The sequence below is a fragment of the Nocardia sp. NPDC049220 genome (assembly GCF_040647855.1).
GTDB lineage: Bacteria > Actinomycetota > Actinomycetes > Mycobacteriales > Mycobacteriaceae > Nocardia.
Genome location: NZ_JBEZDA010000017.1, coordinates 1 through 57671 on the forward strand (window position 1 = coordinate 1; position 57671 = coordinate 57671).

At 66.6% G+C, this 57671-nt stretch carries 39 protein-coding genes, 1 tRNA gene, 1 other RNA gene and 1 pseudogene (1 of these 42 running past the window's edge); 23 read left to right on the plus strand and 19 right to left on the minus strand.

Annotation, left to right across the window (positions count from 1 at the left end):
• The first annotated feature begins 299 nt into the window (after positions 1 to 299).
• On the plus strand, positions 300 to 1958 hold the full coding sequence (locus tag AB0C34_RS26375) for a wax ester/triacylglycerol synthase domain-containing protein (RefSeq protein WP_357078340.1): 1659 nt from the start codon (positions 300 to 302) through the stop codon (positions 1956 to 1958).
• Between the two features lie 73 nt (positions 1959 to 2031).
• Here the strand turns inward: AB0C34_RS26375 and AB0C34_RS26380 are convergent, their stop codons facing one another.
• The gene (locus AB0C34_RS26380; RefSeq protein ID WP_357078342.1) at positions 2032 to 2703 is read right to left on the minus strand and encodes a hypothetical protein; all 672 of its coding nucleotides are present in this window, start codon (positions 2701 to 2703) and stop codon (positions 2032 to 2034) included.
• Positions 2704 to 3047: 344 nt separating this feature from the next.
• On the opposite strand from AB0C34_RS26380, the gene AB0C34_RS26385 reads away from it, so the two are divergent.
• The 3 genes from AB0C34_RS26385 (at position 3048) to AB0C34_RS26395 (ending at position 7589) form a co-directional block, all read left to right on the plus strand.
• The gene (locus AB0C34_RS26385; protein ID WP_357078345.1) at positions 3048 to 4151 is read left to right on the plus strand and encodes a CapA family protein; all 1104 of its coding nucleotides are present in this window, start codon (positions 3048 to 3050) and stop codon (positions 4149 to 4151) included.
• A gap of 272 nt (positions 4152 to 4423) precedes the next feature.
• Entirely contained in the window at positions 4424 to 4630 is a 207-nt protein-coding gene (locus AB0C34_RS26390; protein WP_357078348.1) for a hypothetical protein, read from the plus strand.
• Positions 4631 to 4976: 346 nt separating this feature from the next.
• Positions 4977 to 7589 (plus strand): LuxR C-terminal-related transcriptional regulator, encoded by a 2613-nt coding sequence (locus AB0C34_RS26395; protein WP_357078351.1) that lies wholly within the window; start codon positions 4977 to 4979, stop codon positions 7587 to 7589.
• Positions 7590 to 7957: 368 nt separating this feature from the next.
• Here the strand turns inward: AB0C34_RS26395 and AB0C34_RS26400 are convergent.
• A tRNA-Ser gene (locus AB0C34_RS26400) sits at positions 7958 to 8042 on the minus strand.
• Positions 8043 to 8169: 127 nt separating this feature from the next.
• On the opposite strand from AB0C34_RS26400, the gene ffs reads away from it, so the two are divergent.
• An RNA gene (gene ffs / locus AB0C34_RS26405) (signal recognition particle sRNA small type) lies at positions 8170 to 8264 on the plus strand.
• A gap of 181 nt (positions 8265 to 8445) precedes the next feature.
• Entirely contained in the window at positions 8446 to 9735 is a 1290-nt protein-coding gene (locus AB0C34_RS26410; protein ID WP_357078354.1) for an aminotransferase class I/II-fold pyridoxal phosphate-dependent enzyme, read from the plus strand.
• A gap of 53 nt (positions 9736 to 9788) precedes the next feature.
• On the opposite strand, the gene AB0C34_RS26415 is transcribed toward AB0C34_RS26410, so the two are convergent.
• Positions 9789 to 10229 (minus strand): SRPBCC family protein, encoded by a 441-nt coding sequence (locus AB0C34_RS26415; protein ID WP_357078357.1) that lies wholly within the window; start codon positions 10227 to 10229, stop codon positions 9789 to 9791.
• A gap of 8 nt (positions 10230 to 10237) precedes the next feature.
• Positions 10238 to 11044 (minus strand): methyltransferase domain-containing protein, encoded by an 807-nt coding sequence (locus AB0C34_RS26420; protein WP_357078360.1) that lies wholly within the window; start codon positions 11042 to 11044, stop codon positions 10238 to 10240.
• A 219-nt stretch (positions 11045 to 11263) separates the two neighbouring features.
• On the opposite strand from AB0C34_RS26420, the gene AB0C34_RS26425 reads away from it, so the two are divergent.
• The 3 genes and pseudogenes from AB0C34_RS26425 to AB0C34_RS26435 all read left to right on the plus strand — a co-directional run bounded on the left by AB0C34_RS26425 (position 11264) and on the right by AB0C34_RS26435 (position 14274).
• Positions 11264 to 11839: an HhH-GPD-type base excision DNA repair protein gene (locus AB0C34_RS26425; protein ID WP_357078363.1), complete on the plus strand. Its 576-nt coding sequence runs from the start codon at positions 11264 to 11266 to the stop codon at positions 11837 to 11839.
• A 116-nt stretch (positions 11840 to 11955) separates the two neighbouring features.
• A pseudogene (locus AB0C34_RS26430) lies at positions 11956 to 12660 on the plus strand (hypothetical protein).
• Between the two features lie 342 nt (positions 12661 to 13002).
• Positions 13003 to 14274, plus strand: coding sequence for an ROK family protein (locus AB0C34_RS26435; RefSeq protein WP_357078366.1), 1272 nt, complete (start codon positions 13003 to 13005; stop codon positions 14272 to 14274).
• Positions 14275 to 14337: 63 nt separating this feature from the next.
• Here AB0C34_RS26435 and AB0C34_RS26440 read toward each other — a convergent pair whose 3' ends face one another.
• Positions 14338 to 15969, minus strand: coding sequence for a DUF2207 domain-containing protein (locus tag AB0C34_RS26440; RefSeq protein WP_357078368.1), 1632 nt, complete (start codon positions 15967 to 15969; stop codon positions 14338 to 14340).
• Between the two features lie 322 nt (positions 15970 to 16291).
• On the opposite strand from AB0C34_RS26440, the gene AB0C34_RS26445 reads away from it, so the two are divergent.
• Positions 16292 to 17146 carry a neutral zinc metallopeptidase gene (locus AB0C34_RS26445; protein ID WP_357078371.1) on the plus strand — a complete coding sequence of 285 codons (855 nt, stop codon included), beginning with the start codon at positions 16292 to 16294 and terminating at the stop codon, positions 17144 to 17146.
• Positions 17147 to 17350: 204 nt separating this feature from the next.
• Here the strand turns inward: AB0C34_RS26445 and AB0C34_RS26450 are convergent, their stop codons facing one another.
• The 3 genes from AB0C34_RS26450 to AB0C34_RS26460 all read right to left on the minus strand — a co-directional run bounded on the left by AB0C34_RS26450 (position 17351) and on the right by AB0C34_RS26460 (position 21189).
• A complete protein-coding gene (locus tag AB0C34_RS26450) occupies positions 17351 to 18040 on the minus strand; it encodes a TetR/AcrR family transcriptional regulator (protein WP_357078374.1) in 690 nt (229 codons plus the stop codon).
• A complete protein-coding gene (locus tag AB0C34_RS26455; RefSeq protein ID WP_357078377.1) occupies positions 18037 to 20283 on the minus strand; it encodes an MMPL family transporter in 2247 nt (748 codons plus the stop codon). Before AB0C34_RS26455 ends, AB0C34_RS26450 begins: the two co-directional genes overlap by 4 nt.
• An 87-nt stretch (positions 20284 to 20370) precedes the next feature.
• Complete coding sequence (locus AB0C34_RS26460; protein WP_357078380.1) at positions 20371 to 21189, minus strand: hypothetical protein; 819 nt, start codon at positions 21187 to 21189, stop codon at positions 20371 to 20373.
• 451 nt (positions 21190 to 21640) lie between these two features.
• Between AB0C34_RS26460 and AB0C34_RS26465 the strand changes: the two genes are divergently transcribed.
• The 4 genes from AB0C34_RS26465 (at position 21641) to AB0C34_RS26480 (ending at position 29626) form a co-directional block, all read left to right on the plus strand.
• A complete protein-coding gene (locus AB0C34_RS26465; RefSeq protein ID WP_357078382.1) occupies positions 21641 to 24457 on the plus strand; it encodes a DNA polymerase III subunit gamma and tau in 2817 nt (938 codons plus the stop codon).
• Positions 24458 to 24752: 295 nt separating this feature from the next.
• The gene (locus tag AB0C34_RS26470) at positions 24753 to 25967 is read left to right on the plus strand and encodes an acetyl-CoA C-acetyltransferase (RefSeq protein ID WP_357078385.1); all 1215 of its coding nucleotides are present in this window, start codon (positions 24753 to 24755) and stop codon (positions 25965 to 25967) included.
• A 200-nt stretch (positions 25968 to 26167) separates the two neighbouring features.
• The gene (locus tag AB0C34_RS26475) at positions 26168 to 28318 is read left to right on the plus strand and encodes a 3-hydroxyacyl-CoA dehydrogenase NAD-binding domain-containing protein (protein ID WP_357078388.1); all 2151 of its coding nucleotides are present in this window, start codon (positions 26168 to 26170) and stop codon (positions 28316 to 28318) included.
• 141 nt (positions 28319 to 28459) lie between these two features.
• The gene (locus AB0C34_RS26480) at positions 28460 to 29626 is read left to right on the plus strand and encodes an esterase-like activity of phytase family protein (RefSeq protein ID WP_357078391.1); all 1167 of its coding nucleotides are present in this window, start codon (positions 28460 to 28462) and stop codon (positions 29624 to 29626) included.
• Here the strand turns inward: AB0C34_RS26480 and AB0C34_RS26485 are convergent.
• On the minus strand, positions 29587 to 30072 hold the full coding sequence (locus tag AB0C34_RS26485; RefSeq protein WP_357078394.1) for a MarR family transcriptional regulator: 486 nt from the start codon (positions 30070 to 30072) through the stop codon (positions 29587 to 29589). The genes AB0C34_RS26480 and AB0C34_RS26485 overlap by 40 nt on opposite strands.
• Before the next feature lie 275 nt (positions 30073 to 30347).
• On the opposite strand from AB0C34_RS26485, the gene AB0C34_RS26490 reads away from it, so the two are divergent.
• Positions 30348 to 33935: a protein kinase gene (locus AB0C34_RS26490; RefSeq protein WP_357078397.1), complete on the plus strand. Its 3588-nt coding sequence runs from the start codon at positions 30348 to 30350 to the stop codon at positions 33933 to 33935.
• 1 nt (position 33936) lies between these two features.
• On the opposite strand, the gene AB0C34_RS26495 is transcribed toward AB0C34_RS26490, so the two are convergent.
• Together AB0C34_RS26495 and AB0C34_RS26500 are read right to left on the minus strand one after the other, a co-directional pair.
• Positions 33937 to 35253, minus strand: coding sequence for a class I SAM-dependent methyltransferase (locus tag AB0C34_RS26495; RefSeq protein ID WP_357078399.1), 1317 nt, complete (start codon positions 35251 to 35253; stop codon positions 33937 to 33939).
• On the minus strand, positions 35250 to 36746 hold the full coding sequence (locus AB0C34_RS26500) for an FAD-binding oxidoreductase (RefSeq protein WP_357078561.1): 1497 nt from the start codon (positions 36744 to 36746) through the stop codon (positions 35250 to 35252). Before AB0C34_RS26500 ends, AB0C34_RS26495 begins: the two co-directional genes overlap by 4 nt.
• A gap of 206 nt (positions 36747 to 36952) precedes the next feature.
• Here AB0C34_RS26500 and AB0C34_RS26505 point away from each other — a divergent pair, with 206 nt between their 5' ends.
• Positions 36953 to 37387, plus strand: coding sequence for an SRPBCC family protein (locus AB0C34_RS26505; RefSeq protein ID WP_357078402.1), 435 nt, complete (start codon positions 36953 to 36955; stop codon positions 37385 to 37387).
• Positions 37388 to 37854: 467 nt separating this feature from the next.
• On the opposite strand, the gene AB0C34_RS26510 is transcribed toward AB0C34_RS26505, so the two are convergent.
• Positions 37855 to 38436: a hypothetical protein gene (locus AB0C34_RS26510; protein WP_357078405.1), complete on the minus strand. Its 582-nt coding sequence runs from the start codon at positions 38434 to 38436 to the stop codon at positions 37855 to 37857.
• Positions 38437 to 38731: 295 nt separating this feature from the next.
• On the opposite strand from AB0C34_RS26510, the gene AB0C34_RS26515 reads away from it, so the two are divergent.
• Positions 38732 to 39064 carry a YbaB/EbfC family nucleoid-associated protein gene (locus AB0C34_RS26515; protein WP_357078408.1) on the plus strand — a complete coding sequence of 111 codons (333 nt, stop codon included), beginning with the start codon at positions 38732 to 38734 and terminating at the stop codon, positions 39062 to 39064.
• A gap of 13 nt (positions 39065 to 39077) precedes the next feature.
• On the plus strand, positions 39078 to 39686 hold the full coding sequence (gene recR / locus AB0C34_RS26520) for a recombination mediator RecR (protein WP_357078411.1): 609 nt from the start codon (positions 39078 to 39080) through the stop codon (positions 39684 to 39686).
• A gap of 89 nt (positions 39687 to 39775) precedes the next feature.
• On the opposite strand, the gene AB0C34_RS26525 is transcribed toward recR, so the two are convergent.
• Positions 39776 to 40420 (minus strand): hypothetical protein, encoded by a 645-nt coding sequence (locus AB0C34_RS26525; protein WP_357078414.1) that lies wholly within the window; start codon positions 40418 to 40420, stop codon positions 39776 to 39778.
• A 397-nt stretch (positions 40421 to 40817) separates the two neighbouring features.
• Here AB0C34_RS26525 and AB0C34_RS26530 point away from each other — a divergent pair, with 397 nt between their 5' ends.
• From AB0C34_RS26530 to AB0C34_RS26545, 4 genes are read left to right on the plus strand one after another with little or no spacing between them, the layout of a single operon-like run.
• The gene (locus AB0C34_RS26530) at positions 40818 to 44300 is read left to right on the plus strand and encodes a transglutaminase family protein (RefSeq protein ID WP_357078417.1); all 3483 of its coding nucleotides are present in this window, start codon (positions 40818 to 40820) and stop codon (positions 44298 to 44300) included.
• Between the two features lie 34 nt (positions 44301 to 44334).
• On the plus strand, positions 44335 to 47211 hold the full coding sequence (locus AB0C34_RS26535; protein WP_357078420.1) for a circularly permuted type 2 ATP-grasp protein: 2877 nt from the start codon (positions 44335 to 44337) through the stop codon (positions 47209 to 47211).
• Entirely contained in the window at positions 47208 to 48122 is a 915-nt protein-coding gene (locus AB0C34_RS26540; RefSeq protein ID WP_357078423.1) for a transglutaminase family protein, read from the plus strand. Before AB0C34_RS26535 ends, AB0C34_RS26540 begins: the two co-directional genes overlap by 4 nt.
• Before the next feature lies 1 nt (position 48123).
• The gene (locus AB0C34_RS26545) at positions 48124 to 49218 is read left to right on the plus strand and encodes a putative zinc-binding metallopeptidase (protein WP_357078426.1); all 1095 of its coding nucleotides are present in this window, start codon (positions 48124 to 48126) and stop codon (positions 49216 to 49218) included.
• A 65-nt stretch (positions 49219 to 49283) separates the two neighbouring features.
• Here AB0C34_RS26545 and AB0C34_RS26550 read toward each other — a convergent pair whose 3' ends face one another.
• From AB0C34_RS26550 to AB0C34_RS26565, 4 genes are all read right to left on the minus strand, one after another.
• A complete protein-coding gene (locus tag AB0C34_RS26550; protein ID WP_357078429.1) occupies positions 49284 to 49994 on the minus strand; it encodes a glutamine amidotransferase in 711 nt (236 codons plus the stop codon).
• A gap of 64 nt (positions 49995 to 50058) precedes the next feature.
• Positions 50059 to 51297 (minus strand): Mur ligase family protein, encoded by a 1239-nt coding sequence (locus AB0C34_RS26555; RefSeq protein WP_357078432.1) that lies wholly within the window; start codon positions 51295 to 51297, stop codon positions 50059 to 50061.
• A gap of 292 nt (positions 51298 to 51589) precedes the next feature.
• Entirely contained in the window at positions 51590 to 53365 is a 1776-nt protein-coding gene (locus AB0C34_RS26560; RefSeq protein WP_357078435.1) for an FAD-dependent oxidoreductase, read from the minus strand.
• A gap of 114 nt (positions 53366 to 53479) precedes the next feature.
• Positions 53480 to 54439: an EamA family transporter gene (locus tag AB0C34_RS26565; protein ID WP_357078438.1), complete on the minus strand. Its 960-nt coding sequence runs from the start codon at positions 54437 to 54439 to the stop codon at positions 53480 to 53482.
• Between the two features lie 111 nt (positions 54440 to 54550).
• On the opposite strand from AB0C34_RS26565, the gene AB0C34_RS26570 reads away from it, so the two are divergent.
• Complete coding sequence (locus AB0C34_RS26570) at positions 54551 to 55450, plus strand: LysR family transcriptional regulator (RefSeq protein ID WP_357078563.1); 900 nt, start codon at positions 54551 to 54553, stop codon at positions 55448 to 55450.
• A 28-nt stretch (positions 55451 to 55478) separates the two neighbouring features.
• Here the strand turns inward: AB0C34_RS26570 and AB0C34_RS26575 are convergent, their stop codons facing one another.
• A complete protein-coding gene (locus AB0C34_RS26575; protein ID WP_357078566.1) occupies positions 55479 to 56957 on the minus strand; it encodes a MinD/ParA family protein in 1479 nt (492 codons plus the stop codon).
• Between the two features lie 418 nt (positions 56958 to 57375).
• Positions 57376 to 57671 carry the end of a 2-isopropylmalate synthase gene (gene leuA, locus AB0C34_RS26580; protein ID WP_357078441.1) on the minus strand. Its footprint extends 1498 nt past the window's final position, so 296 of the gene's 1794 nt are visible here — the last part of the coding sequence; its start codon lies off the right edge, out of view; the stop codon is at positions 57376 to 57378.

The window sequence follows — 57671 nt, forward strand, 5'->3', positions numbered from 1 at the left end:
GATCTCACCCAACAAGAACGACCAATGCGTCGGAAAGACCTTGTTGATCGACCGCTTGACGAACGCCGCGGCACGATACCGCTCATCCGCCTCATTGGCCTGTGCACCAATTGTGCGACTTAGTTGGGTAGTCATGGTCGACACCCCGCCCTGGTGAGAGTGCTATCCGTTCTACTACGGACGGTAGCAGAAGAAACGAGTCGAATCGAGGGGTTGCTGTGGTGAATTGTGGAACAAGATCATCCATATTTCTCGGCGTCGACGAATCACGCCGAAATCATGGTCGCTATCGTCCACGTGTGAGCGCCATGGCACCGCAGGACGCGATGATCTACTGGCTGTCGAAGCGCACGCGCAACGACCAGTTTCTGCTGTATTGCTTTACGGACGGTGGGCGACCGACCGAGGAACTGCGGGCCTCGGTCGCCGAACGCAGCGCACGGATCGTCGATCTGCGGGTCCGGCTCCGCGAACTGCCCGCAGATCTCGATTACCCGTCTTGGGTGCCCTGCGCATTCACTGCCGAGCAATTCGTGGAGCATCGACTGGCGAAGCCCGATTGGTCGCATCTGCTCGACGTACTCGGGGACGTGCTCGGCACCGGGATGGACGCGGCCGTGCGTCCGTGGCGGTTGCACGTATTCCGCGGGATCGTCGACGCGCCGGGCGCGGGGAAGGGACCCGCCTTGGTCGCGGTTTTGCAGATGTCGCACGCGCTGGCCGATGGACGACGCGCGTCGGCTATCGCGCGTGCGTTGTTCACTGAGCCGCAGGTGGCGGACGGGTGCGACCGCCGGCCTGTGCCAGGCGGCGACGGTATCGCCGAGGCGGTCGCGCACGATTCGCGCGGTTGCGTGGGTGCTGAGCGCGTAGTGGTTGGAGGTAGCGGCGGCGCGGCGGGTGCGGACGGTGTCGATCCCACAGTGGTGGACGATCGGCCGGAACCAGGCGCCGCCGGACGGTGCGGCGTCGTACCGACGCAAGCGATGTCCCCGTTGTTTGCTCAGGGACGTCAGGTCGGCTCGGTGGCGGTCGCCGGTGCACTGGTGATCGGCTCCGCGGTGTCGGCTCGCCGGCAAGCGATCGGAAGATCGACATGCCGCACTGGGGCATTGATCGATTCGGCGCTGGGTCTGTTGTGTCTACCGGTCCGTCTGGCGTCGACTTCCGTGCGCGGCTATCAAGCTTTCCAGGCGCAGCGTCGCTTGGCGCACTTGACCGATACCGGTCGATTGCCGCCGCCGGGCCCGGAGTTCGCGCCGAGTGCGGTGAATCGAACTACGGCGCACGGAGTCGAGCGACATCAGGCGCGGATGATCGTGCGTTCGGCCGAAAGCATGCGGATCCCCGGGCGCACCGTGACCGTTGTCATGCTGACTGCGGTGTCGCTGGCGCTGGGTCGATATCTGACGCATCGGGGTGAACCGGCGCTGCGTCTGGGTGCTCAGGTACCGATGGCGCTGCCGGAGCTGTCCATCGGGCGGGAGGGCGATCCGCGCAACAATTACCGCAGCCTCGGTGTGGACCTGTTCGTCGATGAGCCGGATTTGCGCCGGCGCGCCGACAAGATCGCCGCGGCGCTCACCGCGCGCCGCCTCCGCGCGCGGCACCCGCTGCTGTCCGCGCAGGATCGGGTCACCGCAACCGTCCCCGCTCCACTGCTGCGCCGCGACATCGACCGCTATCCCCTCGACACCGTCCCCGACTCGATCGCTGGCCACACCGTTGTCTCCAGCGTCCACCGTGGCCCCGCCGATCTCACCTTCGGTGATGGCCGCGTCCGGTTCAGCGCGGGATTCCCTGCCCTCGGCTCGGTCATGCACCTCACACATGGTGTCCACGGCCTCGGCGATACGGTCACCATCTCCGTGCATTCCGACCCGGCAGTTCTCGCCGACGTCGACTTCTACACAGCTCTACTCGCCTCGGCGCTGGACGAGGTCGCCGCCGCCCACTGAACGCGCGACACGGCAGCAGGGGTGCCGTGCATACTCCGGGAGCAGCGACCTTCGGGGTGCGAACAGCGGCGAATCAAGCTCGCGCGAGGGTCGGTTCGGAGGTCGGCGAATGGAGATCGGCGGAGATCTTGATTTCCAGGTCTACCCGGGTTGCGTTGATGACGGAACGTTCTTCCTCGACGGTGTTCTCGATTGCTCTCGACCACAGTGCTTGAATCTCCGCGATCTCCTCCCCGGTGGCCTCGCTGTCCAGCTCGATCCGACGCCGCTGCACGGTGATATTCAGAGCGGCGGTGAGGGTTCGCATCAGGTCCTCGCAACGATTCGGGACCCTACGATGCGCGAGCACGCGGAGGCTGCTGATGAATTCCCGTGCCGCAGAGATCGTCTGGAGCACGTCCTGGCTGATCGGATCCAGCTCGTCGACATCCCAGCGGTCGCAGGCCAACAGCTGTCGACGGACATCGGCGGAGGTCGACACCACCGAAGAGGCTGCGGCCAACACGGATTCGCGCCGCCACATGTCGTGTTCGCGGCGACCCGCTGCCGTGTTCGTCAGTTCCACATTCCGCTGCGCCGCGTCGAGTGTGACCCGGCTCCGCTCGTCTGCGGCGTCGAGTGTGACCCGGCTCCGCTCGTCCGCGGCGTTGACTGCCGCGCGATTCGTGCGGTTGTTGACAAGAACGCCGACCAACGCCGCGACCGCGACGACGAGGGAGGCGAGGAGCGGAAGCCACTGAGTCACGGGGAGATCATCGCATCGAGATCGCCACTGGCACAGTATCGATCGGCCCCGGCGTCGAATCATGGTGTTTTCGCGGAGGTATGCGTGTCGAACGGTGGAGCCGCTTTCGTCCAAGATTTCGGCCCATGACCTGGCTTCGCGCGGTCTCAATCGTCGCGGAACGGGATATGACACCGGCAGAGTGCCGGTAGCCGATCTGGATCCTCCGACGCCACCATGAGGGTGCCGATTGCCCGCTCCGCGCCTGGAAACAGTACCAACCTGCGGCACTGCGCCGAACAGAAGATTTGAAACGATTCTTTTTCGCAGGTGAACCAGCTACCCAACGGATCGACAATGGTGGTATGACGACGGTGCTGCTGGGCGGCGACGTCATGCTGGGGCGGGGTGTGGACCAGATCCTGCCGCATCCTGGCCGGGCGATGCTGCACGAACGTTGGGTCGATGATGCGCGGACGTATGTGGAGTTGGCCGAACGTGTGCACGGTCCGTTCGCCCGGCCCGTGGACTTCCGGTGGCCGTGGGGTGATGTCCTGCCGATCCTTGCGCAGGTCGACCCAGAGGTGCGGTTGATCAACCTGGAAACCGCGATCACCGCCGATGGGGTATTCGCTCCAGCCAAAGGTATCCATTATCGGATGAACCCGGACAACCTGCCGGTGTTGACCGTGATCGCACCGGTCGTGTGCGCGCTGGCCAACAATCACATTCTCGATTTCGGCCGAGACGGGCTGGCGGACACCGTCGGAGCGCTCGATGCGGCGGGCGTCCACCGGGCTGGCGCGGGAGCGGATCTCGACCACGCCCGAACCCCCGCGATATCCGTTCTCGACGACGGGCGCCGGGTGGTGATCGCCGCGGTCGCGGCAGGATCGAGTGGGGTTCCGGCGTACTGGGCGGCGGATCATGGTCGACCCGGATTGTGGCGGGTCGGTGCTTCGCCGGGCGCTGGTGCCGCGGAGGACGTGGCGGCACAGCTGCTGGCGCACAAGGGTAGTCGCGATATCGCGATCGTCTCGATCCACTGGGGCCCCAACTGGGGTTACGAGGTGGCGCCGAGTGAGACGCAGTTCGCACATCGGTTGATCGATGCCGGAGTGGACCTGGTGCACGGCCATTCGGCACACCATCCGCGGCCGATCGAGATCTATCGGGGTAAACCTATTCTGTACGGCTGCGGTGATGTCATCGACGACTACGAGGGAATCGGTGGTCACGAGCGGTATCGCAGCGATCTTCATCTGCTGTATCTGGTGTCCATGGATCCCGGTGACGTCGAGGTGCGCATGATTCCGCTGCGGGTACGGCACATGCGCCTGGAATCGGCGGCGCGCAGCGAATCCCGATGGCTGTGCGAGACGATCGAGCAGATCAGCCGTGGTTTCGGCACCCGCGTCACACCGCGGCCCGACGACCTACCTCTGGTGTGCGGCGTCGCACGACGCTGAGCTGGCGGTACATGCCGGTCACGAACCAGATCCGCCCGGGTCATCCACGCGGAGTGAACGCATCCGCCTTCCGGCTAGGTAGCCGCCATAGGTACTTCCTCGGTATCTGCCGATGCGAGACGGCACGCCTATTGGCCGAGTATTTCTCATTGTCGAGTTGTGTTTCATGATCGGAAGGATCAACGGATGCCACGCGGACGCTCAGGTGGGCAGGTGCGGTGTGCCGCCGGCTCATCTGCCAGGCCGACGATCGCGGTTGAGGTGAGACGCCGATGAGCGGCGTGAGCGCATTGCGGCGGGGGCTGTGCCATATCCGGGTGCGGTTCGCGCGTCCGTCGCTGGAGTTGGACTACCAAGACGACCGCGAGGTGGCCGACCGGTTTGCCGCGGTCGCCCATAAGGTCGGCGCGGATGTCACGATCGATGACGAACTGCGCGATAGTCGGCCGCCGCTGCCATGTCGCGGACTGTGGACGTGAACCGTCGACAAGGCGTTCGAGCACTGGCGCCGCGCGATGTGCTGGCATCAGAGTAGCGAGACCTGATCAGCGCACCGCGGTAGACATGCGTCGAGCGTGCCAGGCGGTCGGTGCGGCGGACACAGCAGAACGAGCGCACCCGTCCGCCGCTGACCCCTGGCACGTGCGCTGACACCAGTGACGCGCACAGACCCTCTCGCTCGACGAGCGGCGCTGGTCGGGGTCGGCCGATTTCGCAGATCGCGAGCCTCTGGGTACCGATTTGTCTGATCGCGCCGGTCGGATCCGCGTGATCGGGTGATCTGCGGTGATCAGCGATGTCTCCGGACGACTACGCTCGGATGTTATGTCGGCGATGCGCCGAGAACGTGCCAGGGGGCTGGTGGCGGCAACGGGTGATTTCGTTGGTCGCGGTCCGCAGCTGGACAAGATCACTACCCTGCTGCTCGGTTCGGCGCGGTTGATCACATTGATCGGGTCGGGCGGGATCGGCAAAACGCGACTCGCTACCGAGGCCCTCGGCCGATTCCACAAGACCAGCGGCACACCGGTGTATTGGGTGCGATTGGCGCGGCTGGCCGCTGGGTGCGATATCGCCGCGATCGAGGGCGAGATAGCGCGTTCGGTGGTCGATGCCGACCGCTCCGCTCGGTCCGGGTGGGAGGGGTTGGTCGATACGTTGACCAGGACGGACTCGGAGGGCCGGGCACTACATACCGTGCTGGTGATGGACAACTGTGAGCATGTTCTCGACAGCGCCGGTCGATTGATCACGGAATTGCTCGAGGCGGTGTCGGGATTGACCGTCGTGGCGACCAGCCGCGAACCGATCGGGTGGGTAGACGAGCACGTCGTCGCCCTCCCCCCGCTGACACAGCAGCAAGCTCTGACATTGTTCCGGCAGCGCGCCGTACTCACCGACCATCTGATCACCGAGACCGATGACGTGGCGATAGCCGACCTGATCTGCCGTCATGTGCACAACCATCCGCTGTATATCCGGTTGGCCGCGGGGCGGCTACTGCGGCAGCCATTGGCCATGATCCTGCAGGAACTGTCCGGAGAGGCGACCGACAAACGGATGCAGTGGTCGCATGGGCCTCGGGTGGGTGCCGAACCGCGACACCAGGGAGTCCGCAATGCCATCGCCTGGTCCTATGACTTGTGCCAGGACAAGGAACGGCTGCTGTTGGAGCGCATGTCCGTCTTCGCCGCTGGATACGACACCAACCCGGAAGACGACACCAACTCGACCAGTTCAGCCCTGGACATCGGCGCCGATCTGGCAGCCATCGAGGTGGTCTGCGCCGATGATCCGGCAGCCCGACAGGATTCGGAACACGGAAAGCCAGCCGTGACCGTGGCCACCGAAGAGATCGAAGACCTGCTCGAACGGCTCGCCGACCAGTCGTTGGTCACCCGGCACATCTCGGCGTCCGAGGTGCGGTACTCGTTGCTGGAAAGCATTCGAGTATTCGCCCAACAGCGGTTGAAGGAACGCTGCACCGGTGCGGTCGACGAACCAGCTCGGCTCGCCCGGCGGCACCGCCGATACTATCGCGACAGAGTCGTTCAGTTGCAGTTGAGTTGGTTCGCTCCCGCTGATCAGAACTGGGCCCACGGGGCGTGGGACAACATCATGACAGCGATCGAGACCAGCCTGACCTCGGGTGAGCCGGCGCTTGGTTTGGAGATCGCCGCAGGGCTGATCGTGTTCCCGCTCCGCAAGGACTCACCCCGAGAGATACGCCGCTGGACCGAGCGCACACTGCAAGTCATTGATGACTGGACGCCACAGCCGACCGAACTCCATATTTCCGCGATGACCTTGCTCGGGTGGCTTTCCATGTTGCAGGGAAGGACTGCGGATATCGACCGAATGCTGGATAAATGTGTAGCCGCCTGTATCGGTGACCCGAACACCCGACAGAACTGGCGGCAGTCCCCGAACACCGACATCGGCCTCCCGGCTCCCGTCGAATTCCTGTGGGGAGCCACTCTGGGGTTCACCCATCGCGACTCGAGCGCCCTCACCGTATTGGCACGGGCTCGCGAGAAGTTCCGGCTTCTCGGTGAGCCGGGTAGCGAGGCCAGAAGCGAACTGTACGAGGCATTGTGCGCCAGCATGCTCGGATCGACCCAGCAGGCCCTGGAGGTCACCCGGCGACATCTCGATCATGCGAGCGCGTCCGGATGGTGGGCGAAGGCGTGGGCAGAGATGGCAAGGGCGATCGCGCTGACCAAACACGGCGATCCTGCGCAGGCATTGTCGCTCGGCCGCACCACATTGGCCCACCAGGTAGCCGCGCTCGACGTGTTGGGCGCAGCGATGGCGGTGAATATCCGAACGTGGGCATTGGCGCAGATCATCACCGATTCGACCGCGGCCGGCAGTACCGACCCAGGTCGGCTCGACGCGATGGCCATCGAGATCGCGCAACTCGCCGGCGGGGCCACAACGCTGCGAGCGGGGTTGAGTCTCGATTTGGACGATCTCGCGGTCCTGGCCGCTGAGAACCACAAGGCGATCGATGTAGCCCGGCGGGTGCTGAGGCCCGGGGCGTTCGCCACCGCCTATCGGCAGGGGTGCTCATTACGTCCCGACCTGCATGAGGTGCAGAGCTTGGCGCTGGGCACACTGTCGATCGGCACGATGCCACTGGACCGCCCCGTCACGACGGCCACGTCAGCACACTGGGACGAACTGTCCGCCGCCGAGCAGCAGGTCGCGACCCTGGCCGCGGCAGGATGGACGAACACCGCGATCGCGGCCTACCGTGGCAATTCCTCCAAGACCATCGACGCACAGATGGCCAAGATCTTCCACAAACTGATCATCACCTCCCGCGAAGACATCATCGGATTCGTTCCCGAAGGCCAACTCGGTTCGGTTCGGCGAGAGGCGACCAGACAGCCGGACCGCAGCAGGCGACGACCATATGGGCCGAGGTCGCGGTGATCGGCCGGTATCGACCTTGATGTCGCGGAATCCGACCTACCGCTCGTGGCGGCACCCGCGCGGCGGATTCAGCCGGCCGTGCGGTAGTCGTCGGTGGTGGTCGGCAGGCGCCGGCAGGGCGGATCAGCTACGCGAAGGGCGGTTTTCGCCAGGGCTGATCGCGGGTGGCACGCGACGAACTCGGGAAGATCGACGGGGTATCCGATGGAATCCCTTGCGGTGCTTGCAGGGAGTCGCGAATTCTCATACTCGGCAATTCATCACCTTCAGAGGCTGCGCCAGTCGTATGCGCCGACATCCCCTCAGACGGTCCATAGACCGCCGATCGGGGGCAGTGAAAACACCGCCCCCGATCAGAGGTTTCTATGCGGAGGATAGGGGATTTGAACCCCTGAGGGCGTTAACCCAACCCGCGTTCCAGGCGAGCGCCATAGGCCACTAGGCGAATCCTCCGTGCAGCAGCATACCGGTAGCCCCCCTCTGCTCGCCAAATGCCCCCGGGGGACCGGGAGAACTGCCAGGTCGGGTGAGGGGGGCCTCCCCGAGGATGGGGTTTTGCCCGGAAGCCGCTACACTGGCCAACGGATCCCGCGCGGCGCGCATCCTGTGAACTCCCCCAGGGCCGGAAGGCAGCAAGGGTCAACGGGCTCTGCCGGGTGCGCGGGGTCCCCTTTTTTTGAGGGCTCGCACCGGCCGATAGCCGGCGGTCGAATAGCGCCTCCAATTCCGAGCAACGTACGGGTAACGTGAACAGCGTCCGCGGATGCGCATGCGTCCGCACAGACACCTGTTCGGCCGCTGCCGCACATCGGTCCGGCCAACCCAACCCCTTCGCTGCTTCGAAAGGCTGCCCAGGATGCCCCGGCAAACGCAGATCGGTTTGATGAGCCACGAGGAGCTCGTGTCCGAACACGAGATCCAGTCCGCGAACTATGCGACGCTCCAGACCGAGAAGCTCACGCTGGATCTGACCAGGGGCAAGCCCGCACCGGAACAACTCGACCTCTCCGCCGCGCTGTTGACGCTGCCCGGTGCCGGCGACTATCGCGACGGTACCGGCGTCGATTGCCGCAATTACGGTGGCCTGCACGGTCTCCCGGAACTGCGCGCGATCTTCGGTGAACTGCTGGGCATCCCCGTGGACAACCTACTCGCCGGCAACAACGCCAGCCTGGAGCTGATGCACGACGTGATCACCTACGCGATGCTGCACGGCACCAACGATTCCGAGCGCCCCTGGGCTGCGGAGGGCACTCTGAAGTTCCTGTGTCCTGCCCCCGGGTACGACCGTCATTTCGCGATCACCGAGGCGCTCGGCTTCGACATGATTCCGATCCCGATGCGCCACGATGGCCCGGACACCCACGCCATCGCCCAACTGCTGGCGAACGACCCGCAGATCAAAGGTCTGTGGGCGGTGCCGAACTATTCCAACCCGACCGGTGTCGTCTTCTCCGAAGACGTGGTTCGGGAATTGGTTTCGATGCCCGCCGCGGCGCCTGATTTCCGGCTGCTCTGGGACAATGCCTACGCGGTGCACCCGCTGACCGATACCGCGGCGCCGGTGATCGACGTGCTCGGCTTGGCCGCCGCGGCCGGTAACCCGAACCGTCCCTTCGTGTTCGCCTCCACCTCGAAGATCACTTTCGCGGGCGCGGGCGTCAGCTTCATCGGTGGCTCCACGGCGAACCTCGACTGGTACCTGGGCTACGCGTCGAAGAAGAGCATCGGTCCGGACAAGATCAACCAGCTGCGTCATCTGCGCTTCTTCGGGGATGCCGATGGCGTGCGCGCCCACATGCAGAAGCATCGCGCGATCCTGGAGCCGAAGTTCGCCTTGGTGCTGAAAATCCTGGAGGACCGGCTCGGCGCGTCGAAGGTGGCGTCGTGGACCGAACCGAAAGGCGGCTACTTCATCAGCCTCGACGTGCTGGAGGGCACGGCGGCGCGGGTAATCGCCTTGGCCAAGGATGCCGGCATCGCGCTGACCGCGGCGGGCTCGGCTTTCCCGAACCGCAACGATCCGGAAGACAAGAATATTCGGATCGCACCGAGCTTCCCGAAGCTGCCTGAGCTGGAGAAGGCGATGGACGGCCTGGCCACGTGTGTACTGCTCGCGGCGTCGGAGAAGCTGCTCGGTAGGTAAACGGAGACCGACTAGCGCAGCGCCCGGCACGGAAATCCGTGCCGGGCGCTGTGCTACTCGGTCTCCAGCAGCGTTTTCAGCCGCGCCAAGTCGACGCGGTTCGCGCGCCGGATCACCGCTTTCAGTATCGGCGCGGCGAACTGTCCGAATCCGCCCGGTTCGCCGCGGTTGCGCAGCGTCATCCTGGTGCCGCCCCCGGGAGTGTCTGCCCAGGTGTAGGTCGTTTCCCGCGGAGGCAGTCCCGCCACGGTGCGCATCATCAGCCGCTCGCCGGGCGTGTGGTCGACAACCTCGTAGGTATAGGCAAGTCTCCTACCGAGAAAACGGGCGACGAACACCATCCGGGAACCGACGCGCAGCGGTGGGTCGGTCTGCCAGGTCACGCCGCAGATTCGGGCGTACCAGACGGGAGCGTTCGTCGGGTTGCCGGCGAACGCCGCGACCAGCTCGCGCGATCGGTCGATCGTGACCTCCGTCAGCACGTCGACGGCCATCGGCCGATTCAGCGCGGCTTGTGTGCGAGAACCCCGAACATGGTGACCGAGAGGTGGATGTCGCCGCTGGCCGCTCCCGCCTCGAGGTCGGCGAGCAAGCGATCACGCTGTGCCTCGGTGATCACGCCGCGCGCGACCGCCATTGCCGAGATCCTGCTGACCAGCGATCCCGCACCGACGCTGCGATCCTGAACCAAGGCGTGTGAGCCGATATCGTCGACCACCAGACCGGCCTGGGTGAGCAGGCCGGGGAGGCGACGCCCGGACAGCGGATTGGTCGTCGCCGACACCAGGGTGTCGACCACCTCGCGGACGACCTGCCGGTTGCCGGGATGCACGATCGCGGTACCCCAATCGCTGTCCACCACGACGACGCGTCCGCCGGGTCGCAGCACGCGCGCGATCTCGTTGGCCGCGCGGGCGGGGGCGGTCAGGTGCTGGAAGACGCGCTCGCACAGCGCGGCGTCGAAGCTGTCCGCGCCGAACGGCAGACCATAGGCGTCGCCGGAGTGGAACTTGGCCGTGGAGTCGGCCTGGGCGGCGCGGCGTTCCGCGGAGGCGAGCAGGTGTGGGTCCGGCTCGACGCCGACCGCGCTGCCGTTCGGACCGACCGCTTCGGCGAAGGCAACGACCTCCGTGCCGGTGCCGGAGCCGATATCCACCGCACTTTCCCCGGGCCGCAGCGCGAGCGCTTCGTGCGCCCAGGTGCGCAGTCGGCGGATGCCGGGCAGCGCGGCCTGTAGGTCGCGCACGTCGACGAGCTGGTCTTGGCCTGCCCGGTCGAACCGATCGGGGCGCGCAGCGTAGGTATTCATGGGCCCGTGTCCATCCCTGGCCATTGTGGCGGGCGGCGTCGCCGTCGTCTGAGGCATGGCCTGGAGCCTACGCGGGGAGTTGACTACTCGCGCGTACGGTATGTGATTCGAGTCACTCTCGATCGGTGCGTTTGATAAGCCGGCGCGGTCGGCTAGTCGGCGCCAATGAGATGATCTCTCTCATTCGGAGTGCACGATCACGGGAGTAGGAGGTAAGCGATGAGTCGCAAACTTTGCCTGGCGCAAGACGCCGAGGCGGACGAATTACTGACCGAGGACCACTTCGCCACCTTGCTCGGGATGCTCCTCGACCAGCAGTATCCGATGGAACACGCCTTCCGTGGCCCGAAGAAGATCGCCGACCGGATGGGCGGCTTCGATATCCAACGCATCGCCGAGGCCGACCCGCAGGAGTTCGAGGACTTGGCCGCGACTCCACCGGCCATCCACCGCTACGGCCGATCGATGGCTCGGCGCGCCCAGGAGTTGGCCCGGCACGTCATCGAGAACTACGACGGCGAGACCGAGAACATTTGGACAGACGGCGCCCCGGACGGTACCGAGGTGCTGCGCCGCCTGAAGGACCTGCCCGGTTACGGCGAGCAGAAGGCCAAGATCTTCCTCGCGCTGCTCGGCAAGCAGCGCGGTGTGCGGCCGGACGGCTGGCGTGCGGCGGCAGGCGCGTACGGCGAGGAGGGGTCACGTCGGTCGGTCGCGGATGTGACGGATGCCGAATCCCTCGCGCAAGTACGGGAATTCAAGAAACAGGCGAAAGCAGCGGCCAAAGCGAAGTAGCGCGACTGCGGTAATTCGCGGTTTTTGGAATCCCCCTGCGTATTTTCTCGTTCTTCAGGAATTTCTGTTCGATGCTTTGCTCGCACGGCTCGACCTGAGATGCGGGATGGCAAGACATGAGGATGAGGAAGTTCGAGGTGGCCGCGGCGCTGGTTACGGTGGTGACCAGAGTAATCGCGGTACCGCCGGTGCCGCGCCCACAGCGGAGAACAGCGAGGGCGCAATCGATTTCACCGCGCAGGTGAACGATCCCAAGGCGGTCATCGAAACCGACGCAGGTTCGTTGGTGGTCGAGGATGATGCGCTCGAGGTGAAGGCGTCCAACAGCATCGTGCTCGCGGCCACTCCGCAGCGTTTCGATGGGACGACTTCCAATTCCCCATCGCCGCACTAATTTCCGGACACACCACGACACCGACCCCGGTGTTCGACTGGGAGCGCGCCGTTCATCAGCCGGTCGCGCTGCCCTTCGAGGACAAGGCGCCGTAGCGAGTGCGACCGCGATGTGGCCGCCTGGACCCGTCCGACCAGCACGATCGCCGCTGGAGCGACCATCGGCACGCTCGTCGGCGGCCGTACCAGTGCGGCCGTCGGCTGCGTCCTCGGTGGCATCGCCGGTGCCACCGTGTCCGCCGCCGCGATCGTCGGCCTGTTCGGCGCGTTCCTGCCCGGGGCGGTGATCGGCTGTATCGGTGGCGTCATCGCGGTCGGCGCGCTCGGCACCCCGCCCGGGCAGTTGCTGGTGACCGCACCTGTGGCGATCGGTGCGGTGATTTCAGTACCTCACCACGATCGATCAGACGTTCGTCACGCCGAAGTAAGCCTTCGCCGGAGAAAGATCGCGCACGGCCGCCCCCCATGATCTGGCAGGGTTTTCTCGTATGTTGTCGCAGGGGTAAACAATGTGCGTATGCACACAACCGCGAGTCGGGGCTTGGTGCGTCGCGGATATCGGTGTTAATTTTATCGACATGTCTGCCGTGCGATCGAACACCCTGCGGGTCGCTTATGTGACCGCCGCGCTGGGTCTGCGGCTGCCATTGACACGCGAGCTGTGTTGCGTCTCTTGCTGCGGCTGAGCTGGGTTTCCAGCTCGTTTGCTGCCTCGTCGCCCATGTAGGCACGTCCCGTTCGAATACGGGACTTCAGCAAGGATCTGCACAATGTCTGTTCCTACCCTTGAACGATCCGTCTCCAGGGTTACCGGTCGCGCCCGAGTTCAGCGCCCTGTGATCGCTCCCGAACTACGCATCGCCGACAACCCGGCGGCCGCGGTCCTACGCTCCGCAACCGGCGGACCTGTTTCACGCGACAATGTCGCGCGCGCAACAGGTTTGAGCATCGCGACGGTCAATCGCCAGGTGTCGGCGCTGTTGGCCGTCGGTCTACTGCGCGAGCGACCCGACCTGACAGCCGCAGGTGCGGTCGGGCGCCCCCGGGTTCCGTTCGACATCGACCACGAGGCCTATCTGACCATCGGCATCCACATCGGCGCCGCGGTCACCAAGATCGTCGCGGCCGATCTGCGCGGACGTATTCTCGGCGGCCTCGCCATCGCCACCCCGCAGACCGGACAGGAATTCGCCACCACCACCGTCGCCCGCAGCGCCAAGGCGTTCTTGCAGCGCTGGCATCGGCGCAAGGCGCTGTGGGCGGGCGTGGCGATCGGTGGCCGCGTCGATCCGCTCACCGGCGTCGTCGACCACCCCAAACTGGAATGGCGTGGCGCGCAGGTTGGTTCGGTCCTCGGCGAAGTGCTCGAGCTGCCGGTTTCGGTGGCGCCACACGTCGAGGCGATGGCCGGCTCCGAGCTGTTGCTGTCGATTTCCGACCGGCGCGATCAGGCTCGCGCGGAGAACGGCAGCAGCCTGTATTTCTATGTCCGCGAAACAGCCGGCGTGGCGGTGACTTTGGATGGTCGCGTGCACACACCGAGTAACGGTCCCGGCTCGATCGCGCACCTGCCCACCGGGTCGAATGTCGAATGCTCGTGCGGACGGCGCGGCTGCCTGGAAGTGACCGTGTGTGATCGGTCGCTGCACTCCAGAGCCGTCGGTCGCGGGATCATTCCGGCGCACAATGGCACCGCCGGATCTACCATCGCGGATCTGTACCGCGCCGCGGAGGCGGGCTCGGAACCAGCGCGCGAACTGCTGGTCGAGCGCGCCACGATCCTCGGTCACACCGTGGCGATGGTTCGGGACATGCTGAACCCGGATCGCGTAATCCTCGGCGGCCAGGCCTTCACCGGCTACCGGCCGGCCATCGCACATGTGGCACGTGCGTTCAATCAGAGTTCTACCCTGCCGCCGACCGACATCCGGATCAGCGGATTCGGCGGCAAGGTGCAGGAGTTCGCCGCCGTGGTCACCTCGCTGAGCGTCCTGTATGCCGACCCGCTTGCCGCGATTCGGCGAACCTCGGTGGCCGACTGATCGATGCGACAAGGGCGGTCGGTTACAGCTGCCGACCATCCTTCTCGCCGTGCGTCCGCGGAGCTAGCGGTGCGGGTCTCCAGCGGTAGCGAACAGACCTTCCAGCGCGGTGATGAAGAACGGAAAGTGTCCCGCGAATCGCTGGAGGTTCCGCTCGCGGTCGAAGCCGCCGAACCAGTAGAGGCCGGGCTGGGAGTCGGCGGACGGGTTGAGGTCGCGGAAGGCGCGAATCCAGTTGTCGGCGCGGCCGCCGATCACCATGAACGGCAGGGCGCGGGAGAACACTGTCTCCTGGTCGATCGGCGGGATCTGTTCGCGCCGAGTGGCTTCCAAGCCTCGCTGCAGGGCGCGGATCTGTTTGGTGAGTGCCAGCCCGCGCGCGGTGCGTACCGGCAGGTACTTCGGTAGCAGCAGGGCAGCGACACCGGCGAGCGCAATGGCAATACCCACCAGGGCATGTCCCGCGGTGAGCGCGAGGGCGAGGGTCGAGGCGATGCCCGCGACGACCAGCGCGCCGCCCAGCCACACCGCGATGCCAGGGCGGCTGCGATCGGTGCAGGTGCCGCGGGCGACCGCGTCGGCGCGCAGGGCGGACCGGACCGAACCAGACTGCACACGGCCCGGCTTGCGCAGGTCGCTGACGGTCACCGCGTTGCTGCCTTCGGGCAGCAGTGCCAGATAAACGGCCTTCTCGTAGTCGCGCAGCTGGTCATCGGGTGTGTTCACCCGGTTGATCCGCCAATCCGCATCGCCGAGTGGTGTGACCCAGATATACCGGCGCACAGCGAGATCCACCACGGTGGCGGCGATGTCGACCGGGTCGACCTGCCCGTCGAGCAGTAGGCCCGCCTCGCCGGGCAGCACCCCTTCGGGTGAGGTGAACTGTACGCGGTCGCCCTCCCGCAGCAGCGGGTCGATCGTCTCCGAACCAGCGCCCGCGGCGGCGTCCTGGCGCCGGGCCCAGAATACGAAACCAACCAGGCCCGCCAGTGCGAGCAGTAGCGCGCCGAATGCGACGAGCACCGGCGTGGTGACCCCGAACGCCCCCGTATGGCCGCTGTCGCGCACGTCGGCGTTGCTCGGCACGGTGCCGGGCGGGAGTTGCAGGGTCAGATCGATCGCGTCGCCCTTGTGTAGGTCGGTCTGCTCGAGGAAGAGCACACCGTCGGGCTCGATCCGGACGTCGGCGCACGGTCGAGTACTGCCGGGCGGACCGAGTGTGCAATCGACGATGCCCATTTCGAAGCTCGGGCTGATCAGCGAAGCGCTGATCGCGGCGATGTCGGTATTGAGCACACCGAGCCAATGGAACATCTGGGTGCCCGGCGCGTCGCTGACGGTGTTGTGCACCGAATACTGGAAGGTGGACTCGCCGGGACGTGCCTCTATGGTGAACTGGTCGTTCGCGACCGTCGCCGTGCCGGCACCCTCGGTACCCACGTCGGTGACTCGGAAGATCTGCTCGGCGCTGTCACTCACTTGCAGCCGCAACGGGAGCGACATCCGGAACGAACTCTCCGGCGGGACAGCTACCCGCTCGATCACTTCGAGGACGCCTTCGCGGCTGAGTTTCACATCGGCGGTGATGGTTACGCCGCTGGGTGCGGGCTCCGCATGAGCGACCGGGGCACTCGCGAGCATTCCCACGGCGGCGAGAAGCAGCGCGGGTACGGCACCCCCCCGAAAAGTCAGCATGGCTGCCTACTCTAGACAGCTTGCTATTCTGCGTCAGCGGCTGTCGGCGATCACTGAGACGAGGGGGTACGGGGGCGTGACACAACCACCGTACGGATACGGACCGGTTCCGCATGGCGGGCGCCCGGTTCCACCTCCGCCCGGTTATGGTCCGCCAACGGGGTACGCTCCGCCGCCCGGTTATGGTCCGCCGCCTGGTTATGGCCCGTCGGCGGGATACGGTCCGCCGCCGGCGTTTCGCCCGCAGCCGCAGCCGATGCCGTACGGTCCGCCCGGTCGTCGGCCTTATCCGCCACCGCGCAATCGTGGCGGTGGTACGTGGGTGACTCTGCTGATCATCATTGTGGTCCTCGTCGCCGGAGGACTTGTGCGCAACGCCATTTCGACCGGACGGAACGATAGCGGTGCTACCGGGCCGCAGCCCACCTTCACCTTCGACTCGCAACCCGACGGCGCGACAGTTCCCGCGGAGACCGGACGAAATCCACTGCTCACGAATCCGAACGCGACGTTGGTCCCGGCACGGTGCGCCTACTCCGCGTGGGGTACACAGGTGGACGTCGCGCGCAAGTTCTTCGAAACCGCCGCTTCCTGCCTGGAAGCGGCGTGGAAACCGCTGCTGGGGAAGGCGAATCTGCCGTTCCAACCACCCGCGTTGAATGTCAGCGCGACCACGGCGGGCATCACCACGCCGTGCACCGGTTCGACCAGCAACTTCGCCGCGTTCTACTGCCCGGCGAACAAGACCATCTACCTGCCGATCAGCCAGCTACAGACCGACTATTTCAAAGACAATTGGGTGGTCTACCTTTCGGTATTCGCGCACGAGTACGGTCACCACGTGCAGGCGATGTCCGGCATCCTGCGCAAAGCGAACAGTGAACGAGCCGATGTGGGACCGCGCAGCACCGTGGGGTTGGAACTGTCACGCCGAGTCGAGTTGCAGGCCAACTGTTTCGACGGCATGTACCTGTCGTCCTCGGCCGGTGGCGGATCGCTGACGAACCCGCAGCTCACCGTGGCCCGCAAGGACGCGTACGGTCGCGGCGACCAGGCGGGCGACATGCGCGACCACGGCACATCCGAGAACGGCGGCGTGTGGTTCGAGACCGGTCTCGACGAAAACCTTGCGGCCCAGTGCAACACGTTCACCGCGTCAGCCGACGCGGTCGGCTGACGCGGCGACCGTCCAGCCGGTTCCTGCGACACACCTGCGCGAACAGCACAATCACGGCGACCGCGCGGGCCGGCACCAGACGCAATCGGCCTTCCTGCTTCCTGCTGGCCGTGCGGGCGGCCGAGGTGACCCGCACCGGAACTGCGCATCGACCACGTCGAGTGAATCCGGCCGGTCGAGCGGTCGAAACGCGCGGAATCCGGATCAGGGCGGGGGCTCGGTGCGCCGGAGGCGGTCCAGCCAGATGGTCACCGTTTCCGGCGTCGGCGGGTCTTCGCCGATCAGGTCGAGCACGCTGAATCCGATGCACGCGGCGCCCATCACCCGGTTGGCGACCGCTTCCCGATCGCCCCAGGGTAGATAGGGCTTGGCGATCAGCAGGGAGGCGATGCCGTGGGCGACGGACCATAGTTCCAGCACGATGGGCAGCGGGTCGCGCGGGGCCATTGTGCCTTCGTCCATGCACGTGCGCACGGTCCTCGCGAAATGCTCGAACGCGCCACTGGTGAGCACTTGGTCGATCGCACCCCCGGTGTCGGTGGGCGCGGTCGCGAGCCGGTATTGCTCGGGATGTGCCAGGGCGAACCGGACATAGGCCATGCCCTGATCACGCAGCTGGGTCATCGGCGAGGTCGCGGAATCGGTGGCCGTCCGCAAGGCGTCGGCCAGATCCTCGAACACTTGGGCCACGACAGCTTCGATGAGCTCGTCCTTGTCCGCGAAGTGCCGGTAGATCGATGGCGGGCTCACTCCGACCAGCTCGCTCACCGCGCGGATCGACACCGCGTCGGCATGACCGGTGCGGGTGAGCAGTTCGGCCGTCGCGCGCAGGATCTCTTCGCGCAGTCGGGATCCGGAACCGCGCGGTGATCGTGGTCGGCCGGACCTGATCATGCGCGTCCCGCGGGTTCGAGATCGCGAGTATCGACAGTACGGTCGGCTTCGGTCATACCGATCTTGGCGTGCAGGCGGGCCAGTGGCTTCGGCGCCCACCAATTGGCCGGGCCGAGCAGCCGCATGAGCGCAGGTGCGAGTAGCCCACGGATGATCGTCGCGTCGACGAGCACGGTCAGGGTGAGACCGAGACCCATCATCTGCATGAACGACACCTTCGAGGTGATCAGGGCACCGATCACGATAGCCATCAGCACCGCGGCCGCCGTGAAGATTCGACCGGTGCGGGCGACACCGATGGCGACCGCGCGGGTGTTGTCGTGGCAGAGGAGCCATTCCTCGCGCACGCGGGAGAGCAGGAACACCTCGTAGTCCATCGACAGTCCGAAGGCCAGACAGAACATCAGGATCGGCATGGTCGGCACCAGGTAGCCCACCGCGGTGAACCCGAGTAGGTCCGAAAGGTGACCTTCCTGGAACACCCACACCATCGCGCCGAAGGCCGCGGCCAGAGAAAGCGTGTTCAGCACAAGCGCTTTGAGGGGTAGCACGACGCTCCCGGTGAACAGGAACAGGACGACGAAGGTGGTCAGTGCGATCAATCCGCCCGCGAGCGGGAGCCGGGCGGACAGCGCGGCCAGCGAGTCGGTGTTGATCGCCGCGGCGCCACCATAGAGCGCAGGTCCCGGCGCGGGTATCGCCCGGATCGCTTGCAACTGACGGTCACCCGCGGGAGAGAAGGGGTCGAGCTTCGTGGTGACGACGAGATATGTCCCCATGTCGGTGGCCATTCCGGGCGGCGGCGCGGCGAGACGAGCCCCGGAGACAAAGATTCCAGCACTGGACAGCACTGCGGGCACCCCGTCGACCCGGGACAACTCGGCAGCGTATCCGCCGATCGTCGCGGTGTCGCCGCGGTAGCCGTCCAGCACGATGGTCGTGTTGGCGGCCGGGTCGGCCTGCGGGAATTCGGTGCGCAACGTGTCGCCGACCTGACGGCTGGTGGAGCTGATCGGCAGCACGCGGTCGTCCGGATAACCGAACTTCATCGAGAGGAAGGGGGCGCCGAGCGCGAGCAACACCACGACGATGACGATCGTGACCGGCCCCGCATGCCGCATCACCGCTAGGACCGTCCGGTACCAGCGGGTCTGCTCGGGGGCCTGCGGACCCGGCGCGGGGGCGTCCCGGCGCAGCACGCGCCGCAGCGGGACTCGTAGATCGAGCGCGTTCACTCGCGGGCCGAGCAGCACGAGCGCCGCGGGCAGGATCAGGATCGAGGCGGCCGCCGCCGCGACGACCACGGCGACGCCCGCATAGGCGAAGGACTTGAGGAAATACAGGTCGAACACGCTCAGCACGGCCATGGAGAGGGCGACGGTGAGCGCGGAGAACAACACGGTGCGCCCCGCGGTCTGGACGGCGCGGATAGTGGCACGGGTCGGGTCGAGGCCGGCAGCGAGTTCCTCTCGGTAGCGGCTCACGATGAACAGGCTGTAGTCGATGGCCAGCGCCAGCCCCAGGGCCGACGTCATGTTCAGCGCGTAGATCGAGACGTCGGTGAACAGTGTGAACAGGCGCAAAATGGCCAGCGTCGCCGCGATGGCGAACAGACCGATCGCCAGCGGCAGCGCGGCGGCGATCAGGCTGCCGAACACCAGGATCAGCACGATCATCGACAGCGGCACCGCGACGCCCTCGGCGAGCGCGAGATCGCGCGTGGTCTGTTCGGTCACGTCGTGGTAGATCGCGGCGATGCCGCCCTGGCGGACCGTCACGCCCTCGGAGGTCACGGCGAGTTGGTCGGTCAGTTCGCCTGCGATCTGCTGGACATGGGACTCGTCACCGGTGAGGTAGGCGAGCACGAGGGCGTTCTTGCCGTCGGTGCTGCGTAACGCGGAGGCAAGGGTGGGTGGGGCGGTCCAGTAGGACTGGACGCCCTGCACGTCCGAGCGGGCTTTGAGAGTGTCGGCCACCCTGAGGCCCGCCGTTTTGGTGGCGGGATCGTCCGCGCCGGCGTCCGAGCTGACCAGCAGCACGAAATTGGGTGCGGCTCCGCCGAAGTTGTCGGCCATCAGTCGTGCTACCCGGGTGGACTCGGCGTCGGCGGAAGTGAAACCGCCGGACTTCAGGTGCGTGGCCGCCGTCGCGCCGAAGATGCCGCACAGCACCATGATCGCGATCGCGACCACGAGCACGGCGCGGGGTGATCGGGTCGCGAATCGGGCAATCCGGGTTAGCATCGGGTGCTCCGATCGCTAGGTTAACGTCGTTATGATAACGACGTTAACCTATGAAACCCGCCGCGTCGAGGGGTACGCGATGAAGGGTCAGGCACGCGCCTTGCGGATCGCCCGCAGGCCTCTACGCCCGGGAATCGGCAGGTCGTCGCGCATGGCCACCCACTCGGCGGTAGTCAACCACAGTTGCTGGGCGCGGGCGTCCGCGGTGTTGTGGAAGATCCGGCGGCCCCGATCGTCGCGCAGTTCCTGTGCGACGACCGACCAGCGCGGCGGCCGGCCGTGCTCGTCCAGGTAGTCGCCGAGGTAGGTCGCGACCGCGGTGCCGATGGTGTTCACCGGGCGAAGTGACACTCTGTTGCCGTACTGGGCGGCATGGAAACGCCGTGCGGCACATAGTGATCCCGGATTCGCATTGGAGGCGATCCAACCCGCGCGCTGCGCCCGCTCGATCAACCAGAGGTGCTTGAGCGCCGACGGCGCGATACTGCCGATGCGAGTGTGGATCAGTGCCATGATCTGTTCGGAGCACAGGATGTCGCGGCGGGTCGGGCCGATGCCGTGCGCGGTCCAGTGCGAGTCGGCGAGTTTGGCCAGCACCCGGCCGAAGTCGTCGATGCTGCGTTGAGCGCGCCGCCCGAGCCGCTCGATGCGCTCGGCCTCGCGGCGCATCTCGTTCTGGGCGGTCAGGGTGCGGATAGCGGCCATGGTCGGGACCTGACCGCGTTCGAGGAGCTCGAGGATGGCGGCGGCGGTGGCCGGATCGGCCGCGGCGGTCACCGGCAGGGAATCACGCTTGATCGCGAAGTCTTCCGGGCTGATGGCGCGACTCAACAAGGAAACGGCGCAGTGATCGCCCGCGAAATCGGTACCCGACAGCCAAGCTGCGGCGATGTCGTCACACGACACGGTGGAAGTTCCTCCGGTGGAAGTGTGGAATTGGCGCTGGTCACCCACAGGCCGAACGTGTTGGTTGTGCCCCGGTCGGGATGAGGGACCGGCCGGGGCCACCAACCTGATGAAGGTTTGGCTACCGAAGTTGCCGATTGCCACGTTAGCCAGACGATTGCATCGTGTCATGCATGGTGACGGTTTCGTTATGTCCACAAAGTCAGGACAAAGCGGGGTATACCTCCGTATTTCTCGCGTCATGTGGAGGTATGGGGGGTAAATCTCCCGGTTCGGTCGGCATCCATCTGTAATTGCTCGGGCGTTGCCATTTCGCTTGCCGTGGAATGGCGCCGAAGCGGCCATTCCGTCGGCAGTGATCTATGTCACATCAATGGTCGATGATTCACCCCCGCGCCGTAGCGCCGGGACGGGAATGTTCTTTGTCGGTCGCCGCCGGTAACCTCTGGCCGTGGCTCTGTACCGGAAATACCGACCGGCAACATTCGCTGAGGTGGTGGGTCAGGAGCACGTCACCGACCCGCTGAGTGTCGCGCTCGACACGGGACGGATCAGTCATGCCTATCTGTTCTCCGGTCCACGGGGCTGCGGCAAGACGTCCTCGGCACGCATCCTCGCCAGGTCGCTGAACTGTGTGCAGGGCCCGACCTCGGCGCCATGCGGTGTCTGCCCCTCCTGCGTGGCGCTCGGTCCCGGCGGGACGGGCAATCTGGACGTGATCGAACTCGACGCCGCGAGCCACGGCGGCGTAGACGACACCCGCGAGCTCCGTGACCGTGCTTTCTACGCCCCCGCCGAGTCCAGGTATCGGGTCTTCATCGTCGATGAGGCGCACATGGTGACCACCGCGGGCTTCAACGCTTTGCTGAAGATCGTCGAGGAGCCGCCCGCCCACCTGATCTTCATCTTCGCGACCACCGAGCCGGACAAGGTGCTACCCACCATCCGCTCGCGCACCCATCACTATCCGTTTCGGCTGCTGCCGCCGGCCACCATGCGCGGGTTGCTCGGCCGGATCTGCGAGCAGGAGCACGTCTCGGTCGAAGAATCGGTGTACCCGTTGGTGATTCGCGCGGGTGGTGGCTCGCCCCGCGACAGCCTCAGCGTGCTCGACCAGTTGTTGGCGGGCGCGGGCGCCGAGGGCGTCACCTACTCCCGCGCGGTGTCGCTGCTCGGTGTCACCGACGTGGCATTGATCGACGACGCGGTCGAAGCACTGGTCACCGATGACGGCGCGGCGCTGTTCGGCACGGTGGACCGGGTGATGGAGGCGGGGCACGACCCGCGCCGCTTCGCCGCTGATCTGCTCGACCGTTTCCGCGACCTGATTCTGCTGCGCGCGGTACCCGACGCCACCGATCGCGCCCTGGTCACCGGCCCCGGCGATGTGCTCGACCGGATGCGCGGACAGGCTGGGCGCCTCGGCGCGGCCACCTTGACTCGCTACGCGGAACTGCTGCACGAAGGTCTCGGTGAGATGCGGGGCGCCACCGCGCCTCGACTGCTGCTCGAGGTGGTCTGCGCGCGCATGCTCCTGCCGTCGGTCTCCGACGCCGAATCCGCCACGCTGCAACGCCTGGAACGCCTGGAGCGCGGGCTGGCGAGCGGCTCGCTCACCGCCGCACCTGCCGGATCGTCGGAACCCGCCGCGGCCCCCCATTCCGCGAGCGGGTCGTCGTCCGCACCGGCGCGTCGCCGCGGCGCGGAGGCGTTGGCCGCTATTCGCCGGGATAACCAGGACATCTCGCCTGCCGGTTCGGGCGCCGCCACCGGGTCTGGGCTGGCCACGTCGGCAGGTGCTATCGAATCCGGTGCCGTGTCCGCCGGTGGTGGTGTCACGTCCGGCGCAGTTTCGGCTGGCGGCGGATCACCGGCCGGTGCAGCGCCAGTCGGTGATCGGTCTGCTGAGCGAAGGGATGATCTCGACCGGGGCGAGGCTGGATCCACGCAGGTCGGTATCGAATCCGGGGCATCGCAAGCACGGGTCGAGAAGAGCGCTACCGCCGCAGGCGCACCCTTCGAGCCGGGTTCGTCGGCTGCCGGGCCGCACGAGTCGATCACAGCTCCCGGCGCAACGGGCGCCGGAAACGCGCTCGGGTCGACCGGGTCTGGTTCGTCGGGCCTGTCCACGGAGTCGATGGTCAGCCGACCGGGGTCGCCGGATGGTCCCGACCCGCTCCCCGATTCCGTCCCCGAAATCGCCGGAGAGCGGACCACCGGATCGGCTCCCGCCGAGTCCGTATCGGGCCCGGATCGCCGTTCTCCCGCCATCGTCGATCCGAAAATCGCAGCGGCACAGTCGCTTTCCACGGGAGATGCGTCCGTATCTTCCGTAGCCGACGCGGCAGGGCAGATCGTCGCGTCGGTTACTCCGCGGACGGCAGAGTCGAAGGTCGCGCCGGAGGCTCCGGCCGACTCGTCGCGCTCAACCGGAGAGTCGGCCCGGGTCGCAGCGGTCGACGACGTTTCGCCACACCAGCCGGCAGTGCCGGAACCAGCGGCGCAGCGCGATGACCTGCTGCGTGAGGTGGAAAACGCCTGGGGTGACATTCGCGGCAAGGTGCGCGAGTTCGGCGCGGCGGTGCAGGCGATGCTGGCCGGCGCTTCGGTATCGCGCATCGAGGGCGATGTCATCGTGTTCACGCATCAGCACGCGCCGCTGGCGCAACGCCTGTCGGATCCGCGGAATCTGGAGGCGGTGCGGTCGGCGGTGCGTGCTGTCCTCGGTCGAGACCATGAGGTGCGCTGGGAAGCGGGTGGCGTCGCGCCGCGGTCTGCTCCGGCGCCTCGGACCGGCGGCGTGGCGAACCGTTCGCGCGGATCAGCGGGCGGCCAGGCCGCCGGACGTGAATCAGGCAACGCAACCGGACGGGCTTCGGATGCTGCTACGCCGCCGCGCTTCTCGCGCCCGAGTCAGGCCGCGGGTGCGGACCGGGCGCCCGGTACTGGTCGATCGCGCCCGGGTCGTTCCGACGGGCGTCCGTATGGGGGCGAAGACGATATTCCGCCGCCTGACTACCCCGATCTACCGGATGACCCCGGCCCGACCGACTCCCCGCCCTTCGACGCCGCTTCGAGTGGCAATGACGCCGCGACCAGCAGGGCGTGGGACAACGACGGCGTCGTTCCCGCCTCGACGCCGGAGGAAGAGCGGGAGATGATGGCCGCCGCCGCCGATCCGGTCGCCCCCGGAGACCGGCGTGACCCGGACGAGGTCGCTCTCGAATTGCTGAAGAGTGAGCTAGGTGCCACACGTTTGGACGGTTGACAAGTACCGCTCCAGCGACGTTAAGTTAACCGGAGTTCGCAACATCGCGGTAGTATGAACGGGTGGCCGTGAGCTGCGGTGCGACGACGTTCTATGGTATGCCCAGACGTACGGGCAACCGGAAGGTACGTCGACCGTCGCTCGCCCTGTTTTGTACAGCGTCAGGACGGTCGGTCGCAGGGCCGGTCGGCGAGGTCAGCCGCAGCCATGCCGCAGCACGCAGTGTTGCCGCACACCGCGCCGGGACGGACGAAGGTCCGGCCGCCGCACCCTTTTGAGGAAGGAACACTCCGATATGACCACAGAGGCCTACATCTACGAGGCCATCCGCACTCCGCGCGGCCGCGGCAAGAAGAACGGCTCCCTGCACTCGGTCAAGCCGATCGACTTGACCGTCGGTTTGGTCCAGGAGCTGCGCGGCCGCTTCCCGAACCTCGACGAGGACCGGATCTCCGATCTGATTCTCGGGGTGGTCGCGCCGGTCGGTGACCAAGGCGCCGACATCGCTCGTACCGCGGTCACCGTCGCCGGACTGCCGGACACCGTGGGCGGCTTCCAGCTCAACCGCTTCTGTGCCTCCGGCCTGGAAGCCGTCAACCTGGCTGCTCAGAAGGTCCGTTCCGGCTTCGACGACCTGGTACTCGCCGGTGGCGTCGAGTCCATGTCGCGGGTACCCATGGGCTCCGACGGCGGCGCGTGGGCGCTAGACCCGTCCACCAACTACGACACCTACTTCGTACCCCAGGGCGTCTCCGCCGACCTCATCGCCACGATCGAGGGCTTCAGTCGCGACGACGTCGACGCCTACGCGGTGCGTTCGCAGGAGTTGGCCGCCAGGGCGACCACCGGCGGCTACTTCGCCAAGTCGATCGTCCCGGTCAAGGATCAGAACGGCATCGTCGTACTGGACAAAGACGAGCACATGCGCCCCGGCACTACCGCCGAGGACCTGGCCAAGCTCCAGCCGTCCTTCGCCGTGATCGGTGAGATGGGTGGCTTCGACGCGGTGGCGCTGCAGAAGTACTACTTCGTCGAGAAGATCAACCACGTGCACCACGGTGGCAACAGCTCCGGCATCGTCGACGGCGCCGCGCTCGTGCTCGTCGGTTCGGAGGAGGCGGGCACGGCGTCGGGCCTGACCCCGCGTGCGCGCGTCGTCGCGACCGCGACCAGCGGCGCCGACTCGACCATCATGCTCACCGGTCCGACCCCGGCCGCCAAGAAGGTGCTGGCCAAGGCAGGTTTGACCCTCGACGATATCGACCTGGTCGAGATCAATGAGGCGTTCGCCTCCGTGGTATTGAAGTTCCAGAAGGACCTGAACATCCCGGACGAGAAGTTGAATGTGAACGGCGGCGCGATCGCGATGGGTCACCCGCTGGGGGCGACCGGCGCCATGATCACCGGCACCATGGTCGACGAGCTGGAGCGCCGCAACGGCCGCTACGCGCTGATCACGCTGTGCATCGGCGGCGGCATGGGAGTAGCGACCATCATCGAGCGGGTCTGATCCCGCACCGACCCCGATTCAACCCGCGGAGTGAGCGATGCTCGCCTACCTTGCGCAGGACCACCACGATGGCTCCCGGCTGTACGGCCCGTGAATGCCGCGAATTCCACTATGCGGCGTGCACGTCCGGCCCGGAGCTACAGCTCGGGTAAGCACATCGGGCTCGCGAACGCCGCAATCGAACCAGGAGACACAGAGCTGTGAGCGAAACCACCATGATCGGTTGGGAGCAGGATTCGGACGGCATCGTCGTGTTGACGATGGACGACCCGAACCAGGGCGCCAACACGATGAACGAGCTGTACAAGAAGTCGATGACCGCCACCGTCGACCGGTTGGAGGCGGAGAAGGACACCATCACCGGTGTCGTCGTGACCTCCGCGAAGAAGACCTTTTTCGCGGGCGGTGACCTGAAGAACATGATGAAGGTCGGTCCGGACGACGCGCAGGCGCTGATGGACGAACTGACCGAGATCAAGGGCGCGCTGCGTCGTCTCGAGCAGCTGGGCAAGCCGGTTGTCGCCGCCATCAACGGCGCCGCGCTCGGCGGTGGCTTGGAGATCGCGCTGGCCACGCACTACCGCATCGCGGCCGATGTGCCGGGATCGCAGATCGGTTTGCCGGAGGCCACCCTCGGCCTGCTGCCCGCAGGCGGCGGTGTCATCCGCACTGTGCGGATGCTCGGCTTGCAGAACGCGCTGATGCAGGTGCTGTTGCAGGGCCAGCGCAACAAGCCGGCGAAGGCCAAGGAGATCGGCCTGGTCAACGAGCTCGTCGGTTCCGTCGACGAACTGGTCCCCGCGGCCAAGGCGTGGATCAAGGCCAACCCGGACAAGGGTGTGCAGCCCTGGGACGTCAAGGGCTTCAAGATCCCGGGCGGCACCCCGTCCTCGCCGGCGTTCGCGGCCAACCTGCCCGCGTTCCCGGCCAACCTGCGCAAGCAACTCAAAGGGGCGAACATGCCCGCGCCGCGCGCCATCATGTCGGCCGCGGTCGAGGGCTCGCAGGTCGATATCGACAACGCGTCGCTGATCGAGTCCCGCTACTTCGTGCACCTGCTCACGGGCCCGGTCGCGAAGAACATGATCCAGGCGTTCTTCTTCGACCTGCAGACCATCAACAATGGTGGTTCACGGCCGAAGGACGTGCCGAAGAAGGAGATCACGAAGGTCGGCGTGCTCGGTGCGGGCATGATGGGCGCGGGTATCGCCTACGTGTCCGCGAAGGCGGGCTATCAGGTGGTGCTGAAGGACGTCACGATCGAGGCGGCCGAGCGTGGCAAGAACTACTCCGAAAAGATCGAGGCCAAGGCGCTGTCGCGGGGTAAGACCACGGAGGAGAAGTCCAAGGCGCTGCTGGACCGGATCACGCCGACCGCGGACGCGGCCGACTTCGCCGGTGTCGACTTCGTCGTCGAGGCGGTCTTCGAGAACACCGAACTCAAGCACAAGGTGTTCCAGGAGATCGAGGGCATCGTGACCGCGGACGCGCTACTCGGCTCGAACACCTCCACCCTGCCGATCACCGGTCTCGCGACCGGCGTGCGACGTCAAGAGGACTTCATCGGCATCCACTTCTTCTCGCCGGTCGACAAGATGCCGCTGGTGGAGATCATCAAGGGGGAGAAGACCTCGGACGAGGCGCTGGCCCGGGTATTCGACTACACCCTCGCCATCAAGAAGACCCCGATCGTGGTCAACGACAGCCGTGGCTTCTTCACCTCGCGGGTGATCGGCACCTTCGTCAACGAGGCGATAGCGATGCTTCAGGAGGGTATCGAGCCCGCGACCATCGAGCAGGCCGGCCTGCAGGCGGGCTACCCGGCCGCACCGCTGCAACTGTCGGACGAGCTGAACATGAAGCTCATGCAGAAGATCGCCAAGGAGAGCCTGGAGGCCGCTCAGTCCGGTGACACCACGATGGGCGCCAAGCGTCACCCGGCGCAGGAGGTGATCGACTTCATGGTGTCCGAAGGTCGTCCCGGCCGCCTGGAGAAGGCGGGCTTCTACGAGTACGACGAGAACGGTAAGCGCACCGGCATCTGGCCAGGCCTGCGCGAGCATTTCAAGACGACGGCGAATTTCGGTGTCCCGCTGCAGGATTTGATCGACCGTATGCTGTTCGCGGAGGCGATCGAGACCCAGAAGTGCTTCGACGAGGGCGTGCTGGAGTCAACCGCTGACGCCAACATCGGCTCGATTTTCGGTATCGGCTTCCCGGCCTGGACCGGTGGTGTGCACCAGTTCATCGTCGGTTATCCGGGTGGCCAGGCGGCCTTCGTGGAGCGCGCGGACTACCTCGCCAAGACCTACGGCGACCGCTTCGAGGTGCCGGCCTCGCTGCGTTCATAGTCGCCACGCCGAATGCAACGGCAAAGCCCGCCACCGCTTGTGATGGTGGTGGGCTTTTGCCGTTTCGCGGGCGCGTGATGCCCGTCGTATTTCCCAGCTGCGGTCATCGCGGCATGGACCTTGCTCGATATGTTGGGAGTCGTGCCAAGACATAGCCGCCGAATTCTGCTCGCCAGTTGTGTTCTCGTGCTCGGGTCAGCGCCCGTGGCGATGGCGCCGGCGGCTACCGCGGATCCGGTGGCTACTGCGGATCCGGCGGTGGGCACATCGGTGCGATTGCTGGGCGAGCAGGTGATCGAGCACAACCTGGATTTTGCGGGCACCACGGTCGGCGGCCTGTCCGGGATCGACTATCAGGAGCGCACCGGCGAATACGTGTTGATCAGCGATGATCGGTCCACCCGGAATCCCGTGCGGTATTACACCGCGCACATCGGGGTCGGTGAGCACGGCGTCGGTCCGGTGACGTTCACCGGCACCCATCCGTTACGGACGGCGACGGGAGACACCTACGCGCCGAATTCGGTGGATCCCGAGGAGATCCGGGTAGATCCATGGACCGGCGACTACTACTGGACGCAGGAGGGCGAGCGCACCGACACCGTCCGTGCGGACCCGTCGGTTCGGATTGCCCAACCCGACGGCGCATTCGCGGGAGACCTGCCGATCCCGGGCAACGAACGGATGCTGCCCAATAGCGGACCGCGGCAGAACATGGTGCTGGAGGGCGCGACCTTCGCGGCAGGGGGAACGCTGTTTCTGACCTCGATGGAGGGACCGCTGCTGCAGGACGGTCCCGCGGCGACCGCGACCAGCGGCGCGCCCACGCGGATCACCGTCCAGGCACGCTCCGGGCCGCTACTCGCGCAGTACGTGTATCCGATGGAGCCGGTCTTCGCCGAGTCACGCCCCGATCCAGGCCTCGGCATGAATGGGATCGCCTCCCTCTTGGCCGCCGACCCGCTGGATCCGACCAAACTGCTTGTCCTGGAACGGGCCTATGTCCCTGGCGTCGGGAACAAGATCCGCATCTACGAGGCCGATCTCGGCACGGCAACGAATGTCCTCGACGTGCCGATCAGCGGCGCGCGTCCGGTGTCCAAGCGGCTGCTGGTCGACCTCGCCGATGTCGGGCTCTCGCGGATCGACATCGTCGAGGGCATGACCTGGGGGCCGCGCCTGCCCTCCGGTGCGCGAACCCTGGTTCTGGTCAGCGACAACAACTTCGCTGAAGAGCAGATCACTCAGGTGTTCGCGCTCGCGGTCGATCAGTCGGCGGGGAGCAGGTCATCGGCGGCGGCCTGGTAGGCGACCGCGGCCTTGGTGAAGTAGTCGAACAACACCGCGCGCTGATCCGGGGAGTAACCGCCGATGATCTCGCCGATGCGCCGCCGGGCCGGGGCGAGAACCTCGTCGAGGTCGGCCGGCGTGTCGACCAGTTCGACGATCACCTTGCGCCGGTCGGCCGGCGCCGGCCGGCGCCGTACATAACCCGCGTTCGCCAGCCGGTCGATCAGCCGGGTCGTCGGGCCGGTGGTTTGCCCGCTGCGTGCGCCGAGTTCGCCCGGTGTCATCGAACCGGCCAGTTCGAGGATACTGAGCGCGAAGAGATCGGTGGCGCCCAGGTCAACGGCCCGTGCCCCGACTTGTCCGTGCAGCAGCACCGCGTTCAGGTAGCGCCGATAGACCTCGCCCGGCTCCGAGCGCGTCGGCGGCGCCGTCGCGGGCGCCCGCCCGCCCTCCTGTGTCGACACAGGAATCCCTCCACCTGGTGATTTCTTCTTCGAAGAAGAAACTTTTTGAATAAGGCTAGGTAACTGTCGAGCCTGCCGCGCCGTACAGCGGCCCGGAGATCCGGGATCGGTGATCACGAAACTGTGCCGATGGGGAACTTCTCCCGTGTGATCTCGCGCCGCGCTACGTTGGAGTATGCGCAGACATACCGGACGCTGCGGTGTCATCGGCAGTGTCCGGCGTAGGCGCTGAGTTGGCCGGTGACACCGATTCGATGTGAATTCGAGGTGATCACATGAATCCGCAGACGCGTTCAGGCAGGGTGAGCGCGGAATCGAGTGCGGTCGAATCGAATACGCAGCAACAAGTACCCATCGCTGTCGGTGACGAACTCGAAGCGATGGGCTTGTCCGGCGCGGAGGAGATCGGCCGGGGCGGGTTCGGCGTGGTGTATCGCTGCATCCAGACCGTGCTGGACCGGGTTGTGGCGGTCAAGGTGCTCTCCTCGGAGATCGATCAGGAAAGCAGGGAGCGCTTTCTGCGCGAGGAGCAGGCGATGGGCAGACTGTCCGGTCACCCGAACATCGTCGACATCCTGCAGGTGGACGTCACCGCGACCGGCTTACCGCTGATCGTGATGCCGTACTTCAACCGGGGTTCGCTGGACCAGCTCATTCGCGATCAAGGTCCGCTCACCTGGTCCGACTCCGTCCGGGCTGGGGTGAAGCTGGCGGGCGCGATCGAGAGTGCGCATCGCGCTGGAATCCTGCATCGTGATGTCAAACCGGCCAACGTCCTGATCAGCGGGTACGGCGAGCCGGAACTCACGGATTTCGGCATCGCCCGCATTCCCGGCGGGTTCCGCACGTCCAGCAGTCTGATCACCGGTTCGCCGGCATATACCGCGCCCGAGGTCCTCAAAGGCGACGAACCGACCGTCCGCTCCGATATCTACGGCCTCGGTTCGACATTGTTCGCGCTGCTCACCGGCCACGCGGCCTACGAAAGGCAGGCAGGGGAGAAAGTGGTCGCGCAGTTCCTGCGGATCACCACGCAGCCGGTGCCCGACCTGCGCGAGGTGGATATCCCCTCGGATGTGGCCGACGCGATCGAGCGCGCCATGTCGCCGAATCCGCGGGACCGGCCGGAAACCGCCCTCGAGTTCGGCGAATTGCTGCGATCTGTCCAGGGTGACCACGACCAGCTGCCCGACGAGATGGCGCTGCTGGATACCGCGCTCGACGACGATCCCGCCGCCACCCTCAGCGAACCGGCGAGAGCGTCGACCAGCTCCCATCCCGCGGTCATCGCGCGGCGTAGTTGGCCATTGACGCTGCGGCCCGCGGTTTCGCAGCATTCCGGCGGCACGACTGTGTCCGCGATCACGATGCCGCCGATACCGGAAACCAAATTCCGTCCGCCGACGCCGACCCGAGAGCCGGTGCCGCGGCCGCGGCTACTCGACATCCTGCGCGCGGGCGGCCGCCGCAGGCTCGCGGTGATCCATGCTCCCGCCGGATTCGGCAAGAGCACGGTAGCTGCGCAGTGGCGGGCCGAACTCGCCGAGCAGGACGTCGCGGTCGCCTGGCTCAGCATCGCCAGCGACGACGACAACGAGATCTGGTTTCTCGCCCACCTCATCGAGGCGATTCGCCGGGTCCGGCCGGATATCGGTGGCGGCCTCGACGAGGTGCTCGAGGAGCGACCCGCCGATGCCGCCGCGTTCGTGATCTCCACGCTCATCGACGAGATCCATGCGAGTGGCAAAACAACCGTGGTGATCGTCGACGACTGGCATCGGGTCACCGACGCGGGCGCGCACCGCGCGATGGACTCCCTGCTGGACAACGGCTGCCACCATCTGCGCTTCGTCGTGACCAGCCGGGAGCAGTCGGGACTGCCGACCGGACGGATGCGGGTACACGACGAGTTGGTGGAGATCGGCTCGGCCGCGCTGCGCCTGACCGAGGCCGAGACCAGACAGATCCTGGTGGAGCGCAACGGGTTCGCGCTCAGCACCGCTCAGGTGGCCGCGATCCACACGACCACCGACGGTTGGCCCGCCGCGATCCAGCTGGTGAGCCTGTCGCTGCGCGGAAACGCCGACGCCGCGCAGCTGATCGCGACTCTTTCCGAGGGTAGTCATGGCATCCGCGAGTACCTGGCGGAGAACGTCCTCGATGCGCTGGAACCGAAGATGCTGGAGTTCCTGATGTCCATCGCCGTGACCGAGCGGGTTTCCGGGCCGCTCGCCGCGGCGCTGTCCGGCGAGGCGGACGCCGAACAGCTGCTGGAGCAGGCCGAACAGCGCGAACTGTTCCTGCGCCGGATCGAGCACGACCCGGAGTGGTTCCGGATGCAGCCGCTGTTCGCCGAGCATCTGCGTGCTCGGCTGGAGCTCGTCCACCCTGGGCAGTTGAAGGTTCTGCATTGCACAGCGTCGCGTTGGTATGCCGAACACCAGTTGCTGCGCAAGTCGGTCGACCACGCACTGGCCGCGGGCGATCTCAAACTGGCGCTCGATCTGCTGGAGGGCGGCGGGATGGATCTGATCGACGGCTCCCGCCTGGCCACGCTGCTGGGCAGCGTTTCGAAACTGCCGATGCAGCAGGTGGCCTCGCGCTCCAAACTGTTGATGGCAGTGGCCAGGGCAAACGTCAACCTGCAGCAGTCCGGGCCCGCGCGTACCGCGTTGGGCAGACTGTCGAACATCCTGGCTCGCGGTTCGGCTACCGATGCCGACGTGCGCGTGCAGCGCTGCCAGGCCGTGGTGCTTTCCGCCGCGGACCAGATCGCCCACGACCATACCGACGGCGTGCTCGAACGGGTCGCCGACTGCCTGCGACACCCGGAAGAGCTGCCGGCCTGGACGGTCTCGACCGCAGCGAACCTGACCACGTTCGTGCAGCTCTGCGAGTTCGACTTCGAGGGTGCCAGGCAGATGCAGGAATGGGCCGAGGAATACCACGCGCGGTCGAAAGATCCGCTCGGCATGGTCTTCGGACGCTGCAGCCAGGGCTATGCCGCCGTCGAGCAGCTCGACATCCCGACGGCCGCGCGGTGCTTCCAGCAGGCCAGGGACGCCGCGCGGGCGCGTTCGGGTTCGCGCTCGCGTGCGGTGCGCGTCGCCGCGGCCTTGTCCGGCGAGCTGAACTACCGCCGTGGCGACCTCGACCTCGCCGACCACCTGCTCGACGAGAGCCACGAGCTGGTCACCCGGGTCGGCACGGTGGACTTTCTGATCTCGACGTTCGTCGTCGGCGCCAGGGTGAAGGCGGCGCGCGGGGACCTGTATACCGCGGCTGCCCGGCTGGATGAAGGCGCCCGCATCGCCGTCGACAATCGGCTGACCCGGCTCGGTTCGCACATCCGCGCCGAACGGTTGCGGCTCGGCCTGCCATTGGACGCCGCCGACCGGCCGTACATCGACCCTGCGGAGTCGAGGCAGCCGCAAGTGAGCTATCGGATGAACGGCGTGGCCGTGCTCGCCGCCGAGGCCGAGGAGATCGCCGTGATCCGCGCGCTGCTCGCCGCGCAACTCGGATCCGACGACCGGGCGGTGCGTCGTGCCCGCGCGCTGCATGGACATATGCTCGAAAAGCGCCGTCCACGAGCGCAATTGGATGCCGCCCTGCTGCTCGCCGAATGTCTGGCCGCCTCCGGCTGGGTCGGCGAGGCCACCAACCTGCTGCTTCCCGCCGTGGCGACCTGCGCCGACGTCGGCTGGACGAGGCCGTTGCTGGACGCGGGGCCGGGCGTGGTGGGGATCCTGCGGGTGCTGCGCGGCGATGAGCCGACCGCGGCCACCCACGTCGGTGACACCGAACTGCCCGCCCAGTTCCTGGATGAACTTCTGAACGGGGCGGGCAGCGAGATCTTCTGACCTACGGCTGCCACCACGGACGCAGCGGCACGGTCCAGTCGCCATCTCCGGGCAGTTTGACGCCGAGCACCTGGTGCAGCTGAATCACGTTGCGCTGGAAGCCGAGCCGACAGCCTGCCATGTACAGGCCCCACACTTTGGCGGTTCCCTCGCCGACCTCATCGACGCAGGCATCCCAATGGGTGACCAGGTTCTTGCACCATTCGTGCAGGGTCAATGCGTAGTGCTCGCGCAAGTTCTCTTCGTGCAGCACTTCGAGTCCGACGTTCTGGATCTCGGAGATGATCCGGCCGGAACCGATCAGCTCACCGTCCGGGAACACGTAGCGATCGATGAAGTCACCGGCCTTGGTGGTGCGGATGTTGTCCGGGCGGGTGATGCAGTGATTCAGGAACAGGCCGCCATCGCGCAGTTTGCTCTTGATGTAGCCGAAGTAGAACGGGTAGTTGTGCACGCCGATGTGCTCGGTGAGCCCGATCGAGGACACCGCGTCGAAGTTGCCCTCCGGCACGTCGCGGTAATCCGAGTGGCGCACCTCGGCCAGGTCGGAAAGTCCCTCCTCGGCGATTTTCTTCTGCGCCCAGTCCGCCTGCTCGGCCGACAGCGTCGCACCGATGACCTTGACGCCGCGCTTGGCCGCGTACCGCGCCATGCCGCCCCAGCCGCAGCCGATATCGAGCAGCCGGTAGCCTTCTTTCAGCCGCAACTTCTCGAAGACCAGGCGATACTTGTTCTCCTGCGCCTGCTCCAGTGACCAGTTCTCGTCGCCGTAGGCCGCACAGGTGTAGGTCATGGACGGTCCGAGCACCTTCTCGTAGAAGGCGTTCGAGACGTCGTAATGGTGGTGGATGGCCTCGGCGTCACGAGTCTTGGAGTGGCGCAGGCCCTCGAAGGCGATGCGACGCCAGCGCGGCAGTGTCTCCTGCGGGGGCGGGGCGATCGGTTTGAGCCGTTCCCAGCCGAGTGAGCGCGCGATGGTCACCAGCGTCAGCGCGGACGGGCGGCGAAACTTCAGCCCGTCGATCGCCTTCAGTATTTCGTACGGATCGCCCGGATGCGCGCCGATGGCGGTCATATCGCCCGAGATGTAGGCACGAGCCATGCCGAGATCACCGGGGGCGGTCGCCAGATAGTTGATGCCACGCGGTGTCTTTATCTCCAGCGTGAACGGCGAATCCTCCGGTCCGGTCGTACTGCCGTCATAGGCCGTCAGCCGAATCGGGACTTTGCCTTCGATCAGGGTCTCGAAGACCTCGGCAATGCTCAGTTTGGTTCCGAGATCCGCCGCGGCATCGGAACGGTCCTTGAATGTCGTCATTTGCGTTGCACCGCCTTCGAATACAAATCCAGTAACCGGTGGTCTGGGTCATAGCGTTTCTTGAGTTCGGTGTAGGTGTTTCCGCCGTATAGTGCTGCGAACTCGGCCTCGTTGTAGAAGGAATCCGAGTACAGCGACTTATGTCCGTCGAAATCGGTCACCGTGCGCTCGATTGCGCGGTTGGCTGCCCCTTCGGGCTGCCCGGAGACCGTGGGGACGGTCGACCAGAACCCGACATTCACATAGGTCCGGTTCGGCTCCAACGGATACAGCGGCCACGTCCGAGCGGCGGCCGCCTCGGACGTGGCACCGCCGTCGGCCGGTTTCTCGGTGTCGCGCAATCGCAGTGGGCACAGCCAGATCGGCTCGATCGGGATCTCGCGCAGGAACCATTCGACGAAGTCCGCGGTGCGGTCCACCGGCACCTCGACATCCTGCACCACCCGCTCACGCGGCGGATTGCCCTTACGCGCCTCCAGCTTGTCGCCGATGTCGTATTTGTGGTCCAGGGCCACCAGCTTCCAGTAGAAGCTGCTACGGCGGTAGCGCTTCGGCCAGAACCGGCGGATCTTCGGGTTCTGCGCGCCGAAGGCGCGCGAACACCAGAACCAATCGGTGTCCCAGCGCCACAGGTAGTCATGAATGGTCAGTCGGTCGCGCCGGGGGGCCACGGCGGAGGCCGTCGAGCGACCGGTTGAACCGCCGCCGTCGTGCCGTATCGACGTGTAGAAGATGTCCATCCCGGTGTAGTCGCTGACCGGGCCCGGTTCGTCGGTCTGACGGCCCAGGGTCAGGTAGCTCTCGTCAGCGGTGAACACGACGCCGTCGAGATAGTCGACCGGCTCCCCGTCGTAGGACCGTTCCGCGACGATCCGCGCGAGGGTCGTCTCCATCTCACGCACACTGTGAAACCGCACGTGTCGCAGTTCGACGTACGGCTGTACCGCCTCCAATTCGATTTTTAGTCGGACCGTGTAGCCCAGCGTGCCGTAGGAGTTCGGAAAACCACGGAACAAATCGGCGTGCTCATTGTCCGGCGTCGCGGTGAGTATCTCGCCGGCGCCGGTGAGAACGTCCATCTCCAGCACCGATTCGTGCGGTAGGCCATTGCGGAACGACGTGGACTCGATGCCGAGTCCGGTAACCGCGCCACCCAGCGTGATCGTCTTGAGTTGCGGTACGACCAGCGGCGCCAGCCCGTACGGGAGTGTCGCGGCCACCAAGTCTTCGTAGGTGGTCATGCCGGCCACGTCGGCGGTCTGCGCGACCGGGTCCACCGCGATGACCTTGGTCAGCCCTGAGACATCAAGTCCGGGTGCGGAGTTCTTTGCTCTGGCTCGAAAGAGGTTCGAGGTCTTTTTTGCCAACCGAACGTTGGCATGCTCCGGTATCGCGCGGTAACTCGCCAAAAGGCGGTTCACGCCCGCTCGATGCGCGGCAAATCCTGATTCGCGTGCGGCCGGTGCCAGTCCGGCCTTCCCCAACAGACTCACTGCCACGCCTCGACGCTAGTACGGACGATTCTGCGGGGCTACCACGAGGGTGCGGTCACGGGAGAAATGTCACGCATATGTTGCTAAATGGAATACCGAATTGTCTGGAGTAGTTCGCAACACGGCGTGCCCTGCGTGTTTTCCTTCGGTATGGACAGTGCAGGATGGAGGCGGTTGAGACACCACACTCGGACAAGGAGCTCATTGTGGGACAGGTCAGCGCCAGCAGTTCGATCGCCGTGGCGGCGGATCCGCAGCGCGTACTGGCAGCCATCGCCGACTACGACACGGTGCGTCCGCGCATTCTGTCCGCGCATTACCGCGACTACAAGGTGGTCGAGGGTGGCAAGGGCGCGGGGACGGTCGCGGAGTGGACGTTGCAGGCCACCGAGAAGCGCTCGCGCAACGTGCACGCGGTGGTTTCGGTGTCGGATTCCGATGTCACCGAGCGCGATTCGAATTCGACGCTGGTGAACACGTGGACCGTCACCCCGGACGGTTCCGGCGCCCAGGTCACTTTGCACACCACTTGGAAAGGGGCGGGTGGCGTCGCGGGCATCTTCGAGGGGATCTTCGCGCCGCTCGGCCTGAAGAAGATCCAGGCCGAGGTGCTCGGAAACCTGCAGCGCGAACTGGTCTGATCCGCCGAGGGCTGTGACACCCGGTGCCCTGGCGGCGCCGGGTTGTCGCGCCGATGGCGACGCGGTGCCGATATCGGCAAGGTGTCCCTCCGAAGCGCCTGGTGTCGTCCAGATCGCACCGTATCTCGTCGAAATCGTTTTGTTCGGCGACATGGCTTTCGAGCGCCCACTAGGTGCGGTCGACAACATGGCACGGTCCGTCGTGCACAGCGCCGGCGAACCGGCATCTCTGATAGAGAAATACCTTGGGGAAGAACGATATTCGCGTTCGCTACGGGCGCGAATGCGACTACCTCGCCTGCGGCGTCCGCAACGACGCCTCCACTTCGCGTGTACGAGTCGGCTCTGCTTCCATCCGCCCGAGACGCACTTGCAGTGCGGTGGCACGGGCGCTCTCGTTCGGCGCGCCGGATCTCCGGCAGCGGCACATCCAACTCTCGCAGCCGCCGGACAAGGGCTGGCAGCTGTTAGGCGAGGGCGAAAGTCAACAGCAGGGTGGTCTGGAACTCCCCACGCCACCACGAGTAGCCGAACCAGACTCCGGGCGCGACCTCGCGGATTTCGTCGTAGACCTGCGGCGTCGGCGACGGGGTGTAGTCGAGCACCCAGGTCGGTTGCCCATCGGTCAGGGCCGGTCCGGCGTAGACATCAGCAGGCCAACTCTCGATGCCCGCACCGGTGAGTTTGTTCAGCAGATAGCCGCCTTCCGGGCCGGTATAGAACGTCTTGCCGATCCATAGCGCGGGCGCGATCGTCTGCATCACCGGTGGGCGGGTCACCCAGCCATCTGTCGTGCCCATGGGGACTGCGCCGAGGGGCGCGTCGTGGAAGATCGCGTCCTGCTGCTCGGCCGAGCAATGCAACCGCAGCGAATCGATGGTCGCGGTTTTGTCGTCCGAGTAGAGCACGCAACCGTCGCCGTAATCTCTGGCGGTCTCGGTGACGCCCGAGTCGGCGGAGACGGTGGGGCTGGTGCCGCCGAGGAAAACACTGGGCAGGCCCAGCGTGAGCACCAGGGTGTTCAGCAAACGCATTCGGTAAGCAGTCATCGCGGTCTCCGGGTCTGCCGCGTCAATCGTCGATGCACCCGCTGATGTTAAGACGATCTTGGTCTGTTCTGGCCGGATCTATCCAACCTGTAACCCGATACCCGAGCTGTAACCCCGATACTCGACCGGTGACACGCGATCTGTTACCTGATGTTCGACCGGTAACGAGGTCTGCGAGGAGGAATCGCCGCGAGGCGGTTCGGTCGCCTCGTGGCTGGGAGAATCGAGGCTGCTCCGGGTACCGGGACCTGCGGGACTAGGCTGGTCTCAGCCCTTCCCCAGAGAGGAACCTTCCGTGCAGCCCGGTGGTCAGTTCGACATGCAACAGTTACTTGCCCAGGCGCAGCAGATGCAGCAGGCGGTGATGGAAGCCCAGGCCGAGATCGCGGCGGCCGAGGTGAGTGGCTCGGCGGGCGGCGGCCTCGTCGAGGTCACCATCAAGGCGACCGGTGAGGTCGTGTCGCTGGCGATCGACCCGAAAGCCGTCGATCCCGAGGATGTGGAGACCCTGCAGGATTTGGTGATCGGCGCGATCAACGACGCGATGGCGAAGGCGCAGAATCTCGCCTCCGAACGACTCGGGCCACTGTCGGGCGGCCTCGGCGGCGGTTCGCTGCCCGGTTTCTGAGCGGACGCGACAGTTGTACGAGGGTCCGGTCCAGGATCTGATCGATGAATTGGGCAAACTGCCCGGCGTCGGTCCGAAAAGCGCGCAGCGCATCGCTTTCCATCTCCTCCAGGTGGAGCCACCGGAGATCGATCGTTTGCAGGTCGCGCTGCAGAAGGTGCGCGACGGTGTGCAGTTCTGTGTGGTGTGCGGCACGGTCTCCGACGGCGAGCTGTGTCGCATCTGCGCCGATCCGCGCCGCGACCGCACCATGATCTGCGTGGTCGAGGAGCCGAAGGACGTCCAGGCGATCGAGCGCACCCGGGAGTTCCGTGGTCGTTACCATGTGCTCGGCGGCGCACTCGATCCGCTCAGCGGCGTCGGACCCGACCAGCTGCGTATCCGGGAGTTGTTGGCGCGCATCGGAAATCAGGAGGACGGCGTCGACGTCACCGAGGTGATCATCGCGACCGACCCGAACACCGAGGGTGAGGCGACCGCCACCTACCTGGTGCGGATGCTGCGTGACTTCCCCGGTCTGAGCGTGACCAGGCTGGCCTCGGGCTTGCCGATGGGCGGCGATCTGGAGTTCGCCGACGAACTGACGCTCGGCCGTGCGCTGTCCGGACGCCGAGCACTGTAAGCCGCCCGGCGGGTGCCTTGCGGCTTGCCCTCGCTTCGCTGCTGTTGACAGTCGGCAACGATGTTTCGGTGGCAAGTGGCCGGCGCGGATCAGAGGTCGACCCGAGACCAGGGAAACAATTGCAGGCGGGTGCGGTCGTCGGTGGCCCAATCCCAGATGAGGGTGGCGACGGTGGCGGCGTCGGGGATGGTGGTACCGAAGTGTTTGTCGGGGGAACCGTCGCGGTACTCGAGGGTGTAGGTGCCGGACTGCTCCCGATAGGTCTGAATGTAGAACTGCTCACCACGTTCGACGACCAGGTACGGGTTCGGCGGGTTCAATTCGAAAACCCACTGGTCGGCAAGCGCTTTGGTCAGATAGGGGAACTCGCCCGCGCCGCCGTGGGTGACGAGGGCGGGCACGTGGCCGGCCGGATCCATCAGCCAGGCGAGCTGCGGGTCGTAGACGGCGTAGTTCAGCGGTGTCGCGAGATCGAACAGCAGGTCGCGGACGAAGCCGATCGCGTCGTAGGGGCAGGACACGTGCAGCGCGGTGCCGGTGGTGGCACCGCCGACCGGGGCGGTGCTGAGAAAACTGTCCGCTTCGGGCAGCTCGGAGTTGCGTCTGTTCAGCTCGGCCGCGATCTGGGTAACTACCCCTGACTCGGGGAGGCCCTGCTGGATGCTCAGGTAGGCGTCGACCTCGGCGATCGACGAGGCAACACCGGATGGCAGCAACACGTGGTCATAACTCACCCGGCCAGGGTACGGAACTGCGCTCAGGCGCGTCGGCGGCCCACGTCGGATCCGGTGCACCGGCAGCCGCCCGCAAGGTCCCCGCAATCGACGACGAACGCGTGCCTGGCTTTGTCGCGATCGCCGCACGCCTGGTCGGTGCATTCGGTGATTCGGCCCGCGTGCACGATCAGGGTTCCGTGGCAGTGGTCGAGAGCGGACTCGCAGGATGAACAACCTGGCATAGCCATGTGACCTCCTGATGAGATCGGTTCGTCCTTCGGTGATACCACCGTTCCGGTGCGGGTGGTGGGACCCGCGCGCCGTGTGTCGGCACCGCGGTGAGGAGATCTCGCGGGGTCGGAAACGCCGATCCGGGACCGCCGCTGGGTCCGCGCAGGTGTGGTGAACTTGCCGCATGGGTATCAAGGTGTCGCTCGAACACCGGACCACCTACACCTTCGGCGGGCCGGTGCAGGTGCATCCGCACGTGGTGCGACTGCGCCCCGCGCCGCACTCGCGGACCAAGATCGAGGCTTACTCGATGCGGGTGACTCCGGGCGAACATTTCGTCAACTGGCAGCAGGACGCATTCGGCAACTTCCTCGCCCGACTGGTCTTTCCCGACCCCGCCACGGAACTGTCGATCACTGTCGGGCTGATCGCGGACCTGGAGGTCGTCGACCCGTTCGATTTCTTCGTCGAGGACTACGCCGAGCATTTTCCATTCCGCTACAGCGGAGAGCTGGCGGCCGATCTGGAGCCGTATCTGCGTCCGGTCGACGGGAAGCCACGAGGGTCGGAGGCGAATGATCTGGTCCAGCGGTGGGTGCGGGCACACGCGCCGTCCGGATTGCCGCGTACGATCGATTTCTTGGTGACGCTCAACCGGGCACTACGCCAGGACGTCGATTACACCCTTCGGCTGGAGCCGGGGGTGCAGTCACCGGACCACACGCTGCGCGCGGCACTCGGTTCCTGCCGCGATTCGGCGTGGCTGTTGGTGTCCATCTTGCGTGAGCTGGGACTGGCCGCGCGGTTCGTGTCCGGCTACCTGGTGCAGTTGGCGCAGGATGTTCCGGCGCTGGATGGCCCCTCCGGCCCGTCCGCCGACTTCACCGACCTACATGCCTGGGCCGAGGTCTACGTCCCGGGCGCGGGCTGGATCGGACTCGATCCCACCTCCGGACTGTTCGCGGGTGAAGGACACATCCCGCTGGCGGCGACGCCGCACCCGTCGTCGTCGGCGCCGATCACGGGTGCGACCGGGCGTACCGATGCCACCATGGATTTCGCGAACACGGTCCGGCGCGTGCAGGAAGCCCCACGAGTCACCCTGCCCTACCACACTTCCCAATGGGAACGGATTACAGCAGCGGGTGCGGCGCTCGATGCCGTGATGGCCGCGGCCGACGTGGGCCTGACCATCGGTGGTGAACCGACGTTTGTCGCTATCGATGACCAGACGAGCCCGCAGTGGACCACCGACGCCGACGGCCCACACAAGCGCGAACGCGCTGTCGACCTCGCACACCGATTGCGGACGATCTACGCTCCAACCGGTGTCGTGCAGTATCGGCAGGGCAAGTGGTATCCCGAAGAACCCTTGCCGCGCTGGGAGATCGCGGTCGCGTGGCGTGCGGACGGCGAATCCCTCTGGCAGCGCCAGGATTTGCTGACCGACCCGTGGTCGCCGCCGGGCGAGCGGGTCGACGCGAAGTGTGGCGTGCAGCCGAAACTCATGCCCGCGCACCCCGATTCGGCGCGTGTCCTTATCGCCCACGTCGCGGTCGGGCTCGGCCTGCCGGAAACCCAGGTGCGTCCGGCCTTCGAGGACCCGCTCGTTCGGCTGGCCGCGAAAGTCCGTGCACCGAAAGGTGATTGGATCGCCGCAGGCGACGACATCGACCCGGACGACGATTCGATACAGACCAGAATGGCGCTGCTCGCGCGCCTGGACGAGAGTGTCACCGAACCTGCGGCGTATGTGTTGCCGTTGTACCGCAGGGATGACGGCGTCGGCTGGGCCAGCCCCGCATGGCGGCTGCGCCGCGGCCGCACCGTGGCCGCTGATGCCGGGCGAATCGTGTTGACCGAAGGGGATTCCCCGGCGGGACTTCGTCTGCCGCTGGAGTCCATCTCCTGGCGTGAACCGTCGGTGCGCCCGGACGTCGACCCGTTCCTGGAGGGTGGCCCGCTGTCGGTGTCCCGGTCTGAACCCCAGGCCGTGGTCGAACCCGCCGATGACGCGTTGCCCACCGCGCTGGTCGCCGAGGTGCGTGGCGGCAAACTGCACGTATTCTTGCCTCCTGTCGCGAAGCTGGAGGATTTCGTCGACCTGGTGACGCGCGTCGAGGCGGCGGCTTCGGCACTCGGCCGCCATGGGCAGCCCATCGTGCTCGAGGGGTACGCACCGCCCGGCGACGCGCGGTTGACGGCCCTGTCGGTCACACCCGACCCCGGGGTGATCGAGGTGAACGTCCAGCCCACGGTGTCGTTCGCCGAGCAGGCCGAGCTGCTGTCCACGCTCTACGAACAGGCCAGGCTGGCCCGGTTGAGTACCGAATCCTTCGAGGTGGACGGAACGCACAGCGGGACAGGCGGTGGCAATCACATCACGCTCGGTGGAGTGACTCCCGCGCGCTCGCCGCTGCTGCGCCGGCCGGATCTCTTGGTGTCGATGCTCACCTATTGGCAGCGGCATCCGGCCCTGTCGTATCTGTTCGCGGGTCGGTTCGTCGGTCCGACCTCACAGGCGCCGCGGGCGGATGAGGGGCGGGAATCGGCGCTGGACGAGCTGGAGATCGCTTTCGCCGAAATTGCCAGGCTGAGCGCGCGGTCGAACGGCCGAGCCGCCGATCCGTCGGATGCCACGCAGCCGGTGCGCCGGTCAGCGTCCAAGGATGAACCCCCCTCCGATGTACTCGCCGCGCCCTGGCACGTCGATCGTGCGCTGCGTCACCTGCTGACGGATCTGACCGGTAATACGCATCGCGCCGAGTTCTGCATCGACAAGCTGTACAGCCCCGATTCGGCGCGTGGCAGGTTGGGCTTGGTGGAGCTGCGCGGCTTCGAGATGCCGCCGCACGTCCAGATGGCCATGGTGCAGTCGTTGCTGGTGCGCGGGCTCGTCGCCCGGTTCTGGGCCGAGCCGTACCGCGCGCCGCTGCTTCGGCACGGCGCGAACCTGCACGGACGGTATCTGCTGCCGCATTTTCTGATGTCCGACATCGCCGAGGTGGGCACCGACCTGCGCGCGCACGGTATCGATTTCGACACCAGTTGGCTGGATCCGTTCACCGAGTTTCGTTTTCCCCGGATCGGCGCGGTGCTACTCGGCGACGTCGAACTCGAACTTCGCGGCGCGATCGAGCCGTGGCGCACGCTGGGTGAGCAGACGGTAGCCACCGGAACAACACGCTATGTCGACTCTTCGGTGGAACGATTGCAAGTACGGGTGGTGGGCGCCGACCGTGGCCGCCATGTGGTCACCTGCAACGGCATGCCGGTGCCACTGCTCGCCACCGACAAGGCCGACGTACAGGTGGCGGGGGTCCGCTACCGCGCGTGGCAACCGCCGAATGCCCTGCACCCGTCGATCACGGTGGACGCGCCACTGGTCTTCGACCTGATCGACGCGCAGACGGGGCTGTCCCGTGGTGGCTGCACCTACCACGTCGCGCACCCGGGCGGTCGCGCCTATGACGTGCCCCCGGTGAACGCGGCAGAAGCGCAATCACGCCGCAACCGCCGCTTCGAGGCCGCGGGACACACCATCGAACGTCTGGACCTGGCGGATCTACGTGCGAAAATAGCAGCGCAGTCGCTCGACATCGGTGCACCGGGCATCCTCGATCTGCGGCGGGCGCGGACTGTCTGGGGACTCGGCAGCGACCGTTAGGCACACCTCTGGCAGCGGAAGTGAGGTCGGCGCGATGACGATGCGCGAGGAGACGCCGCCGGAGACGGAAACCGGCCAGAGTGTGCAAGCCGAGTTGGCGCGCTACCGTGCGCAGGGTCTCGACACCGCCGCATACGACGAGTGCGGTCGACCCACCGTCGGCTACTACGACGAACTGATCGGTCCCGGCGGCAAGGTGCGGAGCAAGTGGACGGAGCTTTCCGCCGATTTCGTCGAGCTCGGCAGCACCGGCCTGGGCAGGCTGGACAGCAGAGTGCGCAGACTGATCGACGACGACGGCATCAGCTACACCGAGGTAGGCGCAACGGCGGACACCGCGACGCCGATGCCGTGGCGGCTCGATCCGATCCCGCTGCTGGTCGCCGCGGACGACTGGGCGCAAATGGAAGCCGGGTTGGTGCAACGCTCTCGGGTGCTCGACGAGGTACTCACCGACATCTACGGCCCGCGCAGGACACTCACCTCGGGGCTGCTTCCCCCGGAAGTGGTATTCGGCCACTGTGGGTACTTGCGTGCCGCGCACGGCATCACGGTGCCCGGGCGACGTCAGCTGTTCCTGCATGGGTGTGATGTCAGCCGCTGGAGCGACGGTCAGTACCGCGCGATCGCCGATTGGGCGCAGGCACCGTCGGGCGCCGGATACGCGCTGGCCGACCGCCGGGTGGTGTCGACGGCGATCCCGGAGGCCTTCGAGCATTCCAATCCGCGCCCGCTGACTCCGTTCGCCAGGGCGTTGCGGTTGATGCTGATCGAATCGGCGCAGGCCGACGATGACGATCCAGTGGTCGTGGTGCTCAGCCCCGGCGTACATTCCGAAACGGCTTTCGACCAGGCCTATCTCGCGTCGACGCTGGGATTTCCGCTGGTGGAGAGTGCGGATCTGGTGGTGCGCGACGGCTCGCTGTGGATGCGGTCGCTGGGCACGCTGAAGCGGGTCGACGTGGTGCTGCGCCGCGTGGACGCCGAGTTCTCCGATCCACTCGACCTCCGGCCGGATTCGCGGCTCGGGGTGGTAGGTCTGGTCGAGGTGCTGCGGCGTGGTGCGGTGACCGTTGTGAACACGCTTGGCAGTGGGCTGCTGGAGAACCCGGCGCTGGCCGGGTTTCTCCCCGAAGTCTCCCGCACGTTGCTCGGCGAGGACCTGCTGCTGGAGAGCGCGCCGTCGTACTGGGGTGGCGACGACAGTGCGCGCGGCTACCTGGTCGCACACCTGAACGAGCTGATCATTCGTTCGGCGGTGGACGGCGCTACGCTGTTCGGTCCAAGCCTGAGCCGGGATCAGCGCGATGAGCTGAAGGCCAGGATCGACGCGCGCGGGTGGCAGTGGGTCGGCCAGGAGCCGGCGCAGTTCTCGGTCTCGCCCGCAGTACAGGGGTACGGCGAACTCGCCGCGGCGCCGGTCGGAATGCGACTGTTCTCGCTGGCCCTGCGCGGCGGCTACACCGCGATGTCCGGTGGGCTCGGCCAGTTGCGTCAACGCACCGGTCCCGATCGCGCGGTCGTGAAGGTGGCGGCCAAGGACGTTTGGGTTCGATCCGCGCCGATGCCCGCCGCCGCGATCAGCACCGAGCCGCCGCGGGAGACACGGGAACGGCGCACCGCTCCGAACGGGGAAGCGGTCAGTTCGCCACGTGTTCTCAATGACTTGTTCTGGATGGGCCGCTACAGCGAACGCGCCGAAGTCGCCGCCCGCCTTTTGATCGCCACCCATAGCCGCTATCAGGACTTCCGCTACCGTCGCCGGCTGGAGGGCGCCGACGCGCTCCCGGTTCTCCTGGCCGCTGTCGCCCGAGTCACCGCCACCGTCGGACCGGCCGAGCCGTCGGGTCCACGGTCGATGTCCGCCTCGACGACCCAGGCGGTGCAGCAGAATTCAGCTGATTCCGGGTTGGAACCGGCGAATGTCCGCGCGGACGTCTCCGGCCCCGGTGCGAGCGCTGCCGGGGTCGAAGCCGTGGCCGGCGCGCAGGCGGGGCAACGGATTGCGGCCGGGGTGGAGGCGATCGCCGGAGGGCGACACGGAGAGGGGGGACCGACTGATCGTAGGGGCGAGTCATCGCAGGCCGAGTGGCCTGCCGTGGCCGGGCTATTGCGCGCGGACCGCGAGTACCTCGTAGCGCTGACGATCGATCGGGAGATGCCCGGATCGCTGGCGTTCGCGATCGATCGGTACGGCAATGCGGCGCGTGCCGTGCGCGACCAGCTGTCAGCGGACACCTGGATGATCCTCAGCGCGGTCGACCGAGCGCTGGCCGAGTACCGCGAAACGGCGGGGGACGAGGAGGCCGAGCTGTCGGAAGTGCATTCGCTGACATTGGCCGCCCTGCTGTCGCTGTCCGGGATCAGCGCCGAGTCGCTGGTGCGCGACACCGGGTGGTACGTCATGGATATCGGCAAGCGGATCGAGCGCGGGCTTGCCCTCACTGGGTTGCTGTCGGCCGCGCTGACCCGGAAGTATTCCGAGGAGACCGAGCATGTGGTGACCGAATGGGTGCTGCACAGCACCGAGTCGTCGGTGAGTTATCGTCGGCGACACTGGGATTCGGTGCGAATCTCGGCCGTCGCCGGGCTGCTGCTGTTCGACACCGGCAACCCGCGGTCGTTGACCTACCAGCTGGACCGGCTGGACGCCGATTTCCAAGCGCTACCCGGCACGTCGAGATCGTCGCGCCCGCAGCGACTGCTCGCGGACGCGCATCGGATGCTACGTCGCGTCGACCCCGACGACCTCGACGTCACCGACGAGGATGGCAAGCGAGCCGAGCTCGCCGAACTCTTGGCGGGCGTGCACTGGCGGTTGCGCAAGGTCTCGGAATCGTTCGAGGCCACGAAACTGTCACTGCCGGTGGACATCCAACCGCTGTGGGGTAGCACCCGGGTTGTCGGATGATCGGCGGTAACGGATGCGCCCGGCGCTATCGGCTGGAGCATCGCACCACGTACGCGTACACCGCCGGAGTCAGCAGCTCCTATGGGCGGGCGTATCTCACGCCGCGTGATTTTCCCGGTCAACGGCTGCTGGCGCATGACATCCACATCGATCCGGCGCCGTCGGACCGGTCGGTCGGCTCGGATGCGTATGGCAATGTCACCTCATACTTCCACGTGACCGCCGAGCATCGGAGCCTCGTCATCACCGGCGATTCGCTGGTCGAGGTCGACGCGCCGGATCGCGTCCGGAGCGGCCCTGCCGTCGAGCCGTGGGAGAAAACTCGGCCGACCCGTGCGAACGGACCCCTCGCGGTAGAGTTCGCCCTCGATCTGTATCCGCCGGAGATCACCTCAGAGGTCGTGGCCTATGCGGCCGAATCCCTCACTCCCGGCCGGCCGCTGCTCGATGCGGTGGCCGAGTTGAACTCCCGGATATACGCCGATTTCACCTATGAGTCCGGTTCCACCACGGTGTCGACCAGGGTCGCCGACGTATTCGAGGCCCGTTCGGGCGTCTGCCAGGATTTCGCACGAATCGGCGTCGCCTGCCTGCGGTCACACGGCCTGGCCGCCAGGTATGTCTCCGGCTACCTGGCTACGGACCCGCCGCCGGGGAAGGAGCGCATGGTCGGAGTCGACGCTACGCACGCATGGTCGGCCGTGTGGGTGCCCAGCATCGACCAGCACGATCGCACCGGGCGCTGGATCGATGTCGATCCCACCAACGACCAGTTCGGCGACGAGCGATACATCACCGTCGCGTGGGGACGCGATTACGCCGATGTGCCTCCGCTGCGCGGCATCATCTACACCGACGCGAAGCAGAGCACGATCACCGTCTCGGTCGATGTCTCTCGGGTGGAGGTATAACATGCGCGATTTCGCCTGCCCCAACTGCGGACAGCAGCTGGCATTCGAGAATTCGGTGTGCCTGTCCTGCGCGAGTTCGCTCGGATTCGGTCTCAGCGAGCAGGCCCTGCTGGTGATCGGCGATCCAGAAGGCGCGGCCGCCGTCGACCACGGCAGCGGACTCGTCGACCGCACCCGCTACCGACTCTGCGACAACCTCCATGTGGCGCAATGCAATTGGCTGGTCGAGTGCACCGCCGCAGCGGGATCGGATCGGGGCGCCGCGCTCGGACCGGACGGTGCCGGGGGACCGCTGCTGTGCGAATCCTGCCGACTGACCCGTACCCGTCCGAACAACCTGGACGCCACGGGACTCGCGGCCTTCGCCGAGGCCGAGGCGGCCAAACGCAGATTGATCGTCGAGCTGGTCGGGTTGGGACTGCCGATCGTCGACCGTGAGCGTGACCCGAACTTCGGTTTGGCCTTCGATCTGCTCTCCAGCGCCACCGCCCAGGTCGTCACCGGACACCAGAACGGCGTGATCACGGTGGACCTGGCCGAGGCCGACGACCCGCATCGAGAACAGCTGCGGGTGGCGATGGCCGAGCCGTATCGCACCCTGCTCGGCCACTTCCGCCACGAGATCGGGCACTACTACTGCACCGTCCTGGTCACACCGGATCTCGGAGAAGACGGCGCGATGCGCCGCTTCCGCGAGCTGTTCGGCGATCCGGACACCGACTACCAGGCCGCTCTGGACCGACACTATTCCGAGGGCGCGCCAGCCGGCTGGGCGCAGACGCACGTCTCCTCCTATGCCACCATGCACCCGTCCGAAGACTGGGCCGAGACGTTCGCCCACTACCTGCACATCCGCGACACCCTGGACACGGCCGCGGCTTTCGGGTTCGCTCCTGCGGGCGCCACGCTCGATCGCCCCCAGGTCGGACGCGCGGGCTTCGACAAAATCATCGACCTGTGGTTGCCGCTGGCCTGGTCACTGAACATGATCAACCGCTCGATGGGCCACCCCGACCTCTACCCGTTCGTGCTTCCCGAGCCGGTTCTGGACAAGATGCGCCTGGTCCACGACCTCTGCGCCACCGTGAACCCATAGTGATCCGGCCACGTCGACCCGGCGGGGCCGGTCACGTGGACCCGGACGGGTGCGCGTCGGGGAACTCAGGCGCGCAGGCGCTCGCGGCGCAGCTGGTCGACCTCGGCGAGTTCCAGCGGCGCCAGTTCGGTGACGCCGAGCGCGCGCATCAGCAGCAGGTCGGCGAGTTCGGGGTTGCGGGCCAGTGCGGGACCGTGCATATAGGTGCCGATCACCGAACCCTGCACCACGCCCTCGAGTCCGTCGCCGACGCCATTGCCGATGCCGCGGGTGACCCGTGCGAGCGCGCTCGCCTCGCCGCCGAGTTTTGTTCCACCACGGTGGTTTTCGAAACCGGTGAGCGCCGCGGTGAGCCCGGGCACCAGCGGTGCGGTCGTCACTTCGCCGATGGCGCGCTTGTGCTGGGGCGAGGTGGTGACGTCGATCAGGCCGACGCCGTCCACGCGCTCGCCCGTGGAGGTCTCGTACCACTGGCCGAGCACTTGGATGGCCGCGCAGATCGCCAGCACCGGAGCGCCTTTCGCGGCCGCCTGCTGCAACCCCGGGTAGCGCTGCAGGTGCCGGGTTGCCAGACGTTGCGCGGAATCCTCGGCACCGCCGAGGGTATAGATGTCCAGTGACTCCGGTACCGGTGCGGGCAGGGTGATTTCGACGATCTCCGCGTCGTAACCGCGCATGCGCAGCCGCTGGCGCAGAACGAGCGCGTTCCCGCCGTCGCCGTAGGTCCCCATCACGTCCGGGAGCACCAGACCGATGCGGATGGCCGACTCGCTCATGACTGCACCTTTCCGTCGGTCGGTTCCAGCACGCACGTCGGGTGCTGTGTCGATGATCGTTCGCTCATGTCGTCCGCTCCTCCAGGCCACGGTTGAGATCACGGAACGCGGTGTAATTCGCCAGCACCTCGACATGGCCCGCAGGGCAGGAGGCGATGGCGCGCAACGGATCCGGCACAGTGGTGTGTTCGACGCCGGCGTAGGTGAGTCGGACAGCGAGGTCGGTGGCCCGTTCGCCGGCGGCAACCACCTGAACGCCTTCGAAGTGTTCGAAACGCACGTCCCAGAGCCAGGACAGATCCTCGCCATCGGGCACCTGGCCGTTGACCGCGATCACCAGGCCGGCTGAGGTCGGTTCGATCATCGACAGCGCCTCTTGCCAGCCCGCCGGGTTCTTCGCCAACAGCAGGCGGGCATCGTGCTCGCCGATCTGGACGGTGCGATAGCGCCCCGCGATCTCACGCACGGTGCCCGCGGCCGCGACGGCTTGCCCGGGTTCGGCGCCGAGTGCGACCGCCGCGGCCACCGCCTGCGCCGCGTTGCCGCGGTTGGCCCGGCCGGGCAAGGCGAGCGTCAGCGGGAAGCGCACCCCCTGCGGGCCGACCAGGTCATCTCCGTCCAGCCACCAATTCGGTTCGGGGCGTTCGAAATCCGTGCCGGTACTACGCCAGTGCGGGCCCTCCCAGATAATCGGCTCACCGCTGCGCGGACAGCTGGTCGCGTCCATCGCCCAGCCGCTGCCCGCCGCGACCCACACCACGTTGGGGTGGTCGTAGGCGATCGAGGTGACCAGTACGTCGTCGCAGTTCGCGATCACTACGGTGGCCGGGTGCTTCGCCAGGCCGGCGCGCAGCCTGCGTTCGATCATGTTGATCTCGCCGACCCGGTCGAGCTGGTCGCGGCTGAGGTTCAGCAGCACCACCGCAGAGGGGTTCAGCGCGTCGGTGACATGCGGCAGATGCAGCTCGTCCACCTCGATCGCGGCCAACGGCGCGCGTCGGTGCGCGTTGAGCGCGGCGACGATGCCCGCGTCCATGTTGGCGCCGTCGGCTTGGGTCGCGACCTCGCCGACCGTGCTGAGCGCGGCGGTGGTCATCCTGGTAGTGGTGGACTTGCCGTTCGTGCCGGTCACCAGCACGGTGCGCCGCTGCCGCCCGAGTTGGTCCATGACCGTCGGATCGATCTTCAACGCGATCAGGCCGCCGATCATCGAGCCCTTGCCGCGACCCGCCTTCTGGGAGGCCCATGACGCCGCGGCCGCCGCCGCCAGCGCGAGCCGTCCGCGCACCGATATCTCTGCCACCTCGCGAGTCTATGTTCGTCCCGCGATCCCGGTGCGTCGCGGCCCAGTGTCACGGCCACGGCGGGTCGGTCGCGGTAGCGCACCGCCTCGTAGTTTTTCGGCACAGTACCCAGCTCCGCCGCGGTCTCGGTGATGTTCGTCTGTACCTCTCTGACCAGGCGGGCATGGTTGATCAGGGTGTTCCGCGGCTACTCGGGCCGGTGCTGCGGCGCCAGTGCTCGATTCGAGCACCGCGGCCGCGGTGGCGATGGAATTCTCGTCGCTGCGCGCAGACCGATGACCCGCCCGCGGATCAGATCGGGACGTCGAAGAGGTTCGGCTGTCCGGCCGCGTAGCGCTCGGCGTCGATTCCGCGCAACGGTTCCAGTTCGGGTGCCCGATAGAGCGCGAACATCCGGCAGCGTTCCGCGTTCGACCCCGACACATCCAGTAGCGCGTTCACGGCGGCGCGCGCGGACTCGTTGGCGCCCTCCATGGTGGCCAGATCGATGTTGGTGCGCACGTAATCGCCTGCCAGGAACAGATTTTCCAGTGCGCCGTGCGACTGCGGACGGTACTCCCACGATCCGGCTGTGTTGATCAACAGCGGGTCGGCGTTGGCGTTGCGCTGCCGGCCCTGCTGCCAGGTGATTCCCGGGTCGAGGAACCAGGAGTGCAGGTCGGCGTCACGCAGCACCTCGCCGCGATCGTCGAGGTGGGACCGCACCTGGGCCCAGACCTCGCGAGCGATCTCCTCGTGCGTGCACTCCTTGGCCGGCTTGCCGTACAGCACGCCCGGAGTATTCCAGTCGGAGATGTCGACCGACAGGCAGTCCTGCACGGTGCCGTCGCCGAAGTCGGTGAACTTGCGATCCCACAGCTGATTTTGCGCGATCGAGGTGAGCGACCACGGTGCGTCGATGTAGGCGGTATGGCCACGGGAGATGTCGGTCGGTCTGCGCAAGTAGAACTGGATGCCGTTCATCCAGTCGGTGAAAAGCTGGTCCATCGCCGCCAATTCCGGTCGCACCGCCAGTACCTGCGGTGACCACAGCGCGCGGGCTTGTTCGGCGGACAGCGCGACGACGAAGTAGTCGGCGTCGATGGTGCGCTCGGCGCCGGACTCGTCCACGACGCGGGCCGCGGTGATCCTGCGGTCGCGCACCTCCAGCCCGCGTACTTCCGCGCCGAGCACGAATTGTCCACCGAGAGCACGGATTCGCTGAATCCACGGGTCGATCCAGACGGCGTTGGTCGGCCCGTTCAGCACCCGGTCCAGTCCGCCGTCGTTGCCGATCTGGAGGGGATTGCCGAGAAACTGTTCACCCATGGTGCCGATGGTGCGGACGCTCGCGATGTCCTCCTTCGCGGCGACCATGATGCTGGTGAGGGTGCGGGAGAGCAACGCGCGGAACTCGTGCGAGCGAGCGCGGCCGCCGACGAAGTCGCGCCAAGAGGTGTGCTCCCACTGGCGGTAGCGGCGCGCATCGCAACTGGTGTTGAACACCAGCAGGCGTTCGGCGAAATAGATCCCCTCCGTGGCGGGCATTTTCAGGGCGGTCGCCAACGCGGCGCCGAGCGTCTCGCGGAAACTTTCGGCGGTGAACCCGGAGCGGATGCGTAGGCCGAGCGGGACGCGGAAGTCGTCGCCGCCGCTGCGGGCGAATCGTGCTTCCGGTACCGCGACGAGATTATTCCAGACGCCATCCGGGTTGCTCTGGAACGGGATTCGTCGCATGGTGTCCGGCACGTGCTGGTAGAAACCGGGGAAGAAGCGAAAGCCGTGCTCGCCGGTCAGATCCGGCCTTCCTTGCGACCCGGTACCCGGCACCGGGATACTGCGTGCTTTGCCGCCCCACGCACGCCGTTCGTAGATCGTGACCTGAAATCCGCGCTCGACCAGTTCGTGTGCCGCGGTCAGTCCTGCGACACCGCCACCGAGTACCGCGACCCGCCTCCCGTCCGGACTCGCCGTGGCAGGCGTCGGCCGTAACGCACCTGTCGACAATGCCCCCGTCGTGACAACCCCCGCCGCAACCGTGCCACGAAACAGAGTCCTTCGCGATACGGTCCATCGTTTTTCTGCCATGCGCTACTTTGCTGCCTAGCCTCGCCGACCATCTTCCACGCCGCGCACTACTGTAGAGCGGCTGGTGCCGCCGCGCGCACCAACCCATGAACTGGTCGGTGGCAAGACCTCGAATCAGTGCTCGGGCTGGCCCGGTCGGCTTACGCCGACCAGAGCGGCCGTCGCGGCAGGGGCAGCGACGTTCGCCCGGGCCGCGCGCGGCGTGTTCACGGTGGCGGCGAAGGCGCCCGTGATGACGACGCCACCGCCGACCAGTGACATCAGCGTCGGCGTCTCGCGGAGGAAAGCCCAGGCGGCGGCGATCCCGACGACCGGAACGAGCAGGGAGAACGGCGCGACCATGCCGGCGGGGTAACGGCTCATCAGAACGGTCCACAGCCCGGTGCCGACGACGGTGGCCACGACGGCGATATAGGCCAGCGCCGCCAAGGCGGGCAGGCCGGCGAGCGAGAACGAATCGGCCAGTGCGTGCAGACCGGTGATCGGCCCTTCCGCGAACGCCGATAGCGCGAAAAAGGGTAATGGCGGAATCGCGGTAGTCCACAGCATGAGGTGCAGCGGGTTGACGCCCGTCGACTCGGTACCGGCCAGACGTGCGCCGATGTTGCCGAACGCCCAGCCGAGTCCGCCCGCCAATGTCAGTAGCACTGGGAGCAGGGTGGCGTGTTCCAACCGGTCCCAGCCGATGACCGCCATACCCGCGACCGCGACGACGAGCCCCGCGATCTGCACGGGCCGGATCCGCTCGCGCAGCAAGAGGGTACCCAGCGCCACGGTGAACGGCGCCGAGGACTGCAGCACGAGCGAGGCGAGCCCGGTCGGCATGCCCACCCGCATCGCGGTGAACAGAAAAGCGAACTGCAGGATTCCGAAACCCGTGCCGTACAACAGGATCCAACGCATGCGTACCGGAGGGCGCGGAATGAACAGCAGTGCGGGGACGGCGAGCACCGCGAAACGCAGCCCCGCGAAGAAGAACGGCGGGAAGTGGTCGAGCCCCACGCGGATGGCGAGGAAATTGAGTCCCCAGAGCAGGACGACAGTGAGGCCGAGCAGGCGGTCGCGATTGGTCACGCCTCCCATCGTGGGGTCGGTAAATAATCAGAACAATCGAATAAAATTGCACCATCGATGTAACGTCGCTTAATGGTTTCGGCTCGTGAATTCGCGGCGCCCGGCCCACCCATGGCGCTGGAGCGGTTGCGCGTGCTTCGGGAATTCGCTGATCGCGGAACCATCGCGGCTGTCGCCGCCGCGTTGTCGATGACTCCCTCGGCGGTATCCCAGCAACTCAAGGTCCTGGCCAGGGAGGCGGGCGTCGCTCTGCTCGAACCCGACGGCAGGCGGATCCGGCTCACTGACGCGGGCCGGGCGTTGGTGGTGCGCGCCGACGAGGTCCTGGCGGCGATGGATCGCGCGGTCGCCGAAATGGCGCACTATCGCGGTTCCCCGCGCGGTCGGGTGCGGGTCGCGGTGTTCCCCTCGGGTGGCGCGCTGCTGCTGCCGCATGTGCTGCCCGGCATGGTGGACAGCGGTGTCGACGTGGTCGCCCGAGACGAAGATGTACGACCGGCCGAGGTGTCGCGGTTACTGGCCGACTACGACGTGGTGCTGACCCATCGCGACGAACGCGCTGCGCCGATCGCGGATCCGCGCGTCGAGATCCGGATGCTCATGCGCGAACCGATCGATGTCGTCGCGGCGCCGACGCATCGGCTGGCGGGTCGCTCGGCCGTCGCCCCGGAAGAGTTGGCCGACGAGACCTGGCTGGGTGTGCGCGGCGGCTTCCCGGTCGATGACGTGCTGCGCTCGATAGCGACAATCACCGGAGTTCAACCACGAATTGCGCAGCGCCTCAATGACTTTCGCGTCATCGAGACCCTTGTTGCCGCGGGCTACGGCGTGGCGCTCATGCCGCGTTATGCGGTGAGTGATCCGAATCTCTCGGTGCTGCGCCTCTCCGGCGTCCGCGCCGCCCGCAGCTACGAACTGGCGACCCGCCCGCGGGCCGACAGCCGTCCGGCCATCGCCGCGGTGCTGGCTGCCTTCGAGTCCGCGGCAGCGATCGTGACAGCAGACGCATAGCGGGCTGAACCGGGAGGATAGGTCCGGATCACATCCCGGGCGGCCCAGGGTACTGATAGGGATTCCGCATCTGCGTGCCGATATACCCGAAGTCGTCGGCGACCATCGCAGCCAACTCCAGCAGCGCCCGCCGGGTCGGCTTGCTCACCAGTTCGAGATCGATTTCCGCGCCCTCGGCGAGGTGGTCGTCGAACGGCACTACCTGCACCGCGCGGGTGCGGTCGAGGAACAGTTTGCGTAGCTGGTCGAGATCGACGGTGGACGCGCCGCGCCGCGAGGCGTTCACCACCACGACCGTGCGCTCGACCAGCTTGCCGTACCCGTGGTGGTCGAGCCAGTCCAGTGTTGCCGAGGCGCTGCGCGCGCCGTCGATGGCCGGCGACGTGACCAACACCAGCGAGCTCGCCATATCCAGTACGCCTGCCATCGCCGAGTGCATCAGGCCCGTGCCGCAGTCGGTCAGGATGATGTTGTAGAACGACTGCAGGATGCTGATCGCCTTGCGGTAGTCCGCCTCGCTGAACGCCTCGGAGACTGCCGGATCTTGCTCGCTGGCAAGCACTTCCAAACGGCTCGGCGCCTGTGAGGTATGCGCGCGCACGTCCGAGTACCTGGTGATGTGCTCGTCCTCGAGCAGGTTGCGCACGGTGGACCGAGTCTGCCGTGGTACCCGGTGCGCGAGCGTGCCCAGGTCGGGGTTGGCGTCGATCGCGATGACCCGGTCACCGCGTTCCGACGCGAAGGTGGAGCCGAGACCGACCGTGGTGGTGGTCTTGCCGACGCCGCCCTTCAACGAGAGGATCGCGATCCGGTAGTCGCCGCGAACCGGCTGATTCACCCGGTCCACGAGGTCGCGATAGACGATGTCGGCCGCCGACTCACCCGGATTGATCATGCCGCCGGACGCCTTGTGCATGGCGCGACGCCACCCGCTGCGCGGCGCTCTGCGGGCCCGCTTCAGCAAATTCAGATCGTTCAACGAATGCCCCGGCTGCCCGGGCGGCGGCACATGCTGGGGCTGGAACGGTTGTGCGGGTTGGTGCGGATTCGGACCGCCGTGTTCGCCTTGCCAACTCGGCCCCGGCGGCTGCCCGACCGGAGGTGGTGGCGGCTGATAGGCGAGCGACGGTGGCGGCTGATGGGTCACCGGTGGTGGCGGCGGCGCCCAGCTGTAGATCGGACCGTTCGGCTGATCCAGCTGGGGCACACCGGCTTCCGGATGCGGGCCATCCTGTGGAATCCGCCGGACCATACCGTCGGCACCGATCTCTTGGCGGTACTCGTTGTAATGCGGGTTCGGTTCCGGCGGCGGGGGAGTGGGGTAGCCGCCGTTGTGGCCGGGCGGCGGCGGGAAGCCACCAGCCGGATACTGCTCCGCTGGGATCTGCGTCGGCGGCGGGTACGAACCGGGACTCGGTTGGGCGTACGGGCTATACGGCTCGGGGCCCGACGGCGGGTAACTCTGTGCGGGGCCTGCGGCCTGTGGGTACGCCTGGGTCTGGTCCATCGAACCGTGCGGCTCGAGTCCCTGGTCGGCGTCCGGCTGGTCGGGCGCATCCGCCACGTCGATGTCCTTCGGTTCCACGCCGCCGATACGCTCGGTCGACGGGTCCACAGTCGATGAATCCGCCTCGGTGACTTCGGCCGTGTCCACCGAATGACTCTGCAGCCAGGGCGGAGAGGTCGGGTTGTCGTCGTTTGTTGTCACGGTTCCCCCATCTGCTCGGGAGTTCGAGCAGAGAGCTCGGCGCTTGAGTGCAACCAACGCTAGCACGGGGTTTCAGCACGTGGCCTTGCGGTGTACACGGTGGACGCGCCAGGCGACACGTGACCGACTAGCGGTCTCCGACAGCAAAATCGAGAGCCGGGCGCGCGGCTGTCGACCTGCCGTGGCACCCGGCTCTCGCCGTTGCGGGTTATCGGGATCAGTGTGCGCGGTTGACCGCCGACACCACTGCGCGCAGTGACGCGGTGGTGATCGAGGTGGCGATGCCGACGCCCCACGCTACTTTGTCGCCGATCGCGCATTCGACGTAAGCGGCGGCCTGAGCGTCGTCGCCCGCGGACATGGCGTGCTCGGAGTAGTCCAGCACCTGTACGTGGAAGCCCACGGTGGCGATCGCGTCGACGAACGCCGCGAGCGGGCCGTTGCCGTTGCCGGTGACCTCGTGCTCGACGCCGTCGACCTTGACCACCGCCACGATCGAGTCGACTCCGCCGT

Coding starts and splice junctions, on each gene's coding strand:
- AB0C34_RS26535 (WP_357078420.1), top strand. CDS start 44,335: ATGACGATGCGCGAGGAGACGCCGCCGGAGACGGAAACCGGCCAGAGT.
- AB0C34_RS26575 (WP_357078566.1), bottom strand. CDS start 56,957: ATGGACCAGACCCAGGCGTACCCACAGGCCGCAGGCCCCGCACAGAGT.
- AB0C34_RS26540 (WP_357078423.1), top strand. CDS start 47,208: ATGATCGGCGGTAACGGATGCGCCCGGCGCTATCGGCTGGAGCATCGC.
- AB0C34_RS26550 (WP_357078429.1), bottom strand. CDS start 49,994: ATGAGCGAGTCGGCCATCCGCATCGGTCTGGTGCTCCCGGACGTGATG.
- AB0C34_RS26455 (WP_357078377.1), bottom strand. CDS start 20,283: ATGCTAACCCGGATTGCCCGATTCGCGACCCGATCACCCCGCGCCGTG.
- AB0C34_RS26470 (WP_357078385.1), top strand. CDS start 24,753: ATGACCACAGAGGCCTACATCTACGAGGCCATCCGCACTCCGCGCGGC.
- AB0C34_RS26390 (WP_357078348.1), top strand. CDS start 4,424: ATGAGCGGCGTGAGCGCATTGCGGCGGGGGCTGTGCCATATCCGGGTG.
- AB0C34_RS26490 (WP_357078397.1), top strand. CDS start 30,348: ATGAATCCGCAGACGCGTTCAGGCAGGGTGAGCGCGGAATCGAGTGCG.
- AB0C34_RS26420 (WP_357078360.1), bottom strand. CDS start 11,044: ATGAATACCTACGCTGCGCGCCCCGATCGGTTCGACCGGGCAGGCCAA.
- AB0C34_RS26385 (WP_357078345.1), top strand. CDS start 3,048: ATGACGACGGTGCTGCTGGGCGGCGACGTCATGCTGGGGCGGGGTGTG.
- AB0C34_RS26510 (WP_357078405.1), bottom strand. CDS start 38,436: ATGACTGCTTACCGAATGCGTTTGCTGAACACCCTGGTGCTCACGCTG.
- AB0C34_RS26440 (WP_357078368.1), bottom strand. CDS start 15,969: ATGCTGACTTTTCGGGGGGGTGCCGTACCCGCGCTGCTTCTCGCCGCC.
- AB0C34_RS26560 (WP_357078435.1), bottom strand. CDS start 53,365: ATGGCAGAAAAACGATGGACCGTATCGCGAAGGACTCTGTTTCGTGGC.
- AB0C34_RS26570 (WP_357078563.1), top strand. CDS start 54,551: ATGGCGCTGGAGCGGTTGCGCGTGCTTCGGGAATTCGCTGATCGCGGA.
- AB0C34_RS26530 (WP_357078417.1), top strand. CDS start 40,818: ATGGGTATCAAGGTGTCGCTCGAACACCGGACCACCTACACCTTCGGC.
- AB0C34_RS26395 (WP_357078351.1), top strand. CDS start 4,977: ATGTCGGCGATGCGCCGAGAACGTGCCAGGGGGCTGGTGGCGGCAACG.
- AB0C34_RS26425 (WP_357078363.1), top strand. CDS start 11,264: ATGAGTCGCAAACTTTGCCTGGCGCAAGACGCCGAGGCGGACGAATTA.
- AB0C34_RS26545 (WP_357078426.1), top strand. CDS start 48,124: ATGCGCGATTTCGCCTGCCCCAACTGCGGACAGCAGCTGGCATTCGAG.
- AB0C34_RS26495 (WP_357078399.1), bottom strand. CDS start 35,253: ATGACGACATTCAAGGACCGTTCCGATGCCGCGGCGGATCTCGGAACC.
- AB0C34_RS26450 (WP_357078374.1), bottom strand. CDS start 18,040: ATGATCAGGTCCGGCCGACCACGATCACCGCGCGGTTCCGGATCCCGA.
- AB0C34_RS26415 (WP_357078357.1), bottom strand. CDS start 10,229: ATGGCCGTCGACGTGCTGACGGAGGTCACGATCGACCGATCGCGCGAG.
- AB0C34_RS26410 (WP_357078354.1), top strand. CDS start 8,446: ATGCCCCGGCAAACGCAGATCGGTTTGATGAGCCACGAGGAGCTCGTG.
- AB0C34_RS26435 (WP_357078366.1), top strand. CDS start 13,003: ATGTCTGTTCCTACCCTTGAACGATCCGTCTCCAGGGTTACCGGTCGC.